Below are 57,671 nucleotides of genomic sequence, written 5' to 3' on the forward strand. Positions count from 1 at the left end.
CTTTGTTTGACAAAGCTGGCAAACTAGCTGGTAAACACGGTGAAAACTTCATGATTCTTTTAGATTCTCGTCTTGATAACGTTGTGTACAAGCTAGGTTTAGCACGTACTCGCCGTCAAGCTCGCCAGTTGGTTAACCACGGTCACATTCTTGTAGACGGAAGCCGCGTTGACATCCCGTCTTACCAAGTAAAACCTGGTCAAACAATCGGTGTTCGCGAAAAATCAAGAAACCTTTCTATCATCAAAGAATCTGTTGAAGTGAACAACTTCGTTCCTGAATACCTTACTTTCGATGCTGAAAAGCTTGAAGGTACTTTCACTCGTCTTCCTGAGCGTTCTGAACTTGCTCCGGAAATTAACGAAGCGCTTATCGTTGAGTTCTACTCTCGTTAATCGTTTTAAAAACCCCTGCCGCTATGCGGTCGGGGTTTTTTTATCGTCTGTTTCGTCTTTTGCCTCTTGCTGGCCAACACTATCTCGCGCCTGCTGCTCCCAATAATCCCGCTGCAGCCTTTCTTTTGCAATCGTAAACATGAGATTCACGGTGAGCGCTCCTTTCTGTTAAAAGGTGGTGATTGATCGTGTTTGCCCTATCTAATATACTCTTTTCCTGTCTTTCCTATGCGCTAAACAAAAAAAGATCCTTTGCCCTTAGCGGCAAAGGATTTTTTTCTTATTTATAAGTTACAAGGAAGTATTTTTTCTTCCCGCGGCGCAGGACAGTAAATTGGCCTTCGATGCGGTCTTCATCCGATAAGATATAATTCATTTCCGTCTGGCGTTCGCCGTTAATGTAAACAGCTCCGTTTTGAATGTCTTCACGGGCTTGGCGTTTAGATGGAGATAATTTAGATTGCACCAATACATCTACAAGTGATAGCTCTTGGCTGCTGTCAGCTTCCATAGATGGAACATCTTTAAAGCCGACTTTTACGTCTTGGGCAGAAAGCTCTTTAATATTGCCGCTGAACAACGCTTGGGAGATGTTGATAGCCTGCTCAAGCGCCTCACGTCCATGAACGAGCGCTGTCACTTCTTCTGCCAGGCGTTTTTGCGCTTCACGCTTTTCAGGCGCCGTTTCTGTTTTCTCAGCGTATACTTCAATTTCCTCTTTTGATAGGAACGTAAAGTATTTTAAGTATTTCACAACGTCACGGTCATCTGTGTTGATCCAGAATTGATAGAATTCATACGGCGATGTTTTTTCCTTATCAAGCCAGATGGCGCCGCCTTCCGTTTTTCCGAACTTCGTGCCGTCTGCTTTTGTGACAAGCGGAATGGTAAGGCCGAACGCTTTTGCTCCTTCTTCTTCTGATTTTCTGATCAGTTCAAGACCAGCTGTGATGTTGCCCCACTGATCGCTTCCGCCGATTTGCAGCTTACAGTTTTTGTCTCTGTACAGATTTAAGAAATCATAAGATTGAAGAATCATGTAGCTGAATTCCGTGTATGAAATGCCTGATTCAATTCTTGAGCTGACCGTGTCTTTTGCCAGCATGTAATTGATGCCGAAGTTTTTACCGACATCACGAAGGAAGTCGATCACATTCATTTTGCCGATCCAGTCAAAGTTGTTCGCGATGACAGCAGGATTTTCTGCAGCATCAAAATCCAGAAATCTGGACAGCTGGTTTTTGATTTTTTGGGACCATTCGGATACGATGTCAGCAGTATTTAATGTACGCTCCGCTTTTTTTCCGCTCGGATCGCCAATAAGGCCCGTCGCCCCGCCCACAAGCGCAATCGGATGATGCCCCGCAAGCTGGAAACGGCGAAGTGTTAAAATAGGCAGCAGGTGTCCGATATGCAAGCTGTCTGCTGTTGGATCAAAGCCTGAGTACAGGCGGATTTTTTCTTCATTCAGCTGTTTATTTAATCCCTCTTCATCCGTCATTTGCTGAATCAATCCGCGGAAGGATAAGTCTTCAAGTAAGTTTGTCATGAGATAAAGCTCCTTTTTTGTTAAAATAAAAACGCCCCTTCGTTTACACGAAGGGACGATTAATTATCGCGGTACCACCCTACTAATAAGAGAATGCAAACATTCGTCTTATCACTTTGCCTGATAACGGATCAGGTCCGTTCTTTCACTACTGAAAGCCTGGCCGGCTTTGTTTGCAAAAGCGGTTCATGAGTGTATTCGAGATATCCGTCTGTGCTGATTTTCACCGGCCATCAGCTCTCTGGAACGTAAGGATATTCTACTTGTCTCAATCTTTACCTTTTCATATGAAGCTATATCATTTTTAACATAAATAAAATCCCGTGTCAACGTCGCCTTTTAATCCTCCATCGTTGATAGATCTCCAGCCGGCAGATTGAGCTCCCACGCCTTCAGCACGCGTCTCATGATCTTTCCGCTCCGGGTTTTCGGAAGCTTATCTTTAAATTCAATTTCACGCGGAGCCGCATGGGCTGCAAGACCCTGTTTCACAAATAGGCGGATCTCTTCTTTCAGTTTATCGGACGGCTCAAACCCTTCTCTGAGTGCGATAAAAGCTTTAATGATTTCTCCCCGCACCGGATCGGGCTTTCCGATCACGCCTGCTTCTGCAATGGCCGGATGTTCGACAAGCTTGCTTTCCACTTCAAATGGGCCGACGCGCTCACCGGAGGTCATTATGACGTCATCAACTCTGCCTTGGAACCAGAAATACCCTTCATCATCCATATAAGCAGAATCACCAGACACATACCAGCCGCCCGGCATGAAATACGATTCGTACTTTTCAGGGTTATTCCAAATGGTATGCATCATGGAAGGCCAGCCCTTTTTAATGGCGAGATTGCCCATTCGGTACGGAGGAAGCTCGTTGCCCTGATTGTCAACGATTGCTGCCTCCACACCGGGAATCGGCTTACCCATTGAGCCTGGTTTGATATCCATGCAAGGATAGTTGCAGATGAGCTGACTGCCCGTTTCTGTCATCCACCATGTATCATGGATTCGCTTGTTAAAGACTTTGTGTCCCCATCTGATGACTTCCGGATTTAACGGTTCACCGACACTAAGCACATGCCGGAGTGATGTTAAATCATATTTTGCAGCCATCTCATCTCCCGCTCCCATCAGCATTCGAAACGCGGTCGGCGCGCTGTACCAGACGTTGACGCCAAGCTGCTCAATCGTTCCATACCAGCTTTCCGGGCTGAAACGGCCGCCAACGATGACATTTGTCGCTCCATTCAGCCACGGTGCAAAAATGCCGTATACCGTACCTGTCACCCAGCCCGGATCAGCTGTGCACCAGTAAATGTCTTCTTCCTTTAAATCAAGGACCCACTTTCCTGTCTGATATTGCTGAATCATCGCTTCATGGACATGAAGCACACCCTTTGGCGTTCCAGTGGACCCAGATGTATAGTGGAGCAGATAGCCGTCTTTTTTGTCCATCCATTCGATATCCAATCTTGTGCTCTCCTGTTTTGCCGCTTCATCATAATTGATGATGTTTGTGCCGCTCTCAGCCTCTCCGCCGACTACGAATATATGCTGTAAGTGAGGCAGTTGTTCAGCCGGTATTCTTTCCAGCAGCTCAGGCGTTGTGACAACAACCTTCGCCTCGCTGTTTTCAAGCCGGTCCTTCACCGCTCCCTCCATAAATGCTTCGAACAGCGGCCCGGCGATGGCGCCAATTTTGATAGCGCCAAGCATAATAAAATAAAGCTCGGGTGATCTCGGCATAAAGATAAAAACGCGGTCCCCTTTTTCCACATCTCCATACCGTTTCAGCACATTCCCGGCTCTGTTTGATTCTTCCTTCATTTCTTTAAATGTGTATTTTTCATCCCGGTTTGCGTCTTTATAATAAAGCGCTACTTTGTTTTTTCGAAACGATTCGGCATGACGGTCAATCGCTTCATACGCAGCATTTAGTTTCCCTGTCTCATGCCAGGAGAAATGTTTCTCTGCCTCGGCCCAATCAAAATGCCGGTACGTTTCTTCATAATTTTTTAAATGATAATCCCCTTCCACTGCTGGTAACGCTTTCAAATTCATGCCCAAACATCCCCCTTTGCTGAAGTTGTCACATTTATTATAGTATATATTCATATTCTTCTCAATTTTTAAAATATAAACCATGTTGAAAACGCTTTATAATTTGTTATTCTTAAAGAAGGCATGTATTTTTATAAGAATTGATGGGACGGTGGATCAGTGGAACATCATAAAACATACCATTCAGCAAACATCAAAACAGCAACCGGCTCCTTACTGATAGAAGGGCCTGTCTCTCCAGAGGATTTAGCAGGTTACGAGTTTCATAACGATTTAACCGCATTTCGCCCGCCCCGTGAGCAGCATGAAGCACTAGTCGATATTGCAGGCCTTCCCGAAGGACGCATTATTATTGCCAGAGATGGCCGAACCATTGTCGGCTATGTGACGTATTTATATCCTGACCCGCTCGAAAGATGGTCTGAAGGAAATATGGAGGATTTGCTTGAGCTCGGTGCCATCGAGGTTGCGCCGGCCTATCGGGGATGTTCTGTCGGAAAGACGCTTCTGACCGTCAGCATGATGGATGAACAAATGGAAAACTATATCGTGATGACGACGGAATATTACTGGCATTGGGATTTAAAAGGGATGAAAAAAGATGTGTGGGAATACAGAAAGATTATGGAAAAGATGATGAATGCAGGCGGATTGGTCTGGTTTGCAACGGATGAGCCGGAGATCAGCTCCCACCCTGCAAACTGTCTGATGGCCCGCATCGGAAAAAACGTCAGCCAAGAATCAATTGAACAATTTGACAGGCTCCGTTTTTATCATCGTTATATGTATTAACTGACACTGACAAAGGGGAAAAAATAATGATTGTTGAGCAAATCATGAAAAGGGATGTCATTACATTAACGAAGATGGATACGCTTGAAACAGCAATATGCAAACTGAAGGAGTTCCATATCAGGCATCTGCCTGTTGTAGACGAAGACCGCCATGTGATCGGCATGATTACAGACAGAGACATGAAACAGGCCAGCCCGAGTATTTTTGAAGAAAGCAAACGGAGCCGATTTCTCACACGAAGCGTAGATTCAATTATGAAAAAAGATATCGTCTGCGCCCACCCGTTAGATTTTGTCGAAGAAATATCTGTTGTGTTCTACGAGCATGGAATCGGCTGTCTCCCAGTGGTGCAGCATCAAAAATTAGTAGGCATTTTGACAAAAACCGATTTGCTGCGGACGTTTGTCAAATTGACAGGAGCTGACCAGCCGGGATCGCAAATCGAAATAAAAGTAAACGACATCACCAAAAGCCTCGCGGAGATCAGCAGTCTTTGCCAAGACCTCCAAGTGAAAATATTAAGCGTGCTTGTTTATCCGCATGATGATCCCGGTGTAAAAGTGCTTGTCTTCCGTGTAAAAACGATGAATCCGCTGCCGTTTTTGCAGGCATTACAAAGAAATGGGCACCACGTCATATGGCCGTCAGAGCAAAGGGATCTGCTATGAGAGACAGTGTATTTATCTATTCTCCATCGTATCAAACCTATATGTTTCATCAAGAACATCCATTTAATCAGCAGCGGGTTCTGTTAACATACGATTTGCTCAAAATGATCAATGCCTTTGATGATGGAGACATTATCAGTCCCAGACTCGCGGAAGAAGAGGAGCTCGCTCTTGTCCATACGGACGATTACATTCAGGCGGTCAAGCTTGCGGGCGCGGGAAAGCTTCCCGCTGAAGAAGGAGAAAGCTACGGGCTCGGCACAGAAGATACACCTGTCTTTGCCGGCATGCACGAAGCGGCATCACTCTTAGTCGGCGGCACCTTAACGGCCGCAGACTGGGTGATGTCAGGACAAGCCCTGCATGCCGCCAACCTTGGAGGAGGCCTACATCACGGCTTTCGGGGAAGAGCTTCAGGGTTTTGCATATACAACGACAGCGCTGTGGCGATTCAATATATCCAGAAAAAATACAGAGCCAGGGTGCTATATATTGATACGGACGCCCACCATGGAGACGGTGTGCAATTTACGTTTTACGATAACCCTGACGTATGCACGCTGTCCATTCATGAGACAGGAAGGTATTTATTCCCCGGAACCGGCCAGATTCAGGAAAAAGGCAGCGGAAAAGGATATGGCTATTCCTTTAATATCCCGCTTGACGCTTTTACAGAGGATGATTCTTTTCTTGAGGCTTACCAGACAGCGGCTTCCGAAGTAGCCGCTTATTTCCATCCGGATGTCATTATCAGCCAAAACGGCGCCGATGCCCATTACTATGACCCGCTGACGCATTTATCTGCAACAATCAACATATACGAAGAAATTCCCCGGCTTGCACACACTTTAGCGCACCAGTATTGCGAAGGAAGATGGATTGCAGTGGGAGGCGGCGGCTATGATATTTGGCGTGTTGTGCCCCGTGCCTGGGCCAGGATATGGCTTGAGATGAAGGGAATTGATCCGGGAGACGATATCCCGCCGGAATGGATCGCTAAATGGCAAAAACAATGCCCCGTCACCCTTCCGTCCACCTGGAGAGATCCAGCCGATTTATATCCTCCGATTCCCCGCAAGCCAGAAATTACAGAAAAAAATGCACAAACCGTCAGCAAAGCATTATATGCGATACGATCTGAGCAGCAGCAAAGAACAAAATAAAAAACGACCTTTACAAAGAGGTCGTTTTTTATTTTTTGATGACGATTTCCACACGCCGGTTTTCCTTCATGTGTTCGTTTGTCTTGTTATCCTTTACAGGCTTTGTATCTGCATAACCGACAGCGATAAAGCGCTTGGAGGGAAGTTTTTCTTTTGATGTGAAATATTGAATAACTCCGCTCGCCCGCGCTGCCGACAGCTCCCAGTTAGACGGGTATCGGTATGTCGAAATGTTTCGGCTGTCTGTATGGCCCTCCACCTGAATGTCATTTGGAATGGTTTGAAGAAGAACAGCAATTTGGTGAAGAAGTGTTTCAGCATTTTTCAGCACCTTTGCCTCACCTGAATCAAACAGCACAGCCTCCTGCAGAACGAGCACGACACCGCGTTCATCCCGTTTGGCTGTCATTTGGGTCTTCAAATGATTGTCTTTTATATATGTATTTACTTTCTTGAGAAGCTGATCCTGCTGATCCTCTTGCTTCTTCGCATCGGCTGGCGAGGTACCCTTTTTTTCTATGGACGTTTGGCCAGGCTGGAGCCCGCCGCCTTCCTTTTGGATCGAATCAACTGCAGCTTTAAATTTTTGCAGATCGATTTGGGACATGGAAAAAAGTAAAATAAAGAACACAAGGATCAAAGTGATCAAATCTGAAAAGGTGACCATCCAGTTTGATGAAGAATGGCTGTTTTTCCCGCTTCCATTCCTTCTTTCAAAACGTTCTCTTCTAAGCTTCATGTACAGATCCCTTTTTTGTTTTTACTTGATTTGGCTGCTTCTGCCATTCTTCCCGGGAGCTGAAAACGACAAGCTGGCTTTCGAGATTGCGCGGGTTTTTTCCGGATTGGATTCCGATAATACCTTCCACCATTACCTGCTTGATGAAGATTTCACTTTCTGTTTTTTCTTCGAGCTTAGCAGCAATCGGGTTGAAGACCATGTTTGCCAGTAATGAACCGTATAAGGTCGTCAGAAGCGCAATGGCCATATTCGGTCCAAGCATATGTGGATCATTTAAGTTTTTGAGCATCAACACGAGCCCGACGAGTGTTCCGATCATTCCCCATGCCGGAGCGAATTCCCCCGCTTTTTCAAAAACACGCCGTCCTTTGCGGTGCCGTTCCTCCATTGCTGCGATTTCTGAATCCATGACGAGCCGAATCGTTTCTTCATCCCAGCCGTCAATCGCTAAAAGCAGCCCTTTTTTCAAGAACGGATCTTTGATTTCCCGAGCCTGATCATCCAATGATAAAAGCCCGTGTTTACGCGCGTGATCGGAAAGAGAGACAAAGGTTTTCACAAGATCTTTCACATTGTCTTCCTGGCGGATAAATGCCTGCTTTAACACAGAGGGCGCTTTTTTCAGCTCTCTCGGCGGAAAACTGATAAAAACAGCGGCGCATAGTCCCCCTGTTACGATGAAGAAAGAGGTCAGATCAAGAAAAGAGCGGAAACCGCTTACTCCCGATCCCGAGATAATCCCGATAACAATAATAATCGTCCCTAACACAAAACCAACAGGTGTAAGATAATCAAAACGTTTCATCATTTCTCCCCATGAAAAAAGCAAGAATTCACCTTAGAGGTGAAGCTTGCTCTCTTGTTTTTCTTATGACTTGGTTGACTTTCTTAGCTCTATACGGTGCGGCAGTTCGACGATATGCTCTTCAACCGGCTCTTTATTCATGAGCTTCGTCAGCAGTCTCATCGCAACGGCACCAATATCGTATGTCGGCTGAACAACCGTTGAAAGCTGCGGACGAACCATGAGGCTTAATCTCGTATTGTCAAAGCCGATAATCTCTAGGTCCTCAGGAATGGATAGGCCTTGATCCTGAGCCGCATGGATAATGCCGAGTGCCATTTCATCAGTTGCAGAAAGAATAGCTGTCGGTTTTTTGTCAAGGCTCATCAGATGCTGCAGCGCTTCAAGTCCGGAATCATATGTGTAATCCCCTTCAGCGACAAATTGTTCATTAAACGGCAGGTTCGCGTCTTCAAGCGCACGTTTGTAGCCTTGCAGTTTTTTTGAACGGTTGATCGGTTCTGTCATAGGACCGGATACGAATGCGATATCTGTATGCCCTTTATCAACCAATAACTTCACTGCATCATAAATCGCCTGTTCGTAATCGATGGCGACTGACGGTGTTTCCTCCTGCTCTTCTACAGAAGCGGCAAGTACAATCGGCACTGGGGAACGCTTAAATTCCGCAACATGCTCGTCCGTAATGTTTCCGCCCATAAACACGATGCCGTCCACTTGTTTGCCGAGCATTGTGTTTAACAGGTGCAGCTCTTTCTCCATGTTTTGGTCAGAGTTGCTCAAAATAATGTTGTATTTATACATTGTCGCGATATCTTCAATCCCGCGCGCAAGCTCTGAATAGAAAATGCTTGAGATATCAGGAATGATGACACCTACAGTTGTTGTTTTTTTGCTTGCCAGCCCTCTTGCCACCGCGTTTGGACGGTAGCCGAGACGGTCAATGGCTTCCAAGACTTTTTTCCGCGTTGTCGGTTTTACATTCGGGTTGCCGTTCACGACACGGGAAACGGTTGCCATGCTTACATTAGCTTCTCTCGCTACGTCGTAGATCGTAATATTGCTCATCCTAAAACCACTCCTTTTACTGGATACACTTATCCTTATCTATAGCATAAACACTTTATGTAGAGAAATGTCATAATGTCCGAAATTATGTCGTTTATGTTTTGTAAGCGTAAGTCAGTAGTGTACATTATTTTTCATTATTCATCAAATTTAAATACTTCTCATGAAATTATACACGTTTTTATAGATGATGAAAACGTATACTTGGATTTTATAACTAATTAAACGAGAAAGCATAAAAAAAGGCCGCAGACGCGGCCTTTTGGATTATTCAATTAAACGTTGACTTTTACCATAGGTTTCAGTTCATTCAGCCATTTTTCGAATTCAGGAATCGCCATTTGCTGAGCAGAGTCAGATAGTGCGACTGACGGATCAGGGTGAACCTCAGCCATTACGCCGTCTGCACCGATCGCTAAAGCAGCTTTAGCTGTCGGAAGCAAGAGGTCGCGGCGGCCAGTTGAATGCGTAACATCAACAAAGACAGGCAAATGCGTTTCTTGTTTCAAAATCGGCACGGCAGAAATATCCAGTGTATTTCTTGTTGCTGTTTCGTATGTTCTGATACCGCGCTCACAAAGGATAATTTGGTCATTTCCTTGTGACATGATGTATTCAGCAGCATTGATGAATTCAGAGATCGTTGCAGCAAGTCCGCGCTTCAGAAGCACTGGCTTTTTCACTGCGCCGGCCGCTTTCAGCAACTCGAAGTTTTGCATATTGCGCGCTCCGATTTGAATGACATCAATGTAGTCCAGCGCTTCTTCGATATGAGCCGGAGTTACGATTTCACTGATCACTGCCAGGTCAAATTCTTCCGCTACACGTTTTAAGATTTGAAGGCCTTCAACACCAAGCCCTTGGAAATCGTATGGGCTCGTACGAGGCTTAAAGGCTCCTCCGCGCAAAATTTTAATTCCTTGTTTTTTCGCAGCTGCAGCCACTTCAGCCACCTGCTCGTAGCTCTCTACCGCACATGGGCCGACAATGAATCTTTGCTGGCCGTCCCCGATTTTTTCACCTTTGATATCTACAATTGTATCTTCAGGTTTTTTCTTACGGGAGACAAGCAGCGCTTTGCTGTGATCTTCTTCCTGAAGCTCTAAACCGGCTTTGAATATCTCTTTAAAAATGTGCTGGATGGTAGAATTTTCGAACGGCCCGTCATTGTTTTCAATGATATTGTTTAACATTGTGCGTTCTCTGACAGGATCAAATCGGTTAACACCCTGTGCTTCCTTCGCTTTACCGATCTCTTTTACAACATTTCCGCGTTCGTTGATTAATTTTAAAATTTGTAGGTTTAATTCGTCTGCTTTCTGCCTTAAAAGCTCTAACTCTGTGTTGCTCATTTTTTTCATCCTTTCCCTGCACATTCATTTTTTATTTTGTAGTTATCATGCATCTTACTATAAGTAATTCCAAATGGAAATACTGAAATACAAAAAATTTTATAAAAACTCTACTTTATTACCCAAACGCTTTTAAGTGATAAAGTAATCTATGAAGTTATCCTACATGATGTGAGGGCAATGTTCAAGGGTTTTTTCAAAAAAAAAGCGCCAGAATGTATCTGGACGCTTTTTTCTATGATAAATGCTGCTCAATGGCCGCTTCTGTAATTTGTGAATGTGAGGTATGCCATTTCACTTCACCGTTTTGGATGACGAAAACCTGAGGGCTTTCGTGCTTTACGCTGTATGTTTCTGCGATGAAATTTGACAGCGGCCGGGCTTCTTGTACTTGCAGATAATAAGCCGGCACATCCTCATGCTGATTTGCAAAGGCATCAAACTCATGAAATGCTGCCTGGCTGATCGGGCATGTGATGCTGTGTTTAAAGAAGACGAAAGTGCCTTCCTGTTCTGCAATCCGTTTAAATTCTTCCTCAGATTGAATAAGCTGTTTTGCCATGACTCAAGCTCTTCCTTCCCTGCTTAGCGATTGATATGCTCAGCCTGTTTTTGTGCATCTTTCAGTTCGTCTTTTACATCCTCTTTCGTTTGGAGGACTTGATCTTTTGTTTCATCGGCCGCCTGCATCGCTTCTTCTCTCATCTCTTGCATATCAGTTGATGAATCTGTTTTTGCAGATTTGGAACGATCTCTTAAATCCTTCACCTTGTTCATGATCTGTCCTGACTGATCTGCTACAAGCTGTGTGATGTTGGATGTTTTGTCTTTTGCGATACTGACATATTGCGTGCCTTTTTCCTTTGCATCTGCCGTCATTTTGTCAGTTTTATCTCGTAAAGCAACAGCTTGGCTGCCGAGATCGTCGCGAAGTTCTTTGCCTGATTTAGGCGCTAGAAAAAGAGCGGTAGTGGCACCGATGATTCCCCCGATTAAAGTTCCGATTAAAAAATCTTTACTATTAATTCCATCTTTGCTCATCATTATTCCTCCTCATAGTTTTTTTTTCTCTTAGAGAGTTGATTTTTTTCTTAGTTTCCATTTCTCCCAAATTTCCATTGCTGCTTGGCTCCATGTGACAACTTGATTGATCTTGTCTTGATTTTCTCTTACTGATGCCGATACAGACCCTGCCGCCTGTTTCATGGATGTATTGAACTGCTGTACAGAAGTTCCAACCCCTTGAACAGCATGAACGACCGTGTTCAGCTTTTCTGATTTTTCCTGAATATCTTCAGCCAGGCGGTTGGTCTTATGTAACAGCTCGGCTGTTTCAGTTGTGATGCCTTTCATTTGTCCCTCCAGCCCTTCGAGAGTGGATGCGACGTGTTTTAGTGTCAGCTGCAGTGACTTCAATGTTTTAGACAAGTAGATCACTAACACCAGAAATGCGACTGCGATGAGTGCAACGCTTAAATAAAGAATAATAATCATCTCAAACCTCCTTGCTGCAGGATATACTGCTGTTTACCCGTTTTCTTAAATCATAAACATGTGTACTGGGCTGTATACATATTATTCTCCATTATGTAAGAAAATCCTTTAACAAGCTTTTCCATCAGATAAATAAAAAGCAGTGAGATCACTGCTTTTTATTATGCCATGACGTTTTCGTAGGCTCTCATATATTTTTGGATATCTCCTGCTCCCATAAAGATGAGAACGGCTTTTTCATGAGCTTTTAAAACAGATGTGTCATCTTCTTCAATCAGCTTAGCATTATGAATTTTTCCCTGCAGGTCGCCGATTGTCAGCTTTCCTGCATTCTCCCGGGCTGAGCCGAAAATATCACATAGATACACACAGTCAGCCCCGCTCAGGCTTTCTGCGAAATCGTCAAGGAATTGCTGCGTCCGCGTAAATGTATGAGGCTGAAATACCGCGACGATTTCACGATCAGGGTATTTCTGTCTTGCCGCCTCAATCGTCACTTTTATTTCTGTCGGGTGATGAGCGTAGTCATCTATCAGCACTTGATCCCCGAGCTGCTTCTCATTGAATCTGCGTTTGACGCCGCCGAATGATTTGAGGGCATGCTTAATGATGCTGGAATCAATTTCTTCATAATGGCATAACGCAATGACCGCCAATGAGTTTAATACATTGTGGTTGCCGTACGCAGGAATATAAAACGTATCATAGAATGTATTGCGTACAAATACATCGAAAGTTGTCCCTTCCGTGCTTTTAACGATGTTTCTGGCTTGAAAATCATTTTCTTCCCCCGTGCCGTAATATACAACAGGTACGTTCGCATGGATTTTCGGCAGATGCTCATCGTCTCCGCAGGCAATAATTCCTTTGTTGACTTGCAGAGCCATCTCTTGGAAAGCGTCAAACACATCGTCAATGCTTGAGAAGTAATCAGGATGATCAAAATCAATATTTGTCATGATCGCGTAGTCTGGCTGATAGCTTAAGAAATGGCGGCGATATTCGCACGCTTCAAACACAAAGTATTCGCTGTTTTCATTTCCCTGGCCTGTTCCGTCCCCAATTAAGAAAGAGGTCGGTTTTGCGTTTTGGATCACATGAGCCAGCAGACCCGTAGTCGACGTTTTGCCGTGTGCGCCCGTAACGGCAACACTAGTGAATTTTTTCATGTAGTCGCCTAAAAACTTATGATAACGTATCACCGGAATTCCGTCAGACATGGCTTTTTCAATTTCAGGATGCGTGTCTGGGAATGCGTTTCCGGCGATGACTGTCATGCCGGGTTTGATATTATCCGCGCTAAAAGGAAGAATCGTAATATTTCTTTTTTCAAGCGCTGTTTGCGTAAAAATAAATTTTTCGATATCCGATCCTTGGACAGTATATCCATTATCATGAAGTATTTGGGCAAGCGGACTCATACCGGTCCCTTTTATTCCAACAAAATGATAAACAGTCATAATTGTACCTCCAACAAACGTCTATCTGTTCCCCAGTATATGACGCTCATTTCAATTTGCGACCGCGGCGGCTGAAAAGCCCCCTTTTGCGGCGTATTTTATATGTTTTGTTATATTTAGTATCCGGTTATTTCTTTCCGATTAAACCTAGATATCAGGAATTGTCTATGCGCATCTGCTGTAAAGCGGCATAGCTGTTAAATGCTCTAAACACTATCATACCATGTTTGGTGTGAAAATGAACCTTTATTATTCGTTTATTAAATCACTTGCTGTGATCAGCACCTCTCGAGGCTTGCTTCCTTTTGCCTCAGAGATCATGCCTTCTGCTTCCATCATATCGATCAGCCTTGCCGCGCGATTGTATCCAATTCTGAATCTTCTTTGCAGACTTGAAGTGCTCGCGCTGTTTTGCTCAACAACAAACTCACACGCTTCGTTAAACAGTTCATCCTCTTCTTTCAAGGCTGATCCTTGTCTTACAAGCTCTTCTTGTTCAAATAAATAGGTTGGCGGCATTTGTTTTCTGACGTGGGAAACAACGCGGTCGATTTCGCGGTCCGATACAAAGTTCCCTTGAAGGCGGACAGGTTTTCCCGAGCCGTTTTCCAAAAAGAGCATATCCCCTTTTCCGAGAAGCTTTTCTGCACCGGCGATGTCAATGATCGTTCGGGAATCAACCTGGCTTGAGACAGAAAATGCGATTCTCGTTGGGATATTCGCCTTAATCAGGCCGGTAATGACATCGACTGACGGCCGCTGGGTTGCGACAAGCAGATGAATTCCGCACGCTCTGGCTTTTTGGGCGATCCGCGCAATGCTCTCTTCCACATCATTTGGAGCCACCATCATCAAATCAGCAAGCTCATCAATAACCACAACTAAATACGGCAGCTTTTCGCCCGTGTGATGATCAGCGGTTAATTGATTAAAGCGGTCAATGTCGCGAACACCTGAATGGGCAAACAGCTCATAGCGCCGCTCCATTTCCTCAACGACCCACTTTAACGCAGCCGTAGCCGCTTTGGCGTCAGTAATGACCGGGCTGACGAGATGAGGAATTTTGTTGTAAGGGGCCAGCTCTACCATTTTCGGATCAATCAGCAGCACCTTTACCTCACTCGGATCGGCTTTATACAGCAGGCTGACTAATATTGTATTGATGCAAACGCTTTTTCCCGAGCCCGTGGCGCCCGCAATCAAACCATGCGGCATTTTCTTTAAGTCGATGACGACAGGGTTCCCTGAGATATCCAATCCCAGCGCAGCCGTGAGCGGTGACTTGCTTGTCCTGAAGGCTGCGCTGCGAATCATCTGGCGCAAATCAACCACCTTGCTCGAGCGGTTTGGCACTTCAATTCCGATCGTGTTTTTCCCCGGAATCGGCGCTTCAATCCGAATATCTCTTGCGGACAGGCTGAGTTTAATATCATCAGATAAGTTGGTGATTTTATTTACCTTTACGCCTGGTTCAGGATGCACTTCAAATCTTGTGACAGACGGCCCCTGGGTCACATGGACCACATTGGCGCGGACATTGAAATTTTTCAGGGTCAAATCAAGAAGCTGACGCTGTTCTTCGATCCACGCAGTATCGTCCTGAACTTGTGCTGGCGGGACATCAAGCAGTGCAACATTCGGAAACACATAACTGCCGCGGCGCTCCTCTGCTTTTTGCTGTTTATGCGTATCTCTTTTCAGCATCATGACATTAAAAGGAACGGACGGCCCTTTTTGAGGAGATGCGCTTCGTTCAGTCCGTTTCTCCTGCATGACAGGCCTTTTTTGCGGCTCCTCTATAGCTGCATGTGGTTCGTTCGCATGGATTTCCTGCCGGTTTTGATAGGCTGCAGCAAACGGTCTGGAACCCTGCTCCAGGCTGTCATTCTGCACCGATTCTGTCTGGCTGTCTGGCTGAACATCTATCTTCGTGTTCTCAGCTTCTCCCGGGATATCGTACTGATTATTTATTATGCTGTCTGATGGCGCTTCTAATTCTTTGGCATCAGTTTCTGCTTGAGTCAGAGCCTCACATGCTGAATGCTCATGATCAGTAAATAAGGAAGGCTCTTCCTGTTGAATTTCCCTTTGCTCTTCTTGAACAGATGGGGTCTCAGCAGCTTCTGCCGCGATTTCGTGATGATTGTTTACTGAGCTGTCTGACGGCTCTTCTGATACTTCAGCCTCAGATACTGCCTCTGTCAGAGACTGAGGTACTGTTTGCTCTTCATCTTGTTCAGCGCGGAACACAGGTTCTTCCAATTCCTCTGGCTGTTGTTCCCTTTGTTCTTCTTGAATCTCAGCCATTGCAGACTTGATGTCTTCACGGCTTACTTCACTGCCTGTAAGGTCTTCTTGTGGCTCAGCCAACGTATCTGCCAGTGTCTCAGGTGCTGTTTGCTCTTCATGTTGTTCACCGCGGAACACAGGCTCTTCCAATTTCTCTGGCTGTTGTTCCCTTTGTTCTTCTTGAATCTCAGCTGTTGCAGACTTGATGTCTTCACGGCTTACTTCGCTGCCTGTAAGGCCTTCTTGTGGCTCAGCCACCGTATCTGTCAGTATCTTAGGTGCTGTTTGCTCTTCATGTTGTCCCGCAGGGAAGAAAGGAGCGTCTTTTTCTGGCTGCTTGTCTGCAGCAGAAGGCACTCTCTTGTCTGACCGCCCTTCGGCTGGGCGCTGCGCCAGCGCTTCTTCACGCCCTGCAGTCGTTCTGTTTAATACGCCAGAAGGTTGTTCTTCGAATTGGCTATCCGGAAAGGGTCGTTCTTTCACGTGCTGTACCGGTCTGTCTGGAGCAGGATAGCTGCGTTCACGTTCAATCTCTTCGGACAGCAGTGTTACTTTCTCTTTTACAGATTTGTCCGGTGCCTTCAATGTTTCAGAAGGCTGTTTCGGCACATCCTTTTTGACGGATGGTTTTTGATTGAATCCATATACAGGCGAAGGGATATTTGTCGGTTTAAACGGTTTCTTCGCCGGCTCTGATGTTTGATATGTATGCTGCTCTGTTTCATCTTTGGGACGTTCTCTGTATGATGCGGCGCTTGGACGAGGTGCGGATTTCGGTTCGTCCGATGGTGCACGGCGCCTTCTCAAGTCTTGATTTTTGTATCCGTCAGGCACGATTGGAAAACGGAACTTGCCTTTTGGATATTCATAATATATTTTAGGATCTTCCAATCTTTTTAATTGTCCTTCAGGATGATGTACTTCTTGTTGCTGCGGAATTTGAGCAGGTTTTTTCTCCCGTTCAGCATTCTCTTCGCTCTCGCCTAAAAACAAATCAAAAAATTTATGAAGCCAACTCATAATTTATCTCTAACTCCCTTATAGTTTTCTGGGACGGTTTTTAGTATACCATTGCTGGTCGGCCCAGAAAAGATTAAGCTTTCAGCAAAATAAAGCCGCTAAACCAGGGCTTAGCGGCTTTTTTCACATGATTCGTTTTTTGGGTCGGATTTATGGGAGTCTAAAACTGAAATGCGTCTCCCGCCTTATGGTCTCCTTCTAGCACCAGAATTCCTTTTTCAGCAGGGGCATCCGGCAAAGCGAGCTCTTTTGCTGAGCAGATCATTCCGCTTGACGGAACGCCGCGAAGCTCTGCATCCTTAATGACAAGTCCGCTCGGCATTACGGCGCCCACTTTGGCAACGACAACTTTTTGGTCTTGGTCAACGTTAGGTGCGCCGCAGACGATCTGAAGCGTTTCTTCTCCTACATTGACTTTACATACGCTTAGTTTATCCGCATTCGGATGTTTTTCTTTTGATTCCACATACCCCACAACAAACTTCGGTGATAAATCAACGACTAATGTTTCTTCAACGCCGTTTCTGCTTAGAATCTCATTCACATCTTGCACGAATGTTTCTGAGAGCGCAACAGGACCGTTTTCATCAATGGTCAAGTAAGTAGACGCATTGAAAATGTTGAAGCCCGTTGTTTCCTTTGTTTCGTTATTGAACATTTTGACGACGTCACCGCGTTTTTCATAGCCTATTTGTTCACGTGTCACATCTTTAAGAGAGATCAGGAGCGTGTCTCCCACACCTTCTTTATTATAAAAAGCGTTCATAAGTAAAAATCCTTTCTAATCCTTTTTCGGACGGCTTTTCGCCAGGATAAACACCGGTTCCAGCTTTCCTTCATTGTACAAAAATGAAAGGGCGGTAATCGGAACGGTGCCGCCTGCAAAGAAGCTCATCGACATTTGTCCTAGAATATCATACCCCGATTCATTCCGGATGTCAGCAAGAATCAGAACGTCCTGATGCGGAACAGAGATTGCCAGCTCACCTTCTGCACGTTGCTTGTACTCATTTAAAACCGCTTCGTTCAGAATCCGGCTGGCGTCGTAACCGTCGTTTGCCCTGAAGAAATAAAAGTAATTACCGGCAACCGTATCCTCTTTGACAACCGTCGGCAGGGAACGGAGATTAAATGCAGCCGTTTCTCTGATCCGTTCTTTTGTCCAGTTTTCTTTCTCAAGCATGCGCTGGTCAATTAAGCGATAGGTTTTCCCAAGATCAAGCGCATAATAAATTCTTGTCTCTGCGGTATGATCGTCATAAATGAGCGGAATATCTTCGCTGGACTTGTCCGGGAAAGAAGTCGAGCGGATAACCGGATAAATGCGGCTTTCTTTTCCGGTCATTTCCTGAGCCTTCCCTTCCATTGCCGTCATTGCTTCGGAGACATAGTACACAATCTCATCAATAGCTTCGTCTTTTTTCAGTTCCCATTTTGCAATAATCGGCGGCAGGTCGAGCGTAATTCCTTTTTTGGTCGTTTGATCCTCAACACGGAGGGTGTCTTTTTCTCTGTCAAACAGAAAGGAGCGATTCTCGTGCTGAAGGCGCTGTTTCAGTATATCTGACAGCTTCCTTGAGGTCATTTTCAAACCGGGTATCCTCCTTTACGCTTTTGCGAGAGAGTCAGTTAAAAACTGTTCAATTTCTTCTTTTGTTTTGCGGTCTTTGCTCACAAAACGATTGACTTCTTTTCCTTCATTAAACACAACAAAGCTTGGGATCCCGTAAATTTCCCACTCTGCACACGTATCAATGAATTTGTCGCGGTCTACGTAGTAGTAAGTGAATTCAGGGAAGTTCGCTTCCAGTTCAGGCAGAAAAGGCTCTACAAAACGGCAATCCGGGCACCAGTCAGCTGAAAACATAAATACCGCCCAATCATCCTTTACCGCTTTTTCCAGCTCTTGAGTTGATTCAATTTTCTTCATTTCATATCCCTCCAGTTGTTTATGTTCTTACATGTTTGTTTATCGATACTCGTCCATTTGGATCATACCAAACTGCTTGCGGCAAAACCACTTATATGCAACGAATGGATATGTAAGATTGGCTTTCCCATTATCATTATCATATTTCATTTGCATTATCAAGCTCGTTTCGTTTAACATCGTGTACATGAGGGTAAAACTTACAGATGGACATACATAAGGAGGGATTCAGTATGGAGTTTATCGTCTATTTAGCAGGAGAAATCCACAGCAATTGGCGTGAGGAAATCAAAGAGAAAACAAAATCACTGAAGCTGCCGATTACGTTTGTCGGCCCGATGGAGAATCATGACCGATCAGACAATATCGGAGAAGAAATTATGGGCGTTCAGCCAAATGCCGTTTTGAAGGATGATAAAGCCTCAGACATGAACAACTTCAGAACCGCCGTCCTGATGAATAAAGCAGACTTTGTGATCGCCCTGTTTGGCGAAAAATACAAACAGTGGAACACGGCAATGGATGCATCATATGCAATCGCAAAAGGAAAACCCCTGATTATTATCCGGCCGGAATCGCTCCACCATCCGTTAAAAGAGCTTTCCAACAAAGCGAATATAACGGTTGAAACCGTGAACCAAGCCATTAAGGCCCTTTCCTATGTATTTGAAACAGAATAAGAAAAAAGCTTGTCGATCCGGGCTTACTGCCCCGTTCAACAAGCTTTCATGAAATCCTACATATTTTCTTTAATCGCATCCACTGTCTGCTTATCGCAGGCTGTTACAAGTTTGATGAGCATTTCTTTAGCAGCAGCATAATCATCAATATGAATGATAGAAGCGTTCGTATGAATGTAGCGGGAACAAATTCCGATAACCGCTGAAGGAACGCCGCTGTTCGAAATATGAACTCTGCCTGCATCTGTTCCCCCGCCTGATACAAAATATTGATATGGAATATCATGTGTTTCCGCCATATCAAGAACAAATTCTCTCATTCCGCGGTGCATGACTGTCGTTCTGTCAAGAATACGGAGCAAAAAGCCTTTTCCAAGCTGGCCAAATTCATTTTTGTCACCGCTCATATCGTTTGCCGGACTGGCGTCAAGCGCGAAAAACAAGTCCGGTTTAATCATATGAGAAGCCGTCTGCGCGCCTCTCAGCCCCACTTCTTCCTGAACCGTTGCACCCGAATAAAGCGTGTTCGGAAGTTCTTTTCCGTGCAATTCCTTCAGAAGTTCTATGCTCAAGCCGCATCCATACCGGTTATCCCACGCTTTTGATAATATTTTCTTTTCATTTGCCATCGTCGTAAACGGACAGACAGGAACAATCTGCTGTCCCGGTTTTATGCCGATTTTGATAGCGTCTTCCTTATCATCCGCTCCGATATCGATCATCATGTTTTTGATATCCATCGGGCGGTTTCGCTGAGCATCTGTCAGCAGATGCGGAGGTATGCTTGAAATCACACCCGGAACCGGCCCGTTATCTGTTTGAATTTCAACTCGCTGTGCAAGCAGCACCTGGCTCCACCAGCCCCCGAGCGTCTGGAACCTGAGCAGCCCGTTGTCTGTGATGGATGTAACCATGAAGCCGACTTCGTCCATATGCCCAGCTACCATGATTCTCGGTGCGCCCTCTGCGCCTTTTCTCACCCCGAAAACACTTCCCAGTCTGTCCTGAACGATGTCATCGGCATATTTGGCAAGCTCCTGCTTCATAAAAGCACGAACCTGATGCTCATTGCCCGGCGCGCCGGGCAGCTGCGTCAGTGTTTGGAAAAGCGCTTTCGTTTCTTGATTCATGTTTTCCCCTCATTTCTATGTAGTCCTTTTATTTTATTAGAAAAAATCAAGTTTTCCAAGCACCCTGACCGAATCTGCTCGATCAGCCGCGTATTGCTTAACAGGATTTGGCGGTTTCTGTATAATGAAAAGTACGATCAACCAGGAGGTGCTTTATTTTGAAATTGCGTCATCTTCTTTTAGGAGCAGGACTTGGCATTTGTACAGCTGTCGTTGTGAAACAATATGTGATGAAGCCTTATATTTCTTCAGAAAAAGCGCTTCGAATCGTAAAATCCGCTTTTAAGCAGCGGGGGCCGATTGATGGATCATGGATTTACACCCAGCCGGAGCCTTATAATGTGAACGGAGAAACAGTACAGGTATACAAAACCGGCATTACACGATCAGCTTTCGGAGAATTAGAGCAGTATGAAGTCATGGTGGATGCGAAAACGGGGATAATTGTAGATGTCATTGATACAATTGCCTCTTAACAAACACCGGACAAGCATAAAATAGAAGCCGCTGCCTATGCAGCGGCTCTTTTTTTATTATATCGCGCGAATCGGTTTATATACCGGATACCACATCGCGTCCTGCACAGCCTGTATGATGTCCTCTGGCTCTTCTGTCGCAACGCCTTCCTTAATTGCAGTTTTAGCGACTTCAACTGCGACGGTTGCCGATACAGTCCGCAAATCCTCTACTTTCGGAAGCATCGGCGCGCCAGGCACCCCGACATTAACCATACTTGCGATCGCGCGGGCACATGCTTCAAACATGCCATCGGTTATTAATTTTGATTTAGTGACAATCGTTCCAAGCCCGAGACCAGGGAATACAAGCGCGTTGTTTGCTTGTCCGATATGGTACGTTACACCGTTATATTCCACTGGCGGGAACGGGCTTCCTGTCGTGATCAGCGCACGGCCTTCTGTCCATTCGATTAAATCCTCGGGTTTTGCTTCAGAAAGAGTTGTCGGATTCGACATCGGCAAAATCGCCGGACGTTTTACGTGTGACGCCATTTCTTTTACAATTTCTTCAGTAAAAGCACCGGAAACCGTAGATGTCCCGATCAGGATCGTCGGTTTTGCCTGCCGAACCACTTCAAGGAGATCAATACCCCCGCCTTCTCCGTTACGCTGATAATCCTTCACTTCATCAGCCGAACGGGCATAAGGCTTTTGGAAATCAAGAAGCTGATCCATATCATCTGTTAACAGCCCGTTTCGGTCTATGCACCAGAAGCGCTGGTATGATTCTTCCTCACTCAGCCCTTCGCGCACCAACGCTTCCCGCAGCTGTTCAGCAATCCCGATTCCTGCCGTTCCTGCTCCGAATATGACGACTCTGTGATCCCTCAGCGGCACTTTAGACGCTTTTGCACAGGATAAGACTGCCGCCAGTGAAACAGCGCCTGTACCTTGGATATCATCATTAAACGTACACACTTTATCTTTATAGCGTTTCAAAATGCTGCGCGCGTTTTTCGCTCCGAAATCCTCCCAGTGCAGCAATGCATTTGGGAATGTTTCTCTCGCCAGCGCAACATAATCGTCAATGAATTGGTCATAGCGTTCCCCGCGCACTCTGGAATGCTGGTTGCCGACATAAAGCGGGTCGTTTAAGAGGCTTTCCTGATTTGTCCCCGCATCTAAAACGACAGCCAGCACTCTGCTCGGATCAATGCCGGCAGCCGCCGTATAAACCGCTAGCTTGCCGATAGAAATCGCGATTCCGCCGACGCCCCAATCTCCGATTCCTAAAATTCCTTCCGCATCAGTTGCAACAATTAAATCGATCGTATCGCTTTGATCTTTATACTGTTTAAATGCTTCTCTCATACCGTCCGGGTCATCGATTGACAGATAGAGCCCTCTTGGTTTTCTGTATTCATGGCTGTATCTCTGGATCGCCGTTCCGACTGTCGGTGTGTAGACAATCGGGAGCATTTCCCCTAAATGGTCATTTAACAGGCGGTAAAACAGCGTTTCATTCCGATCGTGCAGTGCTGTCAAATAGACATTTTTGCTCAAATCGTCAGGCTGTGCGGAATATTGTTCGTATGCTCTTTTCGCCTGATCGTCAATTGTTAATACCTTTGGCGGCAGAAAGCCTTTTAAACCAAGTTCTTTTCTTTCTTCCTCAGTAAAAGCAACACCTTTGTTCAAAAAAGGAACAGAGAGTACTTCAAGGCCTCTTAATGTTGTTTGAATGTCTCCTTCGTTTGTTACTTTGAATTGTTTCACCCTGCCTCTTCCTTTCTGAGCATAATTAGTACTAGGTTTGCATTATTAGCCGGAAAACATGCAGGGTAAACATAAAAATATGCTATCGCTTCATTCGCTTGACTGAATCTTTGATACTTCCATCCTCATTCCATTTAAGCGCGCGATATCCAGCGTCATGATAAAAAATAAACCAAGCGTCTTTTTCGGCTGCGAATGCCTGCCATTTCTGCTTTTGCGGTATAGACGTCATCGGATAATCATCGTAAGCCAGCACCCATAGCGGATTGCGGTGGGCGTGTGTCGGCATCAGATCTGCCATATGTACGGCGGTTTCACCCGCATCCTCGCATATAAGTACACTATGTCCGTCGCTATGGCCTCCGGTGTGATGCATCGTAATCCCCTCTGTAATCGTTAAGGTGTCTTCAAAGGTTTTGACTTGGCCGGCAACAGCCTCCCAGTTTTCTTTCCAATACGTATTTTTCGATCTGATATTTGGATGGCGCATTTCATTCCATTCAACAGCTGATGCATAAATCACTGCATTCGGAAAGACAGAGACGAGCTGTTCTCCCTCATATTCTGTTAAACCGCATGCATGATCGAAATGAAGGTGTGTCATAGCGACTACGTCTATATCAGCAACCGTTAATCCGAGTGCCGCTAATGATGTTTTCACATTCGATTCTTGTGTCACGCCATAGTTTCGTTTTTGTTTATCAGTCAGCTTGCCGAACCCAATTCCGGCGTCAACGATAATATTCAGTCCGTCCTTTTGAATGAGGATAGGGTCTGTCCTTAGTTCAATCTGGTTTTTTTCATTGACTGGATATTTTTTAGACCATAGCGGCTTTGGAACGACGCCGAACATGGCACCTCCGTCCATATGTGTCACGCCTCCGTCAAGCCAGGTTAACGTCATGTTTCCAATTTTCATTGTTTCCATTTTCATCCCCCCTGTCATCATGGTAGCAAACGGCCCATAAAAAAAACAGACTCCTTCAGAGTCTGTTTACGTTCTCCATTCAACTTCAGCCCGATAGATCGGCTGGCCGAGCGCTGAGAATTTTTCTTCATATTCTGTCATAATATTGCCTTCCAGATTGCTGTTATGCAAATCGAGACTTACATATGTCAGCAGCAGGCCATACTCAGAGAAGCTCTTCAAAGAGTATTCAAACAAGCCGCGGTTGTCCGTTTTAAAATGAATCGCTCCGCCTTTTCCCATTACTTCTTCATATTTTTTGAGGAAGTGGGAATACGTCAGACGGCGTTTTTCGTGGCGTTTCTTCGGCCAAGGATCAGAAAAGTTCAAGTAGACCCGTTTAACTTCACCAGGCTCAAACACATCCGTCAGCGTGTCCGCGTCTATATTCAGAAGCTTTACATTCGGCGCTTCGCTGTCTTTTACTTTTTGGACGGCTGTCACGATGACGCTTTTAAATAACTCAATACCAATATAATTGATGTCCGGGTTTTGTTTGGCCATTCCAGAAATGAATTGCCCTTTTCCTGTACCGACCTCGATATGGATCGGATTGTCGTTGCCAAACACTGTGTTCCATTTTCCTTTATAATCAGCAGGATTGCTGATGGCAATATCTGCGTTCTCAGCCAAAAAGTCATCAGCCCAAGGCTTGTGGCGCATTCTCATATGATTGACACCTCTATCTATTATTTCGACTAACAACATACCATGAATTAAAAAGACCCGCAAGATCGTTTTTCCAGTGTGCCTTTTAGGGCCGATGATATAAAAAAAGAGGTTCCCGTCTGTCGGAACACTCCTTTCACATGCATAAAAACGCTCTATTTTGAACAATTTAACCCGTATGATACTGAAGGGATGTGTACCGTTATGGGTTTACATTATGAGCATCAAGTTCATTTATTGAAGGATATATTGACTGACCATCAATTGGATTGCTGCGGAACCGTCGCAGAATACGAGCAGCTTGAGCGTGTGATTAAATCGCTGATGGCAAACACCGAGCTTGATTCAAACTTCAAAAACGTGCTGGAAGATGTTTACCGCTACAGCCAATCAGGAATATCGTCCAAATCCATCGACTCACACATACAAGAGCATCAGAACAGCCTCTCTCAATGGGTAGAGCAAATGGATTCGTATTCCTGATTATTCAACGATACGTTTCATGAGAATATGCAGTTCTTCCATTGCATCATGAAATTCCTTATCATTGCCTTTTGCTTTGTGCCAGGCAATGAAAGTGATTGTTTCCGATAACACATACCAAGCCATTCGTAACCGCAGGCTTTCTGTTAACTCAATGCCGTACATGCTCAGCCAGCTCTCCCAAGCTGGCTTTTCGACGTAGTGGTACAGCAAAGGCCCGAGATCCATCGCCGGATCAGCGATCATGGCGCCGTCCCAGTCAATTAAATACAGCTGGTTGTCTTCAGACAATAGCCAGTTATTATGATTGACATCACAATGGCAAACGACTTTCTCACCGAAATGCACTTCATGCAGATGTTCTTCTAAATACTTGATTCCTTCTTGAATCAGCGGCGAAGATTGCTGCACAGCAAATACAGCCTGCTTCAGCTGAGACAGAAGAGCCCCCGGGTTCAGCGGTTCTTTTCCAAGTCTCTTCAGCATGTCCAGCAAGGCTTTTGATGTGTGTATTTTACGAAGCAATTCAGCAACGGGCCGTCCGCTCATATCTTTGGGCTTCAGCTCTCTGCCGGTCATCCAGTGCTGGGCCGTAATGACGTCCCCATTTTCCATCCGTTTTGTCCAAACCAGCTTCGGAACAATGCCTTCGGCGGATAAAACAGCTAAAAAAGGTGAGCTATTACGTTTTAAAAAAAGCTGCTGCCCGTTATGTTTCGCATAATATGCATCTCCTGTAGCTCCTCCGGCGGGGAAGATCTCCCAATCGCTACCTAGTAATTGTCCCAACCAGTTCATATCAATGTTCAACCCATCATTTCTTAAAATATTTTAGAATAAAGGCTAATCGTCTCCAGTCTATCCAGCGAGTGCCTTTTTCGTACGAATCGTATGAAAATAAAAAAGACAGCTATTGAGAGTCTCATATGCTAATCAATAGCCGTCCTTTAAATTTTAGCGCTATAGCACAAACTTCGTCAAGCAAAACTCTTAAGATCTGATGCTAAATATAAGATAACCGTTCCGATGCCGTTTACCGCAACCGCTTTCTTGATTTCTTTCGGATCATGATGAAGACCTGATGTGTCACATAAAAGCCGGTACGTTTTGTCGTTTGGCAGCTTCCATTCAACGAAGTCCGGACTCGCGTGATGAATGACGATGATGTCTTCCCATTCATCAATCCCGTTAAGGTCATAGAGCCTGAATGCGATAAGGTGTTCTTTTAGCGTTACACATTCAAGATGGCTCTGGATGTCTGCAGCGGAATTGAGACGAAATGCCGGATGCGTTCTTCTCAACGAAATCAGCCTGCGGATATAGTCAACATCTTCTTTGAACGTTTCACGCCGATCCCAATCCAGCTGGTTGATGCTGTCACTGGATTGATAGCTGTTTTCCACTCCCTGCTTCGTCCGGAAAAATTCCTGTCCGCTATGAATGAATGGCACCCCTTGGGCCAGCAAGATAATCGCGGCTGCCAGCCTTTGCCTGCTTCTTTTTCGGCTGTCAGTTTCTTGAGAAAGCGCAAGGCCCATTTTATCCCAAAAGGTGTGATTGTCGTGTGACTCAACATAATTGATGGACTGGCTGGGTTCAGGAACAATTGGTGCTAATGCCTTCCATCCGGAAGAGCCGGCTATCCCGTGCATAACGTTTCCCGCTGCTTCACCGCTTCCGAGCGCAAATCCCGCTGCCGTGAGGTGAAAGGTGTTCCCTTTCACAGCGTCACGAAACATATCATTAAAAAAACCGATGCCCGGTATTTTTGTAGCGTTCGCCAAGATCGCTTTTTGTTCATGCGGCAGAGGTGTTGCCAAATCCCATCCTTCTCCAAAAAGCAGGATTCCAGGCTTTACTGCAGTTGCTTTTTCTTTTATATAAAGAACGGTATCGATATCTAAAATGCCGAGCAGATCAAAGCGGAAGCCGTCAGCATCGTATTCCTCAATCCAGTAGATGACGCAATCCGCAATGAATTTTCTCGCCATCCGTCTTTCTGACGCAATGTCATTGCCAACGCCGGTGCCGTTTGACGGCATCCCAAATTCGTCATGCCGGAAAAAATAACCTGGCACTGTCTTTTCAAAAGGTGAATTCTCCCTCTCGTACACGTGATTAAAGACGACATCCAGAATGACTCGCAGTCCATGCTGATGAAGGGTTTTGATCATTTGTTTTAACTCTGTTTTTCTTGTTTGAGGATCATGAGGGTTTGAGGCATAGCTTCCCTCCGGGGCAAAAAAATGAAGCGGGTTATATCCCCAATTGTAAGCATCAAGCGGCTTCTCTTCATTAACTCCGGCAAAATCATTCACCGGCAGAAGCTCTACATGTGTAATGCCTAGCTCTTTTATATACGCCAGTCCGGAAGAGCAGCCGTTTGTGGTTTGCGTATCTGTTTCCGTCAGCGCTAAGTATTTTCCCTTGTTTTTCATACCGCTGTTTTCATGGATGGAGAAGTCGCGGATGTGCATCTCATAGATGACAGCATCCACAGGGTTTGAGAATGGTTTAAGCTTGTCAGCCCATTTCATTTGATCCGGGCGCAGGACGACACCCTTCTCTCCATTTACTGTCACTGCCTTTGCATACGGGTCAACCGTTTCCGCCCATACTGAATTGTTGCAGATGCAGAACACATACTCATACCCGTGGAGATCACCGTTGACAGTAACGGTATAGACGCCTTTGTCCATCCGAATCATTTGGAATATGCGCCCGCGTTTATTCGGATGTGAGAGCTTGACAGCAGCTGAGGTTGCGGCAGGCGCCCATACTTTAAATTCAGTATAATCCGCAGTATAAACAGCCCCCAGCTCTCCGTCGTAATAAAATGAATCATCAAACGTATCCATCCGGATGACCGCGCCAATTTGGAGATCCGTTTTGTCGCCGCTGGACGCTCTGACGGCATGTATTTTTCCGAATGTCACTGGACGGTCAGATACGCAGACGTACTTGTATGTTGCTTCAAGGCGGCATTCCTCCCTGACAGCCAGAGGAAAATCGGTTGTTTCTGTCTCAAGCCGAAACGGCGGTTTGATGATTTCTTTTTGTTCAGCAGGAATCAGAACGGTAATGATATTCATATCATCGACATACGCTTCGAAGCTGCGGCGGATGCTGACCATTGGAAGCTCTCTCCTCCAAACACGTTTATGTTTTAATCCTTAGGGGTGAAGGACTCGATGCCAGACGAAACGGGGTGGTGCCCATGATTTCTCCGTCAGCATGGAACGGAATTTTGTCCTTCGTATAAAACGTAATGTCCTTTGCTTTAAACATCGTAACGCCATCCATCTTTGTATGTTTTCCAAATGCCATCAGACATAAAAGCCAATATTTTTTCAAAAACGGCTGATTTTCAACGATCACGATATCAAAAGCCTTCTCGCGCGGATTTGCAAGCGGCGCCGCCTTCATGCCGCCCCCGTAAAACGGATGGTTGGATACAACCGCAAACCAGACATCATGAAATTCTTGTGTTTCTCCTTCTATTGTACAAGCTATTGAAAACGGCTTAAAGGTCACCGAGGCGTGCAAATGGGAAAGCGGATACACAAGAAATCGAAGGCGAAGAAAAAGAAAAAACCGTCTCAACGGAAATTCCATCGCCTTTTTATTGACATATGCGTCAAACCCGATCCCGATATGATTCATAAAATAAAGAATCTGAGATTTATCCTGAAGGAAATTAACGCTCCCTAAATGAAAGGTTCGGGTTAACGGACGCTTTACCTTCTTGATTTCCTGTATCAGATCGTTTTTTTTAACAGAGAATCCTCTCGAAAAATCATTATACGCGCCCGCCGGCACGAAGCTCAGTTCAATATCGTCAACATCTTTCAGCCCGTTGACAACTTCATGCATGGTTCCGTCTCCGCCAATGACGATCAGGCGCTTCAGCTTATATTCCTGTATCGTTGAAATCTGCCTGGCGAGCACCTCAGCGTGCCCCGGGTGTTCAGTTAAAAATGAGCGGTGCTCGACCTTTCGTTTGATCAATTCCTTTTGAATGGACTTCCAAACACGCAGGCCGTTTCGATGCCCTGCTGTCGGATTAATAATAAAAAACCAATGGCTCATCTTTCTCACCTGCTTATGTTATGAGAAAACCGCTCAAATCGTTCTCTTTTACTCCAGCCACTCTTGTCTGCGATAGGAGTCAGACATGCAGTAAGACAATAGAGCCTTTGCTGCCTTTACCTGATGATGTTTAATCGGAGCACTGTTTTTCTTCTGCCGCTCAATCCATTCCTCCGCGCCCCGCTTATCTGCTATTTCTAAGCCGTATGGCGGTTCCGGGTAATCGATGTACGACGTTCTGCTCAGAAGCAATTTTCGAACTGGAATTTCAGCCTGTTTTTCCTTTATGATCTTTGACACAACGGAGTCCGTGCGAAACAGGCTCAGCCCCGGATTTAACACTGATGCAGCCTGAGAGGCTGTCTTCTTCTCCCAAAAACGATTTTTAGACCCGATGTAGACACTGTCTTCCTCCGCCTCTAAAAAAGAAACGCAATAAATGGTAAGCGGGGAAATAATCACAATGCTTAATTCAACCGCCGCCTGCTGAATTTGCAGCACAGGCTTATACATAATGAAATAAGAATCAGGCAGCTGCTGGGTCAGATAACGCAAAATGCGGTCCTGCTTCACCTGGTTTGAGAGATGTGATATTTCTGAAAGAGTAGAGCTTGCCCATTTAAGCTGAAAGTCATATAAATGTCTCTTATAAAAAGAAGCAAGCGCCATCCTGCTCTTCGGCAGCCTTACATGTAAATCGTCTTCTTCCTCAAACCATCGGTGTCTCTCTTCTTGTATATCGGCTTTTATCTCTTCTTTTCTTCTTTTCAATGAAAATTTTTTTCGTTTCTGCACCGGTTCCGGCTCTTCGGCACTGGCTTGTCTTTCTTCATGCTGGCGCTCCGCTGCTTCTAATAGTGAAAGCCAGCGCTCTTTTTTCAGCCGTACAAACTGGTTGATATAATGGTACGGATCAAGCTCATATCTCGATATATAATCATGAATTTTGATGATTTGTGCCATGTTCGTTTCTCCACTCCGCAATGAATTAAGATAAATGAAATTTGAATATTTCCTCGTATTTTGGTGATTGGTTCAAGTGTATTTGAAAGAGCGAAAACCGTTCAGCCATCATCGAAACCTCGCCGCTTTCAAACGGAACATGTGCCGGAAATCCTTCTTCGCCTGTCCATTTTCTAGCCAGCGTCATATGAGGGTGATACGGTCTTTTTTCCACTTGAAAGCCGGCTTGAAGAACAGCCTGTTTCGTATGTTCCCGCAATAGTTCAAGCGTTCTGTTTTTCTTTGGCTCCAGATGTAAAACACGCGGCCTTCTGCGGTCGCCGAATACATCTATTTTGCCAAACTCAATCGGAAACGGATCGGTTTCTGAAGCAATCGCAGCTAGTGAGCCTTCAAGCTGCTGGATTTGTGTCTCATCCGCCGCTCCGAGAAAAATCAACGTGATATGGTAGTCAAGCGGGTGCACCCATTTTTGAAACGTCAAAACCGGCTCGTTTTTCGCAGCTTGGTAAATCGGATTCGCGATTCTCTCAGGAATGGGAACACCGATGAAATAATGAGGCCGTATATCTGGCATCCGTCTGATACTCCCTTCTTTGACAGCTATTATTTTATCAATAAAGAGGCTGTGCGAATAGAGGAACAGTGTATGAAAACACTCTCGCACAAACGTTTATTATGTTAGGATATTATATGACACTTGTTTTATTCAGAAAGGAATGACAATGTTGAAAATCGTTGAAAATACAGCCGATTTGATAGGAGATACACCGCTTGTGAGATTAAATCGGCTTCAGCCAGAAAACGCGGCACAAGTCTATTTAAAGCTTGAATTCTTCAATCCGAGCGGCAGTGTGAAAGACAGAGCCGCTTATCAGATGATCATAGAAGCAGAACAAAACGGTTTGCTCAAGCCGGGCTCCGTTATTATAGAGCCGACAAGCGGAAATACCGGAATCGGGCTCGCCATGAATGCGGCAGCACGCGGCTACAAAGCGATCCTCGTCATGCCTGATACGATGACGAAGGAACGGATCAACCTACTTAAAGCTTACGGCGCAGAGGTTGTATTAACACCTGGAGCGGAAAGAATGCCGGGCAGCATCAAAAAAGCGAAGGAGCTTGCCGAACAAATTCCGAACAGCTATATTCCAATGCAATTCGATAACACTGCCAATCCTGATGCGCACCGGAAAACAACGGCGCCTGAAATTGCCCGGGCAATAGAGGAAATCGGAAAACCGCTCGGCGCTTTTGTAGCCTCTTCCGGAACGGGCGGAACCATTACCGGAACAGGTGAAGCGCTCAAAGAGTTTTTTCCGGATATCACGGTTCATGTTGTCGAGCCTGCGGGTTCGCCTGTATTATCCGGAGGAAAACCCGGCGCACATAAGCTTGTAGGGACGAGTCCGGGCTTTATTCCTCCAATCTTAAATCAAGAGGTATATGATGAAATCATCAAAATCTCTGATGAAGACGCCTATGCGACGACAAGACGCCTCGCTGCTGAAGAAGGAATTCTTGTCGGCCCTTCGTCAGGCGCTGCATGCTTCGCGGCAATCGAAACAGCGAAACGCCTCTCTCCTGACCAAGTTGTGGTCTGCATGACAGCCGATACGGGAGAACGGTATTTATCAACTGATTTATGGTCATTTGTTTAAAAAAGGACAGGCTTCAGAAGAAGCCGGTCCTTTTATTTTGCAAGTTCATAGATCGCCTGCGCATATAAAGCTGTCGATCTAAGCAAATCATCGATTTCGATATATTCATCCTTTTGATGTGCGCTGTCAGGACGTCCGGGGAACAGCGGGCCGAACGCGACACCGGCTTTTAAAGATCTAGCATAAGTCCCCCCGCCGATTGAGATTAAATCAGCTTTTTTGCCCAACTGGCCTTCATAAACCTTTTGAAGGGTTTTGACTAACGGATGGTCTGCTGACACGTGATGCGGCTTGCTGTCTTTGAATTCTCCCAGCTCAAATTCAGATGCGCTTTCGAATGCATCGCGGATCGCTTTGCTTTCTGCGGTAACAGGATAGCGGATATTGATACCGAGCTCGCCTCCTTGCCCTTCCGTATAGCGCAGTGTCCCGACATTTAATGTCAGCTCCCCGCTAATGTCATCCTCACAGTCGATATTCAGTTTCTTCCCTCTCGTATCGTCTGAAAACTTGTCTGTCACGACTTGCACAAACCGCTGTCCTGCTTCATCAAGCTTAGCCTGCTGCAGAAATTTGCACAATAAAAGGCCGGCATTGATCCCATTGTTCGGTTCCATCGCATGGCAGGAAAGCCCGTACATACGCAAAATGAGCTGTCCGTTTTCTATTTCAGCTTCCCCTTTTTGATCTGTCGTGCGCAGCATGTCTTTAAATGAAGCAAGAATCTCTTCTTTTTTCGGCCCTTCAATGACAGCTTCCGCAGCATCAGGCACCATGTTCAAGCGAAGGCCTGACTGAAATGAGACAAGCACTGTTTCTGAATCGGCTTGGTTTGAGCGGTGCGGGATCAGTAGTGAGGCATCAATGATCCCTTTTTCCGCGTTAATAATTGGAAAATCGGCGTCAGGCGCAAATCCCAGCGTTGGCATTTCTTCATGCTTGAAATAATGCTCCACACATCTCCAATCGCTTTCTTCATCTGTTCCGATAATGATTCTGACACGCTTGGACAGCGGCAGATTCATATCTTTCACGATTTTCAGCGCGTAGAACGCAGCCATCGTCGGACCTTTATCATCAATGGCGCCTCTTGCATAAATCCGTCCGTTACGGATATCAGCTGAAAACGGATCACTCGTCCACCCATCTCCTGGCGGCACGACGTCAACATGGCAAAGTACGCCAACAATGTCATCGCCTTCGCCCCATTCAATATGGCCCGCAAAGCCGTCAAGATTTTTTGTTGTAAAGCCTTCTTTTTCTCCGAGCTTCAACAATGAAGTCAAGCTGGCATTTACTCCTTCTCCAAACGGCTTGCCAGGTCCGGCGGTTGTTTCGTCCATTACACTGTTGATTCTCAAAAATTCCTGCGTATCACGAATTAGATCCTCTTTTTTTCTAATCACTTCGACTTCCCAGTTCATAACGATCCCCTTTCCGCAAGAAATGACTTGCAAAAACAAAATAAAACGAATAATATTAATGGTGTTTTGTTAAAACGTTCGTAATTGGAGGATACTATGTTTCATCTAAAAGAGCAGCAAACATCCATAAAGCAAGAAATCATAGCAGGACTGACCACCTTTTTCACAATGGTCTATATCGTCGTGGTTAATCCGGTCATTCTGGCTAATGCCGGAGTTCCTTTCGACCAGGTTTTCACCGCAACGATTATTGCCTCCATTGTCGGAACGCTGTGGATGGCCCTGGCAGCAAATTACCCGATTGCTATTGCGCCCGGCATGGGTTTGAACGCTTATTTAGCCTTTCATGTCGTAAGTGCAAGCGATGGGGGCATTACGTACGCAACAGCTTTCAGCGCCGTATTTACAGCAGGGGTTCTCTTCATTATTCTATCGTTAACGCCTTTAAGAAAACAACTTATAGAAGCGATTCCAAACAATTTAAAATACGGGATCACAACAGGGATCGGGCTGTTTATTGCTTTTATCGGTTTGCGGCAGGCGGGAATTGTGGCTGCTGATGAGTCAAACCTGGTTACTCTCGGCAATCTGCATTCACCTGGGGTTATTTTAACGCTGGTCGGCCTTCTGATCAGTGTAGTCTTAATGGTGCTGAATGTCAGCGGCGCCTTATTCATCGGAATGGCAGCTACCGCTTTGATTGCTTTTTTTACCGGGCAGCTGCATTTTTCAAAGGGCTTTATGTCGCTTCCTCATTTGCCGGACGGATTGATCATCTCTAATCCGTTTTCCGCTTTTGGAGATGTCGTTCATCACGGCCTGTACGCTGTCGTCTTTTCTTTTCTATTGGTCACGATTTTTGATACGACCGGCACGATGATCGGTGTTGCCGAGCAAGCCGGGCTGATGAAGAACAACAAGCTGCCGAACGTGCGAAAAGCACTGCTTGCAGATTCAACGGCGACGACAGTAGGAGCTGTTTTCGGCACGAGTCCGACAACTGCATTTATCGAATCTTCCGCTGGTGTCGCAGCCGGGGGAAGAACGGGGCTTACGGCTTTGACTGTTGCGGTGATGTTTGGGATCTCAATGTTTTTCAGTCCGCTAGTCAGCGCCTTATCCGGCATAGCCGCCATCACCTCTCCTGCTTTGATTATTGTCGGCAGCCTGATGATGAGCTCAGTTTCCAATATGAATTGGAAAGAGATGGACGAGGCATTTCCTGCGTTTCTCGTCATTCTGGCCATGCCTCTGACATCAAGCATTTCTACAGGAATTGCGCTTGGCTTTATTTCGTATCCGATCGTAAAAGCAGCGCGTGGAAAATGGAGAGAGATTCATCCGCTCGTCATCGTTTTCGCCATTCTGTTTTTCATCCAGCTGTTTATTTTATAACATAGACAAAAAACCCAGACGTCAGCCGTTTGGGTTTTTTTTATGTAAACAATAAAGAGACAGCGGCCGCTACAAAACAAAAGGCGGCAAACGCATAGTGCAGGGTGTTGATACAGCTTTTTCTGGCCCGGTAATACTCATCACTTTCCTTATCGGCGCCAATTAAAAAAGGGGCATCCATGACCTTGTCAAAGATAAGTGTAAGGATATAACGGCAAACGCCTGTATACACCAGCAGCGCAATCAGCTTCAGCCAGATAGGGGAGACAAATATTAGAACGGTGAAAGCTGACAATAGCATGTACATCTGCCTCGCATACTCGCCATTCCTCAGCGTGACTTTAAAAAACAATTCCTTATAGCCAGTCAAGATCGTTCGTCTTTTAAATATCCTTTTTGAATTCCGGTATAATAATGGCTTTCTTCTCAGCCTGTCCTTTACTTTCGGGATTCCCGCCTCCTGGCTCATCATCATCACAAGCCCGGCAAGCGCAAGCCTGCTTTTTTTCTCTTCAGTCACCTCTGCTTCAAAAGCCGAGAACAAAGCTGTCTTTTTCCAACCGCGGACGAATGCAAAAATCAAAAACAAAATGCCAATGAGCGCAAGCAAACGCCATTCAGTGAATACGATCAGGACAGCAGAGCCAGAGAAAAGAACGGCTCTGAAAAGAATTTCGGCAATCCGTCTTGAAATGGAACACGGCTTTCTGATCCTGTCTTGCTTTAAGGCTAAAAAGGTTGTATGAAGGCCAAACAGGTAGCTCAATAGAGCCGTACTTTCTGCCAATGTGATGTGACTGATAAAGGGAAGAACAATGAAAAAGAGCAGCAGCCATTTGGCCAGCGTGACCAAAAAAGAATACATCAGCGCGTACTGTTTGAGCTGATAGATTATCTCTTTCTTTTGCAGCAAAAACACTTTGTCTGCTTCCATTAAAAACGTATGGATTGAGCCTGTGCACACGATCAGCACACACACAGCGTACAGCCATCTCCATTCCATCATTTCAGACCACTCATAAAAAAGGCCTCTTCCGTTCATCAAATCGATATACTGATAGATGACAAAAGCAAGCGCCGGCAAAACAATGTAGAGAGCGACTGTCCAGTCAATGACCGCATGGAATACTTTAAACTGATACCTGTAATAGTCAAACAGCCTTCGAAAAAAGAGCGTACGCCCGTTCATGGCTGATCACCTTGGACCGCCTTATAAAAACAGTCAAGCAATGACTGCCCCTCTAATCTAGTCTGGCCCTGAATATCTTTTAACGTGCCTTGGAGAAATAAAGAACCTTTCTCCATCATGTAAAACCGGTCGCAAATTTTTTCTGCGGTATCAAGTACGTGGGTACACATGAGAATACCGGCTCCCCGATCTTTTTCTGCCATAAGCATGTCCACAAAACGTTTTGTCGATATCGGATCAAGGCCGATAAATGGTTCATCAATCACATACATATCCGGCTTAGAGAGAAAAGCCTGGATAAGCATCAGTTTTTGCTGCATGCCTTTTGAAAAGGTGACAGGCAGCTCGTGCATGACATGGTCAAGCGAAAACGTCTGCAGCAGGCGTTCGGCCCGATGTGCAAATTCACTCTCCTCAATCCCGCGGAGCGTGCTGATCAGATCCAAATGCTCCCACAGCGTCAGTTCTTCGTAAAAGGACGGATGCTCCGGAATATATGCAAATGAACAGTCGTTCCAGGCAATATGCCCTTTAAAGTCTTCTGAGAGGCCGAGTATCGCCTTGATTGCGGTGCTTTTTCCGGCGCCGTTAGCTCCGATTAGCCCGACTAGCTCCCCTTTTCCGACTTCCAAAAAAACATCGGTGAGCACTTTTTTTCGGCTTGTATACCCTGCCTGTTCTATTGAAGCTTCAAGCAATTTTGTCAAATCTCACCCACCTCCAAAATTTACTACGAAACAGAATAAAAAAAGTTTCTTTAACCATAATAATATTGTGTCGAAATACATAGTAATCCAACAAGGATGGCTGCCCAACTCAAATTGGAAAAAATTAATAGGAGTTATCCCTAGATTCATCACTGCGATATCGTGTATAATGAGGGCGAATTATTTTAAAAATTACAGATGTCTGCCTTTGTTGCTATTTCGTACTCAGTTGATAGTCGTGAGTTGTGGTTAGTCAAGTCCATCCGATCTTATGATAGGGAGTGGTTTTTTGAAACCTTCAACAAACCGTATGCTAACTCGAATCAAATCAGTTTACATGTTTATCCAAGAAAAAGGTCTTGTGACAACACAGGAACTGGTTGACGAATTCGGCATTACACCTAGAACGATTCAAAGAGACTTAAATGTGTTGGCATATAATGACCTTGTTCATAGTCCAAGCCGTGGCAAGTGGGAGACAACGAGAAAGAAAGTAAAGATTACCTCATAAATTGAAAAATTACATAGGGCCGCCTGTGAGCGGCCTGATAGATATAGGGCGAAGAAACTTCTGAGCCTTGTTTTTGTGTGCTTATCAATAAAAAATCCCGCATCGAAATGCGGGATTTTTTTCATGCTTGCGGCTCATTCAGCCACTGAAGCTCTTCTTCTGTAAGCTCACGATATTCTCCCGGCGCCAGAGCGGGATCCAAGGAAACTGGCCCCATCGAAAGCCGCTTCAGATAAATGACTTCATTGCCGACAGCCTTTGCCATCTGCTTGACCTGATGGTATTTTCCTTCTGTAATCGTCAGGTATATGACGGTATTGCCGTTGTCGTTTGCTTTGATTTCCGCTTTTGCCGGCTTTGTTTTATAGCCGCCTTCAATGTAGACACCCGTTTCCAAATCGGAGATGCCTTCCGGCGAAATCTCTGATTTTAAATGGACTTCATACGTTTTGGGAACATGCTTTTTAGGCGAAAGGAGCCGATGTGCGAGCTGGCCGTCATTTGTAAGCAGCAAAAAGCCCTCTGTATCTTTATCAAGCCTGCCGGCGGGAAACGGCTCAAATCTCATCTCCTCTGGCGTCAGCAGATCGATCACTGTTTGCTGCCGGCTGTCCTCAGTCGCCGACAGCACTCCCTGGGGCTTATTCATCATAAGATAAATGAACTCGCGGTAATCAACCGGTTCCCCGTATACAGTAACCTCCTGCGTATCAGGATCAACGTGCGCCTTTACATCTTTGGCCGGTTTACCGTCGACCATGACGGCACCCGCCTTCACAACAGCTTTTACTTCTTTTCTGGAACCATACCCGCTGTTGGCAAGCAGCTTATCAAGTCTCATACCCGATCTCTCCTTTATAAAAGAAAGCCCGCAGCATGCGAGCTCTCAGTTTCAATATATCTTGTTCATCAGCCAGCATGTCTGCCTCTCTTTAAGAACCCCGGCAAACGGCGGCCTAATATTTTCTGCAAAAATCCTAACCGGTAGCCGCAATACAGATAGACAGCTCCGCCTACAGCTGCCGCAATCACCACAACGATCGCAGCTTGCACCTGGCCATCCTGGTAGGAAATAAAGAAGCTTAATACCCACTGTACGATTTTCACGGCAATACCCATAATGGCTGATAAGACCAGCATCAAAACAGTCCGTTTGACTAATATCTTATACGAATAGCCTGCATGGCGCTTAATCATGATAAATCCGTATAAAAGTGAAGCGATATATCCAAGCGCTGTCGCTAAAATCGCGCCGTCAGCCTGCATCAGCTTGATCAGCGGAACATTCAGCACAAGCTTGATCACGACGCCGATCACAAGGCTGACCACCGCAAATTTTTGTTTATTGATCCCCTGCAGAATAGCTGCGTTGACCGTAAATAAAGAGAACAGAATCGCAACTGGCGAGTACCAAAGCAGAATGTTTGCCCCCAGCTCAGGATGAAGACTCTCTGATCCGTAAAAGAACGTATACGTCGGTCCTGCCAATAGAGATATCCCGACAACAGCCGGAATAATTAAAAACAGGATCGTCTGCATCGTTTGATTGATCTGCTGATTCAGCAGCTTATAGTTTCCGCTTGTAAACGATTCAGTAATCGTTGGAATTAATGTCAGTCCGAAAGCCGTTGCAAGGGAAACCGGGATCATCACGAGCTTTTGTACATACAGGGTAAGAATCGCCAGCATGTCCTGACTGATGGCTTGATGGCCGGCTTCAATCATCGCTTTGTTAAACGTATTTGTATCAATATAGTTATACAAAGGGATGGCTAGTCCGACAAAAACGTACGGAGCGGCATAGCTGAACAGCTCGAAAAACATTTTCTTGTAGCTTAAGTTTGCTGTCGGTCCCGTATTCGGCATCATCGCCAACAGGCTGCTCTTCCGTTTGTTCCAATAAATATACAGCACGATCAATCCTCCGAAGGCGCCGATCAGCGCTGCAAAGGTTGCATAACCGACAGCTATTACAAGGCCGCCGTTGAAAACCTTCAAAATCAAGAATGTCGCACTCAGTAAAAAGATGATGCGGACAATCTGTTCAACGACTTGGGAAACAGCTGTCGGCCCCATCATTTGGTGCCCTTGAAAGAATCCGCGGACAAGGCTCATAATCGGCACGACCAAAAGCGCTAAGCTGACCATGCGAATGACATAAACGACATGATCGATTGTCAGGCCGTTATTATCCTTGCCTCCCAGCGATATTTCCGCAAAAATCGGAGCGGATAAATACAGAATGAAAAAGGCAATCATTCCAGTGACGAGCATAACTGACATGCCCGCCTTGAGCATTTTTCTGCTTGTTTCATAATCCCCTTTGGAATTATATTTGGAAACAAATTTAGAAACAGCGGCCGGAAAGCCCATCGTAGCAATATTCAAAAATAAAGTGTATTGGTTGTATCCGTATTGAAATAATGCACCGCCTGTCGCCCCGACCATAATGCTGAAGGGAATTAAATAGACCATTCCCAGAATCCGCGATATATATGTACCGAGCGTTAATACAAACGTGCCTCTTAACAGTTTGCTTGACATGTTTCTTCATCACCATTTTCTACGAAGATTCAACTTTTCTATTTTACCACAACTAGGCATTTAGACGGTAATAAATACAAAAGCAATCTTGTGAACATTCAGGTTCGCGGCAAAAGACGTTTAAGGAGAGGCTTTCTTTCGCTATAATAGTACTGCGGACAGGGTGTTCGCACACGAAACGGAAAAAGAAAGTTGATGATAAAGATGAAGCAATATGACGTAATCGTAATCGGCGGAGGCCCATCAGGCTTGATGGCTGCGATTGCAGCAGGTGAACAGGGCGCAGATGTTTTGCTGATAGATAAAGGAAATAAATTAGGCCGGAAACTCGCGATTTCCGGGGGCGGCCGCTGCAATGTGACGAACCGCCTTCCTGTAGAGGAAATTATTAAGCACATCCCCGGCAACGGGCGTTTTTTATACAGTGCGTTTTCTGAATTTAGCAATGAAGACATTATCAAGTTTTTTGAAAATCTAGGCATTCAGTTGAAGGAAGAAGATCACGGCCGGATGTTTCCTGTAACAGACAAAGCCCAAAGTGTCGTTGACGCGCTATTAAACAGGCTGAAACAGCTCCGCGTAACGATCAGAACGAACGAGAAAATTAAATCTGTCATCTATGAAGATGGACAAGCAGCAGGGATTGTGACGAATAATGGCGAAATGATCCATAGTCAGGCAGTCATTATCGCTGTCGGCGGTAAAAGTGTGCCTCATACCGGAAGCACGGGAGACGGCTATGAATGGGCTGAAGCTGCGGGGCATACCATAACAGAGCTGTTTCCGACAGAGGTGCCCGTCACATCTGCCGAACCGTTCATTAAGCAAAAAACACTTCAGGGCTTATCACTAAGAGATGTTGCTGTCAGTGTGTTAAATAAAAAAGGCAAACCGATCATCACACATAAAATGGACATGCTGTTTACCCATTTCGGCCTCTCGGGACCTGCCATTCTCAGATGCAGCCAATTTGTCGTGAAAGAGCTGAAAAAACAGCCGCAAGTGCCAATCAGAATTGATTTGTATCCGGATATCAATGAAGAAACACTATTCCAAAAGATGTATAAAGAACTAAAGGAAGCACCGAAAAAAGCCATTAAAAACGTGCTGAAACCTTGGATGCAGGAGCGCTATCTCCTATTCTTGCTCGAAAAAAACAGCATCTCTCCGAACGTATCATTTTCTGAGCTGCCGAAGGACCCTTTCAGACAATTTGTAAAGGACTGCAAGCAGTTTACCGTTCTCGCAAACGGCACACTGTCTCTTGATAAGGCATTTGTCACAGGAGGAGGAGTATCCGTAAAAGAAATTGATCCGAAAAAGATGGCTTCTAAAAAAATGGAGGGTCTTTATTTTTGCGGTGAAATTCTGGATATCCACGGCTACACAGGAGGATACAATATTACCTCCGCACTTGTAACAGGAAGGCTTGCGGGGCTCAATGCCGGTCGCTTTGCCCGCTCTTGACCAGCCTTTTCAAATTTTTACAAAACGCTGAACATTTGAAAATTCTCCGCATTCATGTTAGGGTGGGACTTGTTTTGTTTCACCTGATTGCGGGGTAATTTTAAGAGAGGAATGATCTGCCAGCGTACGACCATACTAAGCCTACGAGCAGATATAGGCGTACACAAAAAATTTAGAGGGTGAGAATATTTGAAAAATATATCTAGTGTATTTTGGATTGTGATTGTGATCACAGCTGCCGCTGTATTGTGGGGCGTTGTTTCTCCTGACAGCCTGCAAAACGTATCCCAATCTGCACAAGCATTTATCACCAATTCGTTTGGTTGGTATTATCTTTTAGTTGTCTCATTGTTTGTCGGGTTCTGTCTCTTTTTGATTTTCAGCCCGATCGGCAAAATTAAACTCGGAAAGCCCGATGAAAAACCGGAATTCGGGTTATTATCATGGTTCGCCATGCTGTTCAGCGCAGGCATGGGAATCGGCTTGGTATTCTACGGTTCGGCTGAACCGATCAGCCATTACGCAATTAGCTCTCCATCAGGTGAAACAGAAACCCCCCAAGCCTTTAGAGATGCACTCCGCTATACGTTTTTCCACTGGGGTCTGCACGCTTGGGCCATTTATGCCGTCGTGGCATTATGCATTGCCTATTTCCAATTCCGAAAAGGCGCTCCAGGATTAATCAGCAGCACGCTGTCACCGATTCTCGGCGATAAAGTTAACGGACCGATCGGCAAATTGATTGACTGTATTGCTGTTTTTGCCACAGTCGCCGGGGTAGCGACAAGCCTTGGTATCGGAGCGACTCAAATTAACGGCGGATTGAGTTACTTATTTGGCATCCCAAATAACTTTCTCGTTCAATTTATCTTGATTGCCATTGTTACTGTGCTTTTCTTGATTTCTGCGTGGAGCGGACTCGGAAAAGGCATTAAGTATTTGAGCAACACCAATATGGTATTAGCTGGACTATTAATGCTGTTTGTGCTGTTTGTCGGGCCTACCGTACTGATTATGAACTCATTTACAGATTCTATCGGACAGTATATTCAAAACATCGTGCAAATGAGCTTCAGACTGACACCGTACGATCCTGAAAAACGTGAATGGATTAACGGCTGGACGATTTTCTATTGGGCATGGTGGATTTCCTGGTCTCCATTTGTCGGCATTTTCATCGCCCGGGTATCCAGAGGACGGACGATCCGTGAATTTTTGATCGGTGTCTTGGTAACACCATGTATTCTCGCGTTCCTATGGTTCTCTATCTTTGGCGTATCGGCTATGGATCTTCAGCAGAATGGCACATTCAATGTAGCGAAGCTGTCAACTGAAACGATGTTGTTTGGAACACTTGACCATTATCCGCTGGCGATGGTGACATCTATTTTGTCATTGATCCTGATCGCTGTATTCTTTATTACGTCTGCTGACTCTGCAACATTTGTGCTCGGCATGCAGACGACATACGGCTCATTGAACCCAGCCAATTCAGTAAAATTCAGCTGGGGCATCATTCAATCTGCCATGGCTGCTGTCCTCTTGTATTCCGGCGGTCTTTCCGCTTTGCAAAACACAGCAATTCTGGCAGCGCTGCCGTTTTCTATCGTCATCCTGCTAATGATTGCCGCTCTCTATAAATCGCTCTCAAAAGAACGAAGAGAGATCAAAAAAGCGGAGAAAATCGACAAACCGAGAAGTCCAAGAGTAAAAAAGGCATATTAACAAAAAAGATCTTTCCGCGCCCGCGGGAAGATCTTTTTTTATTTTCGATATAGAATAAGGGCGGAAAAACAGTAAAGCTGCTCACCGTCCGGGTCGCACGCCGCCGAAACCGTATATTTGATATCAATCAGCTGCTCCTCCGAAATCCCTTTTAAAAATGAATTGATTTCCGTCTGTAAGTCTTTTTCATGTTCTTCATCAAATACTGCCACCTTCAGCATCTTATCCGCTCTCCTTTCTCTATCAATCTATTCCGTTGGGAACAGCGTTATGATAGAGAAATGATGATCACCTCGTCTCCGGATAAAAAGCTTCCCGTGTAAGATGTTTCTTCTGCGGCACACCGTCTTGGTGCTCCACTTTCAGCAGTACGGCATAAACAATTCGCATATGACAGTAGCTGATCAGGCTGACGCTGAAAAAAGGGACAATGCCGGGCAGGTACGCAAGCAAGAAAAACAGAGCGACAGTCAGCGCAAGCATGACGAGCGTATATTGCAAATACGCCACACTGAGCAAGAGCGAAAACTTCACATACAGACGTTTTTTCCAGTCAAAATGGACAAGCAGCGGAAACACATAAAAAAGCATGGATACGAACAAAAATCCAAATATCATAATAGCGAAGCGCAGAACATGCAGAAGGAAATGGCTTGGATAAATAAAGGCCAAATCGATATAAATGATCAATCCGATGATCGCCAATACAGCGCCAATCAGATTTGAACGAAAAAATTCAGCCTTGTATTCCCGCCAAAACGTTTTTAGCACTGGAACGTTGTCCTGCCCCTGAATCCATTTCCGCATGACAGCGAATAAAGCTGCGGTCGCGGGCATGATGCCGAACACACCGAGACCGAGCAACGTAAAAACCAGCCAAAGCAAGTTTGTATACGCAAATCTCATGATCCACTCGCAAAAGCGCAGCACCCGCCCCATTGAACCATCATGCTCCACGGCAGTCCCTCCTTTTCCGCATTATACATTTTGCATTTGAAAAAGCCTTTTAATGTCGATCGGCTTCTTTTCGGCAACCGAGCGCCACATCCCCTCACCAACCGCGATGGAGTAGGCTCCTGCTTCAGCCCCGGCTAAAATGTCATAGCGGCGCAGCGGGTCTTTTCCTAAAAAAAGATCCTCAAGCAATAGCGGGTCGCCTCCGCCGTGCCCGCCCTCGTTTTTGACCACTTGTATTGTCTGCTTTGATTCAAAAAGCGGATAGTATTCGATCGTCTGCTCAGGAAAAGCAAACGGAATTCTGGAAGGCTCGTGAAATTCATTTGATTCGATACGCCCTTTTGTGCCGTTGATCGTCAGCCGGTAGCCTTCATACGGGGCGGAAAATATGATCGAGTAGCTTAAAAGCGCGCCGCCGTCATATTTGACAGCCGCCACGTATGTATCCTCGATGTCAATCTCCTCGTCAAAAATACACGCGTCAGGCCTGTATGCAGTATATAAGCTGGACTGGTCCCCCGCTTGGAGATGATCATCCTTAACAGAGGCTTTGGAGGAGCGGGGATGCCATCTTGAATAGTAATGGCATTTTTCTTTGACCCGGCACGTCCCGCAAAAACGCCCGTCTTCTTCCGGCAGCGGGTTCCACTCACTGTCCGGCCCATAGTAATTCAAGGCACCGTAAGCAAATACCTCCGCCGGATTTTGCCCGAGCCACCAATTAACGAGATCGAAGTGGTGTGTTGATTTATGGACAGAAAGACCGCCGGAAAGTGGCCTTGACCGGTTCCAGCGTTTAAAATAGCTGGCGCCGTGATACGTATCAATATACCAATTCAAATCAACAGAGGTTACCCTGCCTATTTTTCCGTCCAGAATCATCTCTTTAATTTTCCGATGAAACGGGCTATAACGATAGTTAAACGCCACGGTCACTTTCCCTTTGCTTTTCGCCTCCGCCTCAAGCACCCGATTCGCATCCTGCACTGTCGTCACCATTGGTTTTTCTGTAATCACATCCATATCCCACTGAAGGCTTCTTAAGATATATGTGACATGTGTGTCATCCCTGCCTGCCACAATAACGATATCAGGCTTTGAAACGCGCATCATTTCATCAAAAGCATCTTCGTTGTACTCCGGTACGTGGGCAAGCTCGGGAAACTTCTTCTTGCATACGGCGAAACGTTTCGGATCAGCATCCAGCAATCCTGTAATCTCATAATGTGTTGAAAACCGCTCCATCAGCGGTTTGATAAACATACTCAGAGCTCTGCTGCTCAATCCGCAAATAACGATGTTCTTCAATGTCCTCACCTCTATCGGGCTTCAGTTAGTTGGGAAATCAGCTGCAGCGCTTCCTCTGTTTTTTTAGCGTACACAGGGATAAACGCCGCCATATTGCGATTCAATTGAAAAGAATAGCCATTCAGCTGTTTTTTCCCTTTTTCGATCCGAACGGCATAGACCGTTTTTTCTCCTGTTTTTTTATTAACAGTTGTATAAGGAGATGTTTTTTCCAACGGCAATCCATCTAACAGCTGAAAATTTTCCGGATCATCGTACGCTTGAAACATGTCTTCAGGCACGATGAAAACATCTCCCTCATGAGCGGTGATTTCAGTCAGCAGTTTTTCCGGAAAGGCTGGATAGATATCAACCTTCCCGGCCTTCTGCTCAACGGCCTCTTTGATGTTTTCCTGTACGCCTGCCTGCATATCAGAAAAGAGGATGACATGCATTCCGTCCAGCCTGCTTGAGCATGATGCCAAAAAGAGCACTGAGACGATCACACACAAAGCCGTACGTATACTTGTTGTCATTTCCCCGCTGACCTAAAAAGAGTCTCCAGCTCTGTCATAGCCAAAATAAACGCGCCGGCCCCGTGCAGGTCGTTTGTGCTTCTTTCCCGGCTGACATAATAGTCATAGAAGCCGGCTGACGTTCCGACACATATATCTTTAACGAGAAACGCACCGTCTTCTGTTGTTTCGGTTTTATGCTGAATCAGTCCTTGATACGCTTTGAACAGTGTTGGTTCGGATGCTCTGTCTAGATATCCTTTATTGATTCCTTTTGCGATTGCGTACATATACAGACAGGATCCTGAGCTTTCCAGCCAGTTATCGGGCCTGTCGCCCTTATCAACGATCTGGTACCATAACCCCGTCTCCTTGTCTTGATAGTGGCAGATGCTTTCAATCATGTCCTGCAGCGTTTTTTTCCACACGTGACGGTTTGGATGCTTTTTCGGCAGCTCTTCAATCATGTCAGCAAGAGACATGACGTACCACCCGATGGAACGCGCCCAGAATTCCGGTGAACAACCTGTCTCTTCATTGGCCCAAGGCATTTTTTTCGCTTCATCCCAGGCGTGATAATAGAGTCCGGTTTTTGAATCCTTCGTATGCTTTCTCATTAGCGACTCTTGGAGCACGACCTGATCAAACAGCTCCGGCTCCTGCTTCAGATTCGCATATTTCAGTGCGAACGGCCCGCCCATGTATAAACCGTCAAGCCACATTTGATAAGGATAGCCGTCCTTGTGCCAAAAACCATCCTCAGACGTCCGGTTCAGTGTCCCATACAAGCCGCGCAGCCTTTTTGCCGCTTTGACATACCGCTCATCCCAGGTCTGCTCGTATAATGGAAAAAGAATAAGACCCGCTTGAATAGCGTCAAGCTCATCTCTTCTAAATAATAGATTGCCATAATCATCGATTAAGAGATCTGCATAAGCCTTCGCATACTCAAAATACTGCTTTTGCCCGGTTGCTTCCCACAGCTGCAATACACCGCATAATAAAACACCCTGATGGTAGTGCCAGCGGTTTGCAGGCGGCAGCTCCTCCACTGTGTACGTGTTCATAATGGTTTTTGCCAATGCCTCCGCGTACGTAAGAGGCGATTTTACAGCGATTGATTGATCCATTGATCCCATCCCTTTCTTAATAGATTCCTTCCTCGCCAAATTTCTTCGCCAAACGATTCGCAAGCATGACCAAAATCAGCCCGACCGCCGCTTTAAATACGCCGACCGCTGTACTGTAGCTGAACTGGCCCTGTTTCAGCCCTGCAGTATAAACGTACGTATCAAAAATTTCCGCCACTTCCCTGTTTGTCGCGTTTAACAGCAAATACACATGCTCGAAGCCAAGCTCCAGCGTGTCTCCGATTTTCAAAATCAGCAAAACGACGATAACGCTTTTAATGGCGGGCAGCGTAATATGCCACATTTGCCGCAGCCGTCCCGCTCCGTCCATTTTCGCCGCTTCATACAGCTGGGGGTCAACTGCTGTAATGGCCGCCAGATAAATGATCGTCGACCAGCCCGCTTCCCTCCAGATGACCTGTAGAATATACAGGGGCCGGAACCAATCTTCGTTCAGCAGAAAATTGATTTTTTCGCCGCCAAAAAACACAATCAGTTCATTAATCAAGCCTCCGTCTACCGTTAAAAGCACAAACGAAAGCGATACAACAATGACCCAAGACATAAAATGCGGGATATAAATCAGCGTCTGAACAAATTTTTTAAAGAGAGCGATCCGCACTTCGTTTAATAGAAGCGCCAGCAAAATCGGCACCGGGAAAAATATAACCAGATTCAAAGCAAATAACACGAGCGTGTTTTTTAACAGGAGAAAAAATGTAGGCTCTGTAAACAGCCTGATAAAATGCTTCAGCCCAACCCATTCACTGCCCAAAATGCCGAGAAACGGCTGATAATCCTGAAACGCAATCACAATTCCCCACATCGGGACATACTTAAAAAGCAAAAAATAAATACACCCCGGCAAAATCATCAAGTACAAATATTTCTGCTGGATCAGCCTATTTAGTAAGCGCTTTCTTTTCTCTTTTTTAAAAATGACTGCATCAACAGCCGGCGCTTGCGCTTCTGCTGTTTTCATCTTTGCCAAGCCTCCTTTCACGGGTTCTTGCATTCACTGTAGCGCAGCAGGCAAAAGTCCGTCTACAATCATATGATCACATCCTGCCTTATCCCTTTATGATCAAGGGTTCAGCCGTTCCACCTGAAAAAAAGACACCGATATTAGAAAATGATTATTGACAATATCTATCAATCTTTGGATTAATTGTATTAAGGTGAAGTGGATGTTATGAAATGGGGGGTTTTATGAAAAGAAGCCAATACAAGTTTTATTACAAACTAATCACGTTTTTCTGTTTGCTCAGCACCATTCCGGTCATTCTGGTCGGATTGTTTTCGTACGAGCACTCTCAGAAGACTGCTATCTCCAACGTTTCGGAGGAAAAACTCGACACACTCCAGCAGACCCAGCAAAGCATTGAGCATATTTTGAAAACCGTCGATCACTCTTTAACCCACTATGTGAGTTCGCCGCCTCTCCTTCGCACACTGTCCGAGCCCTTGCACTCTGACCAATTTCAAATCTATAACCAAGTGAACCAAGAGCTCAACTATCTGCAAAGCTTTGATACCGACCTGTCCAACATGACACTAGTCAGTTATATGAAAAAATGGTACATGAACAATTCCGGCTTGTACCGCTTGAATACAGACTCTCTTCATGAAGCATCCGCAGCGTACACACAACACAAAGCAAGCCGCTCGTATTGGACGCTTGAAAAAAACAATCATTTGATTTCGACAAAAGAAGGCACATCAGAAAACTGCCGCTACAATATCAATTTGATTAAACAGCTTCCTCTAAACAGCACAAATACGAAGGGATTGGCCGCCGCAAGCATCCCGAGCTGTTCGCTTGTCAAAAACATGCCTGACTATTCAAACGCCAACAATCTGTTTATCATTGATGAAAAAGGCCGCATCATCCTGCATAACAACATGTCTGACATCGGTGAATCTCTTCAAAACGACGACTTTGTCCAACAAATGCTGGCGCAGACCGCCAATAGCGGTCAGTTTGAAACAGTTATTGACCGGATTCATTATAAAGTCACCTATCAAAAATCTGACTATAACACATGGACTTATTTCTCTCTCGTCTCCTTGCCTGAATTAAAAAAAGAGGCCAAGTCAATCGGCTGGATCACTTTTACGGTATGCTTTATTTTGTTAACGCTTTCATTATTATTCTCTTGGCTTGGCTCACGCCATTTTTACAAGCCGATCAGAGTGCTTTACGAATCATTTGCAAGGCATGGAGCCATACAAGATAAACAGCCGCCTCAAAATGAATTTGAGTTAATCGAACAGAGCTTTAAGCAGCTGAAGGACAGAAATGACGACCTTGAAGAAACGATGAAACAGCAGGCAACACATCTCCAGCAATATTTTATGGTCAGGCTCATGCTTGGAAAACTGACGGATGAGGAGGTCAATAACCGTTTTGAAAGCCTTGGTTTAAAGCAAAATTGGCGGCATCTCGCCCTGCTCGTGCTTCAAATTGATACGCTGAATCACACGCCTTATGAGAAAAAAGATATGGATCTGCTTTTGTTCGCCGTCAACAGCCTCATTGAGCGAAACATTCCGGCAGACAAACATCTTGCACCCGCCGTTGTGGACAAACAGCAAGCAACCATTTTGATCAACCAGAACGGGACAAAGGAAGAATTCTTGGCTGATCTGAGTGAGACTGCAAGAATGATTCAGGAAAAAGCGGAAGTTGAGCTGCAGCTGTCTGTCAGCATCGGCATCAGCCAGCCGTTTGATGCGCTCGCAAAAGCGAAAACAGCCTATGCGGAAGGCTCAGAAGCGTTGAAATACCGGCTCAAAGCGGAAAACAAGTCGATCATCTTTTACGAAGACCTTGACCAGAAAAAAACCTTCAAAACCCATTTTCCAAAGCAGCTTCAGCATGAGCTGTTCGATGCCGTAAAAGCGGGAGACAAGGAGAAAGCGGACAAATGCCTGCACGCGATTTTGCAAGCTATTTTCACCCAAAACACCAACCCGTATCAATTTCAAATCGCAATCGCCCGCTTCTTGAACCATGTGATTGAGCTGATGCATGTGCTCGGGATCGAATTGTTTGAGCTTGAAGAAAACAAAATGCTGTATGACCAAATTTTTGAGCTGAAAACGTTTGAGGATACCGAAAACTGGCTCAGGAATGAGTTCATTCATCCAATGACAGACAAAGTAAACGCCCGTGCGGATGCCCAGTACAAAAATATTTCCGACAACATTATTCATATCATCCACCATGAGTTTGAATCCGATTTGACACTGGACGAAATCGCCCGCAGGCTGCATTACAACCCAAACTATTTAAGCAGCATTTTCAAAAAAGAAATGGGCATTTCATTCAGCGAATATGTCTCCAGCTACCGCCACCATATGGCGAAAAGCTGGCTTGCCGAAACTGATATGGCGGTAAAAGACATTGCCGAAAAGCTGAAATATAAAAACTCGCAAAACTTTATCAGATCATTTAAGAAGCTGGAGGGGATTACACCGGGAAACTACCGCCAGCAAAAAAGGAGCATGTAAAAAAACCCAAAACGCGCAAGCGGTTTTGGGTTTTCCCATTGTTATTTTGCTTGTTTAAACGCTTCTTCGTATTCCTGAATAATCTGCTTTCCGCCGCTTGACTCCCATTTTTCCACCTCTTTATCAAACTGGCTTTCTGTGATGTCTCCAATCATATATTTATAGGTCGCGTCATCAATGATTTTCTTCAGTTCATCTCCCCGTTCCGACTCCGCAGCGGAATACAGGCTTTCAGCAGGGTTTGAAACGATGATCTTTTCATTGTCTTCGGTCAGCTCCTCGTACGCCGTCCGAAGCGGATCCCCAGTGTTTTTTAAGTAGGCTTTATCAATGGCGATTAAGGCCGACAGCGGCTGAATATCAGTCTGCCAGTCTTTCACTTGGCTCTCCTCGCGTGTGAACGTTTTGCCCTCTCCTTTGTTATAATGAACGCCGTCAATGCCATAAGTCATCAGGCTATAGACGTCTTCTTCGGCAATTCGGTCAAAAAACGCCAAAATCCGTTTAAGCTCAGCTTCCGTTTTCACACTCGTTTTTGGAAAAGCAAACAAGCCGTTATGCCCTCCTGATGCCCACACCCGCTCTTTCCCATCTGGGCCTTTTATGCGGTTGATGATTTCAAGCTTCATCGATTTATCGGAGGCATGGTCGCGCAGATTAACCGCATCTACCATATTCCCAATATAGATGCCGGCTTTTCCTTGAGAAAACAGCTCCTGCTGCTGGGTTTTGCTTGTGACGGGAAAATCCTTATTCATATAGCCGTTGTCACGCAGTTTTTTCATATAATTCATTGTGTCTTTGTATTCTTTCGTCATGAAATCAGGCGTGAATTTGCCGCCTGATTCCTTCCAATCTGTCGGCATGCCTTCATACGAGCCGAGCGTTTTAAACGCGCCGTAAATTAAGTCATTGCGGTCTGTCAGCCCGAATGTATCGTCTTTTCCATCCTTGTCCGGATCGTCCTCCGTAAACGCTTTGGCCACTTTATAAAGTTCATCAAGCGTTTCCGGCGTTTTCAAATTCAAATTGTCGAGCCAGTCCTTCCGAATGACGATGCCCTGTCTGGAAAGCGGACGCTCTCTGTATATCCCGTAGAGCTTGCCGTCGATTGTTACGTTTTTATTAATGAGTTTGTTCATTTTGCTTAAGTTCGGATAATCTTTGATATAATCGCCAATCTCCCAGAACATTCCTGATCTGAAGGCATTCATGACTGACGAATTTTTAATATCTTGGATGGTCACGATTTGCGGAAGATTGCCGGCTGCAAGCGCCGCATTCAGCCTGTCTTCTTTCACCGCATCCGGAACCCAGGTGATGTCCAGTTCTGTATTTGTCAGCTTTTCAATTTCTTTAATCGCCCTGTCTTTCGGCGGTTGCTGGTGATACAAAATCGCCATCCAAGACAGCTTCACCTTTGAATCCGAGTCAGCTTTGCCTTCAGCCGAAGACTGATCAGCCCCTTTACAGCCCGCCAGCACTCCGCCAAATGCAAGTACAAGCACAATCAAAAACACCCTCCATTTGTTTCCCATCGTACCCCTCCGTTTCATTTTCTTTATCCTTTGACAGATCCCAGCAAAGCTCCTTTTGCAAAATGCTTTTGTATAAATGGATAGACGAGCAGAACCGGGATGGTCGCCACCACAATCACGGCCATTTTAATGGTTTGCTCAGGCGGCGGGCTGCCCGACCCCATTTCTGACATATCCCCCTGCATCCCGCTTGATACAATCACGATTTGGCGCAGAAGCACCTGAATCGGCCATTTAGCTGAATCATTTAAGTACAAAATCGCCGTCATATACGTGTTCCAATATGTTACAGCATAAAATAGTGAAATCGTTGCGATCGCAGGAAGTGACAGCGGCAGCACAATTTTAAAGAAAATGCCCAGGTCATTGCACCCGTCGATTTTCGCGGACTCCTCCAAGCTCGCCGGGATATTTTGAAAGAAGTTTTTCAGAATGATCAGGTTAAAGGCATTAATGGCTGTCGGCAAAATGAGGGCCCAGTAAGAATCAAGCAATCCGAGTGATTTGACCACAAGGAAAGTCGGAATCATGCCGCCGCTGAAAAGCATCGTAAATACGACGAGAAACATGAGCGGCTGCCTGCCGATTAAATCACGGCGGGATAATCCGTAAGCCATCAGTGACGAAAGAAACATGCTGACCGCAGTGCCTATCACTGTCACAAACACAGAAACAAGCAAACTCTTATAAATAATATCTGTTGAAAAAATGTAACGATAAGCATCAAGCGAAAAAGTGGTCGGTATTAAAATGAATTTTTTCGACACGACTTCTTCTACTGTGGCGAAGGATGCTGCGATGACATGAATAAACGGAAGTACGCATATTAAAGCGAACATCAGCAAAAACCCGTAAATCAAAATATCAAACAGGCGACTTTTCAATGAATGTGCGATAGCTCCCACCTCTCTTTTGTAAGCGTTATCATTATTTTCTGAACGAGCTGCAGCTTGTGACGATATCGTGTCTAAAATGTAGCAAATCTGTGATCGCCATGTCTATAATCATTTGAACAGAGTCCCCCGGCACGGCGGGGGCTGCCGTGAATGAAAATTGATCACAAAAGAAAAAGAGCATAATCTTAGAAAATGATTATGCTCCGTTCTCTTCCTCTTTCAGAAGCTCGGCCGTATTGATTTGTGGTGAAAATCCCAGTTCATTGACAGCGGATTCAATGGACCATGGCCGGCCCGGATTATCAGAGACGGCGTAATAAGTGCCGTACCGGATATTGGTTTCAATGGCGGCTTTAAAAATTGACAGCAGATCGGGATGAGAAAGCAGCGTTTTTTTCGTCCGTTCTTTTTCATGCAGCGTATCCATTTCATCTGTGACGACTGTTCCGATTCGAAGGTTGATCACTGAAAGCTTATTTTCCAAATAAAATAAATGGCCGATCTGTTCCGAGGTCAGCTTTAAAACACCGTACAAGTTTTTTGACAGCGGATAATCGCTTGTTGTGATTTCCCGTCCTAAGAGAGAACGCCCGTCTTTTTCGTACACATCTGTGACATGATTGCTGCTGGCGAACACGAGCTTTTGAATGCCGAGCTCCGCTGCGGCGCGGCACAGATAATAGCTTGCCCTATAGAAAACATCCGTCATTTTCTCAAATTCAGCGATGTCCATGACATCGTATTTGATGTTGACAGCCAATAAATTTAAGATCACATCGGTATCTTTCGGAATCTTCTTTAACAGCTCCTCATAATTTGCCGCGTCAGCCTGAATGGAAGAGGCTGTGCCATCGAAATGATCTTTATCAAGCACTGTCACTTCATAATCTGAAATAAGCCCTTCAGCCAGGAGTCTCCCAATTACACCATTTCCGCCGGCGATCAGCACTTTTTTCACTATGTTCACTCCCCTTTTTTATAGATTGCCCATTTTCGGCGGGGCTGACACTTTTTTTGGCACGCACATGCTTTGGTTTATTCAAAAGTCACCGGCAGCTCCTCAAGCGCCCGAAAGCCAAAAAGCGGCCGGTACCGCCATTCAGAATCAGCGAGCTTGAGGCCGTGCATTCGCTGCAGAAGGGTATGAATCGCAATTTGTGCTTCTAATCGTGCCAGCGAGGATCCTAGGCAAACATGATGTCCCTGACCGAATGAAAGATGCGGATTAGGGCTTCTGGTTATATCGAAAACATCGGCTTGCATGAATATGTTTGGATCTCGATTGGCAGCCCCTAACAGCAGATAGACTTGTTCCCCTTTACGAATCGTCACCCCGCTGATGTCAATATCTTCTGACGCAACTCTTGCAGTCATTTGCGTGGGGCTTTCATAGCGTAAACATTCCTCAACTGCGGTATCAATAAGATCTGGGTTTTCTTTCAGCTTCAGAAGCTGTTGTGGATGCTGCAGCAGACAAAGGACTGAATTGCTGATGAGATTGACCGTTGTCTCATGTCCGGCGATCGCCAGCAATACACACGTAGATGCCACTTCCTCTTCTGTCAGCTTATCCTTTTCTTTCCCCTTCAATAGCATGCTGACCATATCCTGCTGTGGATGCCGTTTTCGCCTTTGAATCAGCTCTCTAAAATATGCCATGGCCTGTACAGAGATATGATTGCCCTCTGTTAATGCTTTTCTTGACCGGGTAAAATCAATCGTTTGAATGAGACTTGAAGCCCATTCTTTTAATTGCTCCCTATCTTCCGCCGGTACGCCTATAATGTTAGCTATGACGTAGCTAGCTAAAGGAAAAGCAAAGTCCGAAATCACCTCCATCTTTTTTTCACCTTGCACTTGATCAAGCAAGTGATGGACAGTTTCATCGATATACAGACGATAGCTCTCTGCCATTCTCGGAGTAAACGCTCCGCTGGCCAGCGTCCGCAATCGCCTATGATCAGGCTGATTCTGAAACAGCATCATCTGATTTTGTACATGTTTAAGATCCTGATATTTGATTGACGTCTCAGGGAGCGGGGTCCGGACTTTGAATCTGGCATCTTTCAGGATAGCTGCCGTTTCTTCATATCCTGTGACATACCAGCCCGGGTATTTCAAGAAACTCCCTTTATATATAGGATGAACAGCACGCAACGTTTCGTAAAAAGGATATGGGTCTTTCAAAAACTCAGAAGATGCAGTTGAAAATGCAATTGTCATGTGTATCTTTCCTCTCTATTAAAAAATAAAAAGCAATCGACATCACACCGATTGCTTTTATTGATTCTTTCAGCTTTTCGCACTTAAACTGGCCTTCATTTCTTCGACAGATTCTACTTCAAAGCCTAAATCATTCAGCATTTTATGGTCCTCCGTCTCCTCTTGTCCGGCAGTTGTTAAGTAATCTCCGACAAAAATGGAGTTAGCGGCGTAAAGCCCTAATGGCTGTAATGAGCGGAGATTGACCTCTCTTCCTCCGGAAATGCGGATTTCCTTTGACGGATTGATAAAACGGAACAGTGCCAGCACTTTTAAACAATACAGCGGGTTTAATTCATTGACGCCTTCTAACGGCGTGCCGTCAATCGCATGCAAAAAATTCACCGGAATGGAATCCGCGTCAAGGGCCTTCAAACTTTTTGCAATATCGATGACGTCCTGTTTCGTCTCCTTCATTCCGATAATGGCGCCTGAACACGGGGACAACCCTGATTCTTTTGCCATTTCAACCGTATTGACCCTGTCATCGTATGTATGTGAGGTCGTGATGTTTGAATGGTTTCTCTGTGAAGTATTCAAATTATGGTTATAGCGGTCTACTCCGGCTTCTTTCAGCCGCTTCGCCTGCTCCGGCTTTAACAGTCCGAGACACGCACAAACCTTCAATCCATATGTCTCTTTAATTTCCTGCACCGCGTCTACGACCTGATCCACTTCTCTGTTGGACGGCCCCCTGCCGCTTGCCACGATGCAATATGTGCCGATATTTAGATCGTGCGCCCGCTTTGCGCCTTCTAGAAGCGTTTCCTTATTCACCATCCGGTAAGACTGAATCGGCGCTTTTGAAATCGCGGACTGTGAACAATAGCCGCAGTTTTCCGGACAGAGTCCTGATTTCGCATTCATAATCATATTGAGCTTTACTTTTTTTCCATAAAAGTGTTTTCTGATATGAAAAGCCCCATGCATTAAAAGCAAAATATCTTCATCAGGACAGTTTAATATCGAAAGCGCCTCTTCGTCGGTCACTTCCGCTCCAGCAAGCACCTGGTCTGCGAGTTCCATCCATTGATTCATTCTCATACCCCCACTTGATTCATCAGTAATGATAGATTGATATGGTCTTTTACCATATGTAGAACCGTTTCTTTCGTCACGTTGGCAAGCTTTGGCGTAATCCCTAAAATCGGCACATCGCATAAGCGCTCAATCATCCCAGGATTGGTTTTTTCATCATCATCAGGGGAACCACTGATTCCATTGATGACAATTCCGGCAATTGGCAGCCCCATACTTTTTGCATATTGGACGGTTAAAAAGGTATGATTAATTGTTCCAAGATGAGGACGTGCCACAATGATGATGGGAAGCTGTAGCGCTTTTACGACATGACTGACTAAAAAATCCTCTCCCAATGGCACAGAAATACCACCCGCACCTTCTACGATAAAGCATTCATGTTTTTCTCTTATCCGCTCCCAATGGCTTAAAACCTCTTCCATGGTGACAGCCTTTCCTTCCAGCTTCCCTGCAACATATGGTGCAAGTGGCGCTTTGAAGGCAAAAGGCGTAATGTCTTCATGAGAAAGACTCGTCTGTGACGTATTTTTCAGGAGACTAGTGTCGCTCTCCGGATGATGACGAGATATACCGCTTAAAAATGGTTTAAACACCCCGACATCTTTGTTATGTTCTCGCAATAAAGCGGCGATTCCGCTGGATATAACCGTTTTCCCCACTTCTGTATCTGTTCCTGTCACAAAAAAACCCCTCAAATGATGTGCAGCTCCTTTCCAATTGAATGAAATGATTTCAGCAAATGATTAATATCACGAATACTGTGGTCAGCAGTGATTGTTAATCGGATCCGGCTTTCACCTCGCGCAACGGTCGGCGGCCGAATGGCAGGGGCATAAATCCCATTGTTCTGCAGTTTTTCAGCAAATGTGACCGTTTTTCGGGCATCGCCGATGATCACAGGAATAATCGGCGTGTGATCACCTTTTACCACATAACCCATGTTCTTCAGACTGGTTCTGATCATGTTGATATAAGAAAATAAAAGCTGCCGTTTTTCCCTGCTGGCTTCAATGATGTTGAAAGCCTCATAAGCGGCTGCACAGCTGACTGGCGGAATAGCGGTTTGAAAGATAAATGTTCTGGCATGGTTGAGCAAAAAGTCGACGAAGGCCGCTGAACCTGCAGCAAAACCTCCTTCCGTGCCAACAGCTTTGCTTAAGGTGCCGATCACAATGTCAGGACAAACACCAAAGTACTCACTCGTTCCTCCTCCTGAATCACCCAAAACACCTGTGGCATGGGCATCATCAACGATCACGAAGGCATGATAGCGTTTCGCAAGTGAGATGATTTGATCAAGAGGGGCAATTGTGCCATCCATGCTGAAAACCCCGTCTGTTACGATAAAACGGCGCTGATAACGCTGTGTTTCATTCAGCTTGTTTTCAAGATCATCCATATCAATATGCCGGTAAACAACTGTATCAGCCTTAGACAGCCGGCAGCCATCAATCATACTTGCATGATTGAGTTGATCACTTAAAATAACATCTTCCTTTTCTGGCAATGATGAAAGGACACCGACATTGGCTAAATAACCGCTCGAAAACAGTAAAGCCGCTTCCGTCCGTTTAAAGGTGGCAATCTTTTTTTCAAGCTTTTCATGCCAAACCGAATTGCCTGTCGTTAAACGGGAGCCGCTGCTTCCTGCCCCAAATTGCTGCAGTGCTTCTTGGGCTGCAGAGATCAAGCGGCTATGGCTTGCCAGTCCTAAATAATTGTTTGAAGACCAGACCGTTTGATTCTCTCCATCAATTTTCCTCTCTGGAACCGGAGCCCCGTTCATTGTCCGCAGATTACGGTATACGCCGGCTTCCTTCGCTCTGTCTAACCGCTCGTTTAACCAGGCATCAATCTTCAAGGCTGGTTACCTCTTGGATCGCTTCTTTCATAATGGCAACCATTT

At 45.3% G+C, this 57,671-nt stretch carries 57 protein-coding genes and 1 other annotated feature (2 of these 58 running past the window's edge); of the genes, 13 read left to right on the forward strand and 44 right to left on the reverse strand.

Annotation, left to right across the window (positions count from 1 at the left end):
• Positions 1-395: the 3' portion of a 30S ribosomal protein S4 gene (gene rpsD / locus AC0C66_RS07465; RefSeq protein ID WP_003223474.1), read on the forward strand. 208 nt of this gene lie to the left of the window's left edge; only the last 395 of its 603 coding nucleotides appear in the window; its start codon lies beyond the left edge, outside the window; it ends in the stop codon at positions 393-395.
• 21 nt (positions 396-416) lie between these two features.
• Here rpsD and sr7p read toward each other — a convergent pair whose 3' ends face one another.
• The 3 genes from sr7p to acsA all read right to left on the reverse strand — a co-directional run bounded on the left by sr7p (position 417) and on the right by acsA (position 4,002).
• Positions 417-545 carry a small protein SR7P gene (gene sr7p, locus AC0C66_RS07470; protein ID WP_014114787.1) on the reverse strand — a complete coding sequence of 43 codons (129 nt, stop codon included), beginning with the start codon at positions 543-545 and terminating at the stop codon, positions 417-419.
• Between the two features lie 130 nt (positions 546-675).
• Positions 676-1,944, reverse strand: coding sequence for a tyrosine--tRNA ligase (gene tyrS, locus AC0C66_RS07475; protein ID WP_461845653.1), 1,269 nt, complete (start codon positions 1,942-1,944; stop codon positions 676-678).
• Between the two features lie 48 nt (positions 1,945-1,992).
• Positions 1,993-2,229: a binding site (T-box leader), on the reverse strand.
• A gap of 54 nt (positions 2,230-2,283) precedes the next feature.
• Positions 2,284-4,002, reverse strand: a complete 1,719-nt coding sequence (gene acsA / locus AC0C66_RS07480; protein WP_461845654.1) for an acetate--CoA ligase — start codon at positions 4,000-4,002, stop codon at positions 2,284-2,286.
• Positions 4,003-4,161: 159 nt separating this feature from the next.
• Between acsA and acuA the strand changes: the two genes are divergently transcribed.
• From acuA to AC0C66_RS07495, 3 genes are read left to right on the forward strand one after another with little or no spacing between them, the layout of a single operon-like run.
• A complete protein-coding gene (acuA, locus tag AC0C66_RS07485) occupies positions 4,162-4,794 on the forward strand; it encodes an acetoin utilization protein acetyltransferase AcuA (RefSeq protein WP_014114790.1) in 633 nt (210 codons plus the stop codon).
• Between the two features lie 26 nt (positions 4,795-4,820).
• Positions 4,821-5,465, forward strand: coding sequence for an acetoin utilization AcuB family protein (locus tag AC0C66_RS07490; protein WP_072182010.1), 645 nt, complete (start codon positions 4,821-4,823; stop codon positions 5,463-5,465).
• Complete coding sequence (locus AC0C66_RS07495; protein WP_041521040.1) at positions 5,462-6,628, forward strand: acetoin utilization protein AcuC; 1,167 nt, start codon at positions 5,462-5,464, stop codon at positions 6,626-6,628. Before AC0C66_RS07490 ends, AC0C66_RS07495 begins: the two co-directional genes overlap by 4 nt.
• Before the next feature lie 28 nt (positions 6,629-6,656).
• On the opposite strand, the gene motS is transcribed toward AC0C66_RS07495, so the two are convergent.
• The 13 genes from motS to AC0C66_RS07560 form a co-directional block, all read right to left on the reverse strand.
• Positions 6,657-7,367, reverse strand: coding sequence for a flagellar motor protein MotS (gene motS / locus AC0C66_RS07500; RefSeq protein WP_014114793.1), 711 nt, complete (start codon positions 7,365-7,367; stop codon positions 6,657-6,659).
• Complete coding sequence (motP, locus tag AC0C66_RS07505) at positions 7,357-8,175, reverse strand: flagellar motor protein MotP (protein WP_072182024.1); 819 nt, start codon at positions 8,173-8,175, stop codon at positions 7,357-7,359. The genes motS and motP overlap by 11 nt, the downstream gene beginning before the upstream one ends.
• A gap of 63 nt (positions 8,176-8,238) precedes the next feature.
• On the reverse strand, positions 8,239-9,243 hold the full coding sequence (gene ccpA / locus AC0C66_RS07510; protein WP_041521041.1) for a catabolite control protein A: 1,005 nt from the start codon (positions 9,241-9,243) through the stop codon (positions 8,239-8,241).
• A 275-nt stretch (positions 9,244-9,518) separates the two neighbouring features.
• Positions 9,519-10,595, reverse strand: coding sequence for a bifunctional 3-deoxy-7-phosphoheptulonate synthase/chorismate mutase (locus tag AC0C66_RS07515; protein ID WP_072182008.1), 1,077 nt, complete (start codon positions 10,593-10,595; stop codon positions 9,519-9,521).
• 235 nt (positions 10,596-10,830) lie between these two features.
• A complete protein-coding gene (gene ytxJ, locus AC0C66_RS07520) occupies positions 10,831-11,157 on the reverse strand; it encodes a bacillithiol system redox-active protein YtxJ (protein WP_014114796.1) in 327 nt (108 codons plus the stop codon).
• Positions 11,158-11,180: 23 nt separating this feature from the next.
• Positions 11,181-11,636 carry a YtxH domain-containing protein gene (locus tag AC0C66_RS07525; protein ID WP_014114797.1) on the reverse strand — a complete coding sequence of 152 codons (456 nt, stop codon included), beginning with the start codon at positions 11,634-11,636 and terminating at the stop codon, positions 11,181-11,183.
• A 30-nt stretch (positions 11,637-11,666) separates the two neighbouring features.
• Positions 11,667-12,089: a DUF948 domain-containing protein gene (locus tag AC0C66_RS07530; RefSeq protein ID WP_014114798.1), complete on the reverse strand. Its 423-nt coding sequence runs from the start codon at positions 12,087-12,089 to the stop codon at positions 11,667-11,669.
• A gap of 161 nt (positions 12,090-12,250) precedes the next feature.
• The gene (gene murC / locus AC0C66_RS07535; protein ID WP_014114799.1) at positions 12,251-13,549 is read right to left on the reverse strand and encodes a UDP-N-acetylmuramate--L-alanine ligase; all 1,299 of its coding nucleotides are present in this window, start codon (positions 13,547-13,549) and stop codon (positions 12,251-12,253) included.
• A 249-nt stretch (positions 13,550-13,798) separates the two neighbouring features.
• Complete coding sequence (locus AC0C66_RS07540) at positions 13,799-16,858, reverse strand: DNA translocase FtsK (protein ID WP_461845655.1); 3,060 nt, start codon at positions 16,856-16,858, stop codon at positions 13,799-13,801.
• 160 nt (positions 16,859-17,018) lie between these two features.
• Positions 17,019-17,624, reverse strand: coding sequence for a YtpR family tRNA-binding protein (ytpR, locus tag AC0C66_RS07545; RefSeq protein ID WP_072182006.1), 606 nt, complete (start codon positions 17,622-17,624; stop codon positions 17,019-17,021).
• A gap of 15 nt (positions 17,625-17,639) precedes the next feature.
• Positions 17,640-18,449: a DUF1444 domain-containing protein gene (locus AC0C66_RS07550; protein WP_003223439.1), complete on the reverse strand. Its 810-nt coding sequence runs from the start codon at positions 18,447-18,449 to the stop codon at positions 17,640-17,642.
• A gap of 15 nt (positions 18,450-18,464) precedes the next feature.
• Positions 18,465-18,788: a thioredoxin family protein gene (locus AC0C66_RS07555; RefSeq protein WP_003237915.1), complete on the reverse strand. Its 324-nt coding sequence runs from the start codon at positions 18,786-18,788 to the stop codon at positions 18,465-18,467.
• A gap of 39 nt (positions 18,789-18,827) precedes the next feature.
• Positions 18,828-18,944, reverse strand: a complete 117-nt coding sequence (locus AC0C66_RS07560; RefSeq protein WP_014114803.1) for a hypothetical protein — start codon at positions 18,942-18,944, stop codon at positions 18,828-18,830.
• 77 nt (positions 18,945-19,021) lie between these two features.
• Here AC0C66_RS07560 and AC0C66_RS07565 point away from each other — a divergent pair, with 77 nt between their 5' ends.
• Positions 19,022-19,468, forward strand: coding sequence for a YtoQ family protein (locus AC0C66_RS07565; RefSeq protein WP_003237917.1), 447 nt, complete (start codon positions 19,022-19,024; stop codon positions 19,466-19,468).
• A 56-nt stretch (positions 19,469-19,524) separates the two neighbouring features.
• Here the strand turns inward: AC0C66_RS07565 and AC0C66_RS07570 are convergent, their stop codons facing one another.
• Positions 19,525-20,598 (reverse strand): M42 family metallopeptidase, encoded by a 1,074-nt coding sequence (locus AC0C66_RS07570; protein ID WP_061186783.1) that lies wholly within the window; start codon positions 20,596-20,598, stop codon positions 19,525-19,527.
• Positions 20,599-20,756: 158 nt separating this feature from the next.
• Here AC0C66_RS07570 and AC0C66_RS07575 point away from each other — a divergent pair, with 158 nt between their 5' ends.
• Complete coding sequence (locus AC0C66_RS07575; protein ID WP_014114805.1) at positions 20,757-21,074, forward strand: PepSY domain-containing protein; 318 nt, start codon at positions 20,757-20,759, stop codon at positions 21,072-21,074.
• 57 nt (positions 21,075-21,131) lie between these two features.
• Here the strand turns inward: AC0C66_RS07575 and AC0C66_RS07580 are convergent, their stop codons facing one another.
• The 3 genes from AC0C66_RS07580 to trmB form a co-directional block, all read right to left on the reverse strand.
• Complete coding sequence (locus AC0C66_RS07580) at positions 21,132-22,832, reverse strand: NAD-dependent malic enzyme (protein ID WP_014114806.1); 1,701 nt, start codon at positions 22,830-22,832, stop codon at positions 21,132-21,134.
• An 82-nt stretch (positions 22,833-22,914) separates the two neighbouring features.
• Positions 22,915-23,760 (reverse strand): YtnP family quorum-quenching lactonase, encoded by an 846-nt coding sequence (locus AC0C66_RS07585; RefSeq protein ID WP_176364381.1) that lies wholly within the window; start codon positions 23,758-23,760, stop codon positions 22,915-22,917.
• A 66-nt stretch (positions 23,761-23,826) separates the two neighbouring features.
• Complete coding sequence (gene trmB / locus AC0C66_RS07590) at positions 23,827-24,468, reverse strand: tRNA (guanosine(46)-N7)-methyltransferase TrmB (RefSeq protein ID WP_014114808.1); 642 nt, start codon at positions 24,466-24,468, stop codon at positions 23,827-23,829.
• 204 nt (positions 24,469-24,672) lie between these two features.
• Here trmB and AC0C66_RS07595 point away from each other — a divergent pair, with 204 nt between their 5' ends.
• On the forward strand, positions 24,673-24,951 hold the full coding sequence (locus AC0C66_RS07595; RefSeq protein WP_003237926.1) for a YtzH-like family protein: 279 nt from the start codon (positions 24,673-24,675) through the stop codon (positions 24,949-24,951).
• Here the strand turns inward: AC0C66_RS07595 and AC0C66_RS07600 are convergent, their stop codons facing one another.
• The 5 genes from AC0C66_RS07600 to thpR form a co-directional block, all read right to left on the reverse strand.
• Positions 24,952-25,749, reverse strand: a complete 798-nt coding sequence (locus tag AC0C66_RS07600) for a phosphotransferase family protein (RefSeq protein WP_003223423.1) — start codon at positions 25,747-25,749, stop codon at positions 24,952-24,954.
• 179 nt (positions 25,750-25,928) lie between these two features.
• Positions 25,929-28,085 carry a type I pullulanase gene (gene pulA, locus AC0C66_RS07605; RefSeq protein WP_461845656.1) on the reverse strand — a complete coding sequence of 719 codons (2,157 nt, stop codon included), beginning with the start codon at positions 28,083-28,085 and terminating at the stop codon, positions 25,929-25,931.
• A 25-nt stretch (positions 28,086-28,110) separates the two neighbouring features.
• The gene (locus AC0C66_RS07610) at positions 28,111-29,040 is read right to left on the reverse strand and encodes a YegS/Rv2252/BmrU family lipid kinase (protein ID WP_072182003.1); all 930 of its coding nucleotides are present in this window, start codon (positions 29,038-29,040) and stop codon (positions 28,111-28,113) included.
• Between the two features lie 48 nt (positions 29,041-29,088).
• Entirely contained in the window at positions 29,089-30,003 is a 915-nt protein-coding gene (locus AC0C66_RS07615; protein WP_072182002.1) for a hypothetical protein, read from the reverse strand.
• A gap of 25 nt (positions 30,004-30,028) precedes the next feature.
• Complete coding sequence (thpR, locus tag AC0C66_RS07620; protein WP_061186786.1) at positions 30,029-30,580, reverse strand: RNA 2',3'-cyclic phosphodiesterase; 552 nt, start codon at positions 30,578-30,580, stop codon at positions 30,029-30,031.
• 148 nt (positions 30,581-30,728) lie between these two features.
• On the opposite strand from thpR, the gene cysK reads away from it, so the two are divergent.
• A complete protein-coding gene (gene cysK, locus AC0C66_RS07625; protein WP_014114813.1) occupies positions 30,729-31,664 on the forward strand; it encodes a cysteine synthase A in 936 nt (311 codons plus the stop codon).
• A 32-nt stretch (positions 31,665-31,696) separates the two neighbouring features.
• Here cysK and pepV read toward each other — a convergent pair whose 3' ends face one another.
• Positions 31,697-33,088 carry a dipeptidase PepV gene (pepV, locus tag AC0C66_RS07630; protein ID WP_014114814.1) on the reverse strand — a complete coding sequence of 464 codons (1,392 nt, stop codon included), beginning with the start codon at positions 33,086-33,088 and terminating at the stop codon, positions 31,697-31,699.
• A gap of 96 nt (positions 33,089-33,184) precedes the next feature.
• Here pepV and pbuO point away from each other — a divergent pair, with 96 nt between their 5' ends.
• Positions 33,185-34,483 carry a hypoxanthine/guanine permease PbuO gene (gene pbuO, locus AC0C66_RS07635; RefSeq protein WP_041521042.1) on the forward strand — a complete coding sequence of 433 codons (1,299 nt, stop codon included), beginning with the start codon at positions 33,185-33,187 and terminating at the stop codon, positions 34,481-34,483.
• Positions 34,484-34,523: 40 nt separating this feature from the next.
• Here the strand turns inward: pbuO and AC0C66_RS07640 are convergent, their stop codons facing one another.
• Both AC0C66_RS07640 and AC0C66_RS07645 read right to left on the reverse strand, forming a co-directional pair.
• On the reverse strand, positions 34,524-35,672 hold the full coding sequence (locus AC0C66_RS07640) for an ABC transporter permease (RefSeq protein WP_472973522.1): 1,149 nt from the start codon (positions 35,670-35,672) through the stop codon (positions 34,524-34,526).
• Complete coding sequence (locus AC0C66_RS07645; protein ID WP_461845657.1) at positions 35,669-36,379, reverse strand: ABC transporter ATP-binding protein; 711 nt, start codon at positions 36,377-36,379, stop codon at positions 35,669-35,671. The genes AC0C66_RS07640 and AC0C66_RS07645 overlap by 4 nt, the downstream gene beginning before the upstream one ends.
• Before the next feature lie 289 nt (positions 36,380-36,668).
• On the opposite strand from AC0C66_RS07645, the gene AC0C66_RS07650 reads away from it, so the two are divergent.
• Positions 36,669-36,890: a DeoR family transcriptional regulator gene (locus AC0C66_RS07650; RefSeq protein ID WP_003152337.1), complete on the forward strand. Its 222-nt coding sequence runs from the start codon at positions 36,669-36,671 to the stop codon at positions 36,888-36,890.
• A 121-nt stretch (positions 36,891-37,011) separates the two neighbouring features.
• Here the strand turns inward: AC0C66_RS07650 and AC0C66_RS07655 are convergent, their stop codons facing one another.
• Both AC0C66_RS07655 and murJ read right to left on the reverse strand, forming a co-directional pair.
• Entirely contained in the window at positions 37,012-37,731 is a 720-nt protein-coding gene (locus AC0C66_RS07655) for a pseudouridine synthase (protein ID WP_014114819.1), read from the reverse strand.
• Positions 37,732-37,799: 68 nt separating this feature from the next.
• Positions 37,800-39,434, reverse strand: coding sequence for a lipid II flippase MurJ (gene murJ, locus AC0C66_RS07660; protein WP_461845658.1), 1,635 nt, complete (start codon positions 39,432-39,434; stop codon positions 37,800-37,802).
• A gap of 204 nt (positions 39,435-39,638) precedes the next feature.
• Here murJ and AC0C66_RS07665 point away from each other — a divergent pair, with 204 nt between their 5' ends.
• Positions 39,639-40,901: a BaiN/RdsA family NAD(P)/FAD-dependent oxidoreductase gene (locus AC0C66_RS07665; protein WP_014114821.1), complete on the forward strand. Its 1,263-nt coding sequence runs from the start codon at positions 39,639-39,641 to the stop codon at positions 40,899-40,901.
• Between the two features lie 189 nt (positions 40,902-41,090).
• Complete coding sequence (opuD, locus tag AC0C66_RS07670) at positions 41,091-42,626, forward strand: glycine betaine transporter OpuD (RefSeq protein ID WP_461845659.1); 1,536 nt, start codon at positions 41,091-41,093, stop codon at positions 42,624-42,626.
• Positions 42,627-42,664: 38 nt separating this feature from the next.
• On the opposite strand, the gene AC0C66_RS07675 is transcribed toward opuD, so the two are convergent.
• From AC0C66_RS07675 to rmgP, 6 genes are all read right to left on the reverse strand, one after another.
• Positions 42,665-42,847, reverse strand: a complete 183-nt coding sequence (locus AC0C66_RS07675; RefSeq protein ID WP_003223398.1) for a sporulation protein Cse60 — start codon at positions 42,845-42,847, stop codon at positions 42,665-42,667.
• Between the two features lie 67 nt (positions 42,848-42,914).
• Complete coding sequence (locus AC0C66_RS07680; protein ID WP_072181998.1) at positions 42,915-43,583, reverse strand: YesL family protein; 669 nt, start codon at positions 43,581-43,583, stop codon at positions 42,915-42,917.
• Between the two features lie 21 nt (positions 43,584-43,604).
• Complete coding sequence (locus AC0C66_RS07685) at positions 43,605-44,891, reverse strand: Gfo/Idh/MocA family protein (protein WP_061186794.1); 1,287 nt, start codon at positions 44,889-44,891, stop codon at positions 43,605-43,607.
• 11 nt (positions 44,892-44,902) lie between these two features.
• Entirely contained in the window at positions 44,903-45,406 is a 504-nt protein-coding gene (locus AC0C66_RS07690) for a lipoprotein YteS (RefSeq protein ID WP_461845661.1), read from the reverse strand.
• On the reverse strand, positions 45,403-46,524 hold the full coding sequence (gene rmgQ, locus AC0C66_RS07695) for an unsaturated rhamnogalacturonyl hydrolase (RefSeq protein WP_461845677.1): 1,122 nt from the start codon (positions 46,522-46,524) through the stop codon (positions 45,403-45,405). Before rmgQ ends, AC0C66_RS07690 begins: the two co-directional genes overlap by 4 nt.
• Before the next feature lie 7 nt (positions 46,525-46,531).
• Entirely contained in the window at positions 46,532-47,497 is a 966-nt protein-coding gene (gene rmgP, locus AC0C66_RS07700) for a polygalacturonan/rhamnogalacturonan ABC transporter permease (protein ID WP_014114828.1), read from the reverse strand.
• 215 nt (positions 47,498-47,712) lie between these two features.
• On the opposite strand from rmgP, the gene AC0C66_RS07705 reads away from it, so the two are divergent.
• Positions 47,713-50,028 (forward strand): helix-turn-helix domain-containing protein, encoded by a 2,316-nt coding sequence (locus AC0C66_RS07705; protein WP_090558252.1) that lies wholly within the window; start codon positions 47,713-47,715, stop codon positions 50,026-50,028.
• Between the two features lie 41 nt (positions 50,029-50,069).
• Here the strand turns inward: AC0C66_RS07705 and AC0C66_RS07710 are convergent, their stop codons facing one another.
• The 8 genes from AC0C66_RS07710 to bioA all read right to left on the reverse strand — a co-directional run.
• A complete protein-coding gene (locus tag AC0C66_RS07710; protein ID WP_072181994.1) occupies positions 50,070-51,566 on the reverse strand; it encodes an extracellular solute-binding protein in 1,497 nt (498 codons plus the stop codon).
• Positions 51,567-51,589: 23 nt separating this feature from the next.
• Positions 51,590-52,450, reverse strand: coding sequence for a carbohydrate ABC transporter permease (locus AC0C66_RS07715; protein ID WP_072181993.1), 861 nt, complete (start codon positions 52,448-52,450; stop codon positions 51,590-51,592).
• Between the two features lie 208 nt (positions 52,451-52,658).
• The gene (locus tag AC0C66_RS07720; protein WP_014114833.1) at positions 52,659-53,420 is read right to left on the reverse strand and encodes an NAD-dependent epimerase/dehydratase family protein; all 762 of its coding nucleotides are present in this window, start codon (positions 53,418-53,420) and stop codon (positions 52,659-52,661) included.
• A 77-nt stretch (positions 53,421-53,497) separates the two neighbouring features.
• Positions 53,498-54,685 (reverse strand): cytochrome P450, encoded by a 1,188-nt coding sequence (locus AC0C66_RS07725; protein ID WP_072181992.1) that lies wholly within the window; start codon positions 54,683-54,685, stop codon positions 53,498-53,500.
• Positions 54,686-54,754: 69 nt separating this feature from the next.
• Positions 54,755-55,762 (reverse strand): biotin synthase BioB, encoded by a 1,008-nt coding sequence (bioB, locus tag AC0C66_RS07730; protein WP_014114835.1) that lies wholly within the window; start codon positions 55,760-55,762, stop codon positions 54,755-54,757.
• A gap of 2 nt (positions 55,763-55,764) precedes the next feature.
• Entirely contained in the window at positions 55,765-56,460 is a 696-nt protein-coding gene (gene bioD, locus AC0C66_RS07735) for a dethiobiotin synthase (protein WP_072181991.1), read from the reverse strand.
• A complete protein-coding gene (gene bioF / locus AC0C66_RS07740; protein WP_072181990.1) occupies positions 56,457-57,626 on the reverse strand; it encodes an 8-amino-7-oxononanoate synthase in 1,170 nt (389 codons plus the stop codon). Before bioF ends, bioD begins: the two co-directional genes overlap by 4 nt.
• Positions 57,616-57,671, reverse strand: partial view of an adenosylmethionine--8-amino-7-oxononanoate transaminase gene (bioA, locus tag AC0C66_RS07745; protein ID WP_461845662.1) — the 3' portion only. 1,291 nt of this gene lie beyond the right edge of the window; only the last 56 of its 1,347 coding nucleotides appear in the window; the start codon falls outside the window, past its right edge; its stop codon occupies positions 57,616-57,618. Before bioA ends, bioF begins: the two co-directional genes overlap by 11 nt.

The organism is Bacillus sp. VA13, from assembly GCF_055710085.1.

Coding starts and splice junctions, on each gene's coding strand:
- AC0C66_RS07565 (WP_003237917.1), top strand. CDS start 19,022: ATGGAGTTTATCGTCTATTTAGCAGGAGAAATCCACAGCAATTGGCGT.
- AC0C66_RS07570 (WP_061186783.1), bottom strand. CDS start 20,598: ATGAATCAAGAAACGAAAGCGCTTTTCCAAACACTGACGCAGCTGCCC.
- AC0C66_RS07525 (WP_014114797.1), bottom strand. CDS start 11,636: ATGAGCAAAGATGGAATTAATAGTAAAGATTTTTTAATCGGAACTTTA.
- AC0C66_RS07690 (WP_461845661.1), bottom strand. CDS start 45,406: ATGACAACAAGTATACGTACGGCTTTGTGTGTGATCGTCTCAGTGCTC.
- ccpA (WP_041521041.1), bottom strand. CDS start 9,243: ATGAGCAATATTACGATCTACGACGTAGCGAGAGAAGCTAATGTAAGC.
- rmgP (WP_014114828.1), bottom strand. CDS start 47,497: ATGAAAACAGCAGAAGCGCAAGCGCCGGCTGTTGATGCAGTCATTTTT.
- AC0C66_RS07640 (WP_472973522.1), bottom strand. CDS start 35,672: ATGAACGGGCGTACGCTCTTTTTTCGAAGGCTGTTTGACTATTACAGG.
- AC0C66_RS07615 (WP_072182002.1), bottom strand. CDS start 30,003: ATGGCACAAATCATCAAAATTCATGATTATATATCGAGATATGAGCTT.
- pulA (WP_461845656.1), bottom strand. CDS start 28,085: ATGGTCAGCATCCGCCGCAGCTTCGAAGCGTATGTCGATGATATGAAT.
- AC0C66_RS07705 (WP_090558252.1), top strand. CDS start 47,713: ATGGGGGGTTTTATGAAAAGAAGCCAATACAAGTTTTATTACAAACTA.
- thpR (WP_061186786.1), bottom strand. CDS start 30,580: ATGCCAGATATACGGCCTCATTATTTCATCGGTGTTCCCATTCCTGAG.
- AC0C66_RS07595 (WP_003237926.1), top strand. CDS start 24,673: ATGGGTTTACATTATGAGCATCAAGTTCATTTATTGAAGGATATATTG.
- bioB (WP_014114835.1), bottom strand. CDS start 55,762: ATGAATCAATGGATGGAACTCGCAGACCAGGTGCTTGCTGGAGCGGAA.
- pepV (WP_014114814.1), bottom strand. CDS start 33,088: ATGAACTGGGAAGTCGAAGTGATTAGAAAAAAAGAGGATCTAATTCGT.
- acsA (WP_461845654.1), bottom strand. CDS start 4,002: ATGAATTTGAAAGCGTTACCAGCAGTGGAAGGGGATTATCATTTAAAA.
- AC0C66_RS07555 (WP_003237915.1), bottom strand. CDS start 18,788: ATGAAGAAAATTGAATCAACTCAAGAGCTGGAAAAAGCGGTAAAGGAT.
- murJ (WP_461845658.1), bottom strand. CDS start 39,434: ATGTCAAGCAAACTGTTAAGAGGCACGTTTGTATTAACGCTCGGTACA.
- cysK (WP_014114813.1), top strand. CDS start 30,729: ATGTTGAAAATCGTTGAAAATACAGCCGATTTGATAGGAGATACACCG.
- rmgQ (WP_461845677.1), bottom strand. CDS start 46,524: ATGGGATCAATGGATCAATCAATCGCTGTAAAATCGCCTCTTACGTAC.
- AC0C66_RS07560 (WP_014114803.1), bottom strand. CDS start 18,944: ATGCAAATGAAATATGATAATGATAATGGGAAAGCCAATCTTACATAT.
- motP (WP_072182024.1), bottom strand. CDS start 8,175: ATGAAACGTTTTGATTATCTTACACCTGTTGGTTTTGTGTTAGGGACG.
- AC0C66_RS07495 (WP_041521040.1), top strand. CDS start 5,462: ATGAGAGACAGTGTATTTATCTATTCTCCATCGTATCAAACCTATATG.
- ytpR (WP_072182006.1), bottom strand. CDS start 17,624: ATGAACGCTTTTTATAATAAAGAAGGTGTGGGAGACACGCTCCTGATC.
- ytxJ (WP_014114796.1), bottom strand. CDS start 11,157: ATGGCAAAACAGCTTATTCAATCTGAGGAAGAATTTAAACGGATTGCA.
- AC0C66_RS07490 (WP_072182010.1), top strand. CDS start 4,821: ATGATTGTTGAGCAAATCATGAAAAGGGATGTCATTACATTAACGAAG.
- AC0C66_RS07710 (WP_072181994.1), bottom strand. CDS start 51,566: ATGGGAAACAAATGGAGGGTGTTTTTGATTGTGCTTGTACTTGCATTT.
- AC0C66_RS07540 (WP_461845655.1), bottom strand. CDS start 16,858: ATGAGTTGGCTTCATAAATTTTTTGATTTGTTTTTAGGCGAGAGCGAA.
- AC0C66_RS07515 (WP_072182008.1), bottom strand. CDS start 10,595: ATGAGCAACACAGAGTTAGAGCTTTTAAGGCAGAAAGCAGACGAATTA.
- AC0C66_RS07675 (WP_003223398.1), bottom strand. CDS start 42,847: ATGCTGAAGGTGGCAGTATTTGATGAAGAACATGAAAAAGACTTACAG.
- tyrS (WP_461845653.1), bottom strand. CDS start 1,944: ATGACAAACTTACTTGAAGACTTATCCTTCCGCGGATTGATTCAGCAA.
- pbuO (WP_041521042.1), top strand. CDS start 33,185: ATGTTTCATCTAAAAGAGCAGCAAACATCCATAAAGCAAGAAATCATA.
- AC0C66_RS07585 (WP_176364381.1), bottom strand. CDS start 23,760: ATGGAAACAATGAAAATTGGAAACATGACGTTAACCTGGCTTGACGGA.
- AC0C66_RS07610 (WP_072182003.1), bottom strand. CDS start 29,040: ATGAGCCATTGGTTTTTTATTATTAATCCGACAGCAGGGCATCGAAAC.
- AC0C66_RS07665 (WP_014114821.1), top strand. CDS start 39,639: ATGAAGCAATATGACGTAATCGTAATCGGCGGAGGCCCATCAGGCTTG.
- AC0C66_RS07655 (WP_014114819.1), bottom strand. CDS start 37,731: ATGAGACTTGATAAGCTGCTTGCCAACAGCGGGTATGGTTCCAGAAAA.
- motS (WP_014114793.1), bottom strand. CDS start 7,367: ATGAAGCTTAGAAGAGAACGTTTTGAAAGAAGGAATGGAAGCGGGAAA.
- AC0C66_RS07600 (WP_003223423.1), bottom strand. CDS start 25,749: ATGAACTGGTTGGGACAATTACTAGGTAGCGATTGGGAGATCTTCCCC.
- AC0C66_RS07530 (WP_014114798.1), bottom strand. CDS start 12,089: ATGATTATTATTCTTTATTTAAGCGTTGCACTCATCGCAGTCGCATTT.
- trmB (WP_014114808.1), bottom strand. CDS start 24,468: ATGAGAATGCGCCACAAGCCTTGGGCTGATGACTTTTTGGCTGAGAAC.
- AC0C66_RS07725 (WP_072181992.1), bottom strand. CDS start 54,685: ATGACAATTGCATTTTCAACTGCATCTTCTGAGTTTTTGAAAGACCCA.
- murC (WP_014114799.1), bottom strand. CDS start 13,549: ATGACTGTTTATCATTTTGTTGGAATAAAAGGGACCGGTATGAGTCCG.